The organism is Microbacterium sediminicola (genome assembly GCF_039531125.1).
Lineage (GTDB): Bacteria > Actinomycetota > Actinomycetes > Actinomycetales > Microbacteriaceae > Microbacterium > Microbacterium sediminicola.
Genome location: NZ_BAAAPL010000001.1, coordinates 1,088,264 through 1,143,943, shown reverse-complemented (window position 1 = coordinate 1,143,943; position 55,680 = coordinate 1,088,264). Strand labels below are relative to the sequence as shown.

General features: G+C 68.5%; 57 protein-coding genes (2 of these 57 only partly in view). 35 read left to right on the top strand and 22 right to left on the bottom strand.

What is annotated here, in order from left to right; translation table 11 throughout:
* The 12 genes from murD to ABD206_RS05305 form a co-directional block, all read left to right on the top strand.
* Window positions 1-959: the 3' portion of a UDP-N-acetylmuramoyl-L-alanine--D-glutamate ligase gene (gene murD / locus ABD206_RS05360; RefSeq protein ID WP_344070153.1), read on the top strand. Its footprint begins 586 nt before the window's first position; 959 of the gene's 1,545 nt are visible here — the last part of the coding sequence; its start codon lies beyond the left edge, outside the window; its stop codon occupies window positions 957-959.
* Complete coding sequence (gene ftsW, locus ABD206_RS05355; protein WP_344070151.1) at window positions 922-2,136, top strand: putative lipid II flippase FtsW; 1,215 nt, start codon at window positions 922-924, stop codon at window positions 2,134-2,136. The genes murD and ftsW overlap by 38 nt, the downstream gene beginning before the upstream one ends.
* Before the next feature lie 22 nt (window positions 2,137-2,158).
* Window positions 2,159-3,229 (top strand): UDP-N-acetylglucosamine--N-acetylmuramyl-(pentapeptide) pyrophosphoryl-undecaprenol N-acetylglucosamine transferase, encoded by a 1,071-nt coding sequence (locus ABD206_RS05350; protein ID WP_344070149.1) that lies wholly within the window; start codon window positions 2,159-2,161, stop codon window positions 3,227-3,229.
* A gap of 96 nt (window positions 3,230-3,325) precedes the next feature.
* The gene (gene murC, locus ABD206_RS05345; protein WP_344070147.1) at window positions 3,326-4,729 is read left to right on the top strand and encodes a UDP-N-acetylmuramate--L-alanine ligase; all 1,404 of its coding nucleotides are present in this window, start codon (window positions 3,326-3,328) and stop codon (window positions 4,727-4,729) included.
* A gap of 4 nt (window positions 4,730-4,733) precedes the next feature.
* Window positions 4,734-5,894: an FtsQ-type POTRA domain-containing protein gene (locus ABD206_RS05340; RefSeq protein WP_344070145.1), complete on the top strand. Its 1,161-nt coding sequence runs from the start codon at window positions 4,734-4,736 to the stop codon at window positions 5,892-5,894.
* Window positions 5,895-6,068: 174 nt separating this feature from the next.
* On the top strand, window positions 6,069-7,208 hold the full coding sequence (gene ftsZ / locus ABD206_RS05335; RefSeq protein ID WP_344070143.1) for a cell division protein FtsZ: 1,140 nt from the start codon (window positions 6,069-6,071) through the stop codon (window positions 7,206-7,208).
* 5 nt (window positions 7,209-7,213) lie between these two features.
* Window positions 7,214-7,900: a YggS family pyridoxal phosphate-dependent enzyme gene (locus ABD206_RS05330; RefSeq protein ID WP_344070142.1), complete on the top strand. Its 687-nt coding sequence runs from the start codon at window positions 7,214-7,216 to the stop codon at window positions 7,898-7,900.
* Window positions 7,901-7,932: 32 nt separating this feature from the next.
* Window positions 7,933-8,400 carry a cell division protein SepF gene (locus ABD206_RS05325; RefSeq protein WP_344070140.1) on the top strand — a complete coding sequence of 156 codons (468 nt, stop codon included), beginning with the start codon at window positions 7,933-7,935 and terminating at the stop codon, window positions 8,398-8,400.
* Between the two features lie 3 nt (window positions 8,401-8,403).
* A complete protein-coding gene (locus tag ABD206_RS05320; RefSeq protein WP_344070138.1) occupies window positions 8,404-8,703 on the top strand; it encodes a YggT family protein in 300 nt (99 codons plus the stop codon).
* Between the two features lie 96 nt (window positions 8,704-8,799).
* Window positions 8,800-9,384: a DivIVA domain-containing protein gene (locus ABD206_RS05315; protein WP_344070136.1), complete on the top strand. Its 585-nt coding sequence runs from the start codon at window positions 8,800-8,802 to the stop codon at window positions 9,382-9,384.
* A 10-nt stretch (window positions 9,385-9,394) separates the two neighbouring features.
* A complete protein-coding gene (lspA, locus tag ABD206_RS05310) occupies window positions 9,395-10,156 on the top strand; it encodes a signal peptidase II (protein WP_425561158.1) in 762 nt (253 codons plus the stop codon).
* A 1-nt stretch (window position 10,157) separates the two neighbouring features.
* Window positions 10,158-11,078, top strand: coding sequence for an RluA family pseudouridine synthase (locus ABD206_RS05305; RefSeq protein WP_344070134.1), 921 nt, complete (start codon window positions 10,158-10,160; stop codon window positions 11,076-11,078).
* Window positions 11,079-11,090: 12 nt separating this feature from the next.
* Here the strand turns inward: ABD206_RS05305 and ABD206_RS05300 are convergent, their stop codons facing one another.
* Window positions 11,091-11,684: a vitamin K epoxide reductase family protein gene (locus ABD206_RS05300; protein WP_344070133.1), complete on the bottom strand. Its 594-nt coding sequence runs from the start codon at window positions 11,682-11,684 to the stop codon at window positions 11,091-11,093.
* A 67-nt stretch (window positions 11,685-11,751) separates the two neighbouring features.
* Window positions 11,752-12,225 (bottom strand): NUDIX hydrolase, encoded by a 474-nt coding sequence (locus tag ABD206_RS05295; protein WP_344070131.1) that lies wholly within the window; start codon window positions 12,223-12,225, stop codon window positions 11,752-11,754.
* Window positions 12,226-12,434: 209 nt separating this feature from the next.
* On the opposite strand from ABD206_RS05295, the gene ABD206_RS05290 reads away from it, so the two are divergent.
* The 9 genes from ABD206_RS05290 to ABD206_RS05250 all read left to right on the top strand — a co-directional run bounded on the left by ABD206_RS05290 (window position 12,435) and on the right by ABD206_RS05250 (window position 24,140).
* On the top strand, window positions 12,435-13,052 hold the full coding sequence (locus tag ABD206_RS05290) for a TetR/AcrR family transcriptional regulator (RefSeq protein WP_344070130.1): 618 nt from the start codon (window positions 12,435-12,437) through the stop codon (window positions 13,050-13,052).
* Window positions 13,042-13,815, top strand: coding sequence for a hypothetical protein (locus ABD206_RS05285; protein ID WP_344070128.1), 774 nt, complete (start codon window positions 13,042-13,044; stop codon window positions 13,813-13,815). Before ABD206_RS05290 ends, ABD206_RS05285 begins: the two co-directional genes overlap by 11 nt.
* An 8-nt stretch (window positions 13,816-13,823) precedes the next feature.
* Complete coding sequence (locus ABD206_RS05280; RefSeq protein ID WP_344070127.1) at window positions 13,824-15,119, top strand: aminotransferase class III-fold pyridoxal phosphate-dependent enzyme; 1,296 nt, start codon at window positions 13,824-13,826, stop codon at window positions 15,117-15,119.
* A gap of 1 nt (window position 15,120) precedes the next feature.
* On the top strand, window positions 15,121-16,305 hold the full coding sequence (locus ABD206_RS05275) for an MFS transporter (RefSeq protein WP_344070126.1): 1,185 nt from the start codon (window positions 15,121-15,123) through the stop codon (window positions 16,303-16,305).
* Window positions 16,302-17,675, top strand: coding sequence for a GH1 family beta-glucosidase (locus ABD206_RS05270; RefSeq protein WP_344070124.1), 1,374 nt, complete (start codon window positions 16,302-16,304; stop codon window positions 17,673-17,675). Before ABD206_RS05275 ends, ABD206_RS05270 begins: the two co-directional genes overlap by 4 nt.
* Before the next feature lie 53 nt (window positions 17,676-17,728).
* Window positions 17,729-21,247: a DNA polymerase III subunit alpha gene (dnaE, locus tag ABD206_RS05265; protein WP_344070123.1), complete on the top strand. Its 3,519-nt coding sequence runs from the start codon at window positions 17,729-17,731 to the stop codon at window positions 21,245-21,247.
* Between the two features lie 77 nt (window positions 21,248-21,324).
* The gene (gene hisD, locus ABD206_RS05260; protein ID WP_344070122.1) at window positions 21,325-22,626 is read left to right on the top strand and encodes a histidinol dehydrogenase; all 1,302 of its coding nucleotides are present in this window, start codon (window positions 21,325-21,327) and stop codon (window positions 22,624-22,626) included.
* A 12-nt stretch (window positions 22,627-22,638) separates the two neighbouring features.
* A complete protein-coding gene (gene nrdR, locus ABD206_RS05255; protein ID WP_344070121.1) occupies window positions 22,639-23,109 on the top strand; it encodes a transcriptional regulator NrdR in 471 nt (156 codons plus the stop codon).
* 2 nt (window positions 23,110-23,111) lie between these two features.
* The gene (locus tag ABD206_RS05250) at window positions 23,112-24,140 is read left to right on the top strand and encodes a quinone-dependent dihydroorotate dehydrogenase (RefSeq protein ID WP_344070120.1); all 1,029 of its coding nucleotides are present in this window, start codon (window positions 23,112-23,114) and stop codon (window positions 24,138-24,140) included.
* Window positions 24,141-24,267: 127 nt separating this feature from the next.
* On the opposite strand, the gene ABD206_RS05245 is transcribed toward ABD206_RS05250, so the two are convergent.
* Window positions 24,268-24,837: a DUF3043 domain-containing protein gene (locus ABD206_RS05245; protein ID WP_344070118.1), complete on the bottom strand. Its 570-nt coding sequence runs from the start codon at window positions 24,835-24,837 to the stop codon at window positions 24,268-24,270.
* A 47-nt stretch (window positions 24,838-24,884) separates the two neighbouring features.
* On the opposite strand from ABD206_RS05245, the gene ABD206_RS05240 reads away from it, so the two are divergent.
* The 5 genes from ABD206_RS05240 to ABD206_RS05220 all read left to right on the top strand — a co-directional run bounded on the left by ABD206_RS05240 (window position 24,885) and on the right by ABD206_RS05220 (window position 30,014).
* The gene (locus tag ABD206_RS05240; RefSeq protein WP_344070116.1) at window positions 24,885-26,279 is read left to right on the top strand and encodes a dipeptidase; all 1,395 of its coding nucleotides are present in this window, start codon (window positions 24,885-24,887) and stop codon (window positions 26,277-26,279) included.
* A gap of 116 nt (window positions 26,280-26,395) precedes the next feature.
* Window positions 26,396-26,761, top strand: a complete 366-nt coding sequence (gene erpA / locus ABD206_RS05235) for an iron-sulfur cluster insertion protein ErpA (protein WP_344070114.1) — start codon at window positions 26,396-26,398, stop codon at window positions 26,759-26,761.
* Window positions 26,762-26,933: 172 nt separating this feature from the next.
* Complete coding sequence (gene ctaC / locus ABD206_RS05230) at window positions 26,934-27,827, top strand: aa3-type cytochrome oxidase subunit II (protein WP_344070112.1); 894 nt, start codon at window positions 26,934-26,936, stop codon at window positions 27,825-27,827.
* Window positions 27,827-29,593: an aa3-type cytochrome oxidase subunit I gene (ctaD, locus tag ABD206_RS05225; protein WP_344070110.1), complete on the top strand. Its 1,767-nt coding sequence runs from the start codon at window positions 27,827-27,829 to the stop codon at window positions 29,591-29,593. The genes ctaC and ctaD overlap by 1 nt, the downstream gene beginning before the upstream one ends.
* A gap of 4 nt (window positions 29,594-29,597) precedes the next feature.
* Window positions 29,598-30,014: a cytochrome c oxidase subunit 4 gene (locus tag ABD206_RS05220; RefSeq protein WP_344070108.1), complete on the top strand. Its 417-nt coding sequence runs from the start codon at window positions 29,598-29,600 to the stop codon at window positions 30,012-30,014.
* A 58-nt stretch (window positions 30,015-30,072) separates the two neighbouring features.
* On the opposite strand, the gene ABD206_RS05215 is transcribed toward ABD206_RS05220, so the two are convergent.
* The 6 genes from ABD206_RS05215 to ctaE form a co-directional block, all read right to left on the bottom strand.
* Window positions 30,073-30,945 carry a DMT family transporter gene (locus ABD206_RS05215; RefSeq protein WP_344070106.1) on the bottom strand — a complete coding sequence of 291 codons (873 nt, stop codon included), beginning with the start codon at window positions 30,943-30,945 and terminating at the stop codon, window positions 30,073-30,075.
* A gap of 70 nt (window positions 30,946-31,015) precedes the next feature.
* Window positions 31,016-31,465, bottom strand: a complete 450-nt coding sequence (locus tag ABD206_RS05210) for a rhodanese-like domain-containing protein (RefSeq protein WP_344070104.1) — start codon at window positions 31,463-31,465, stop codon at window positions 31,016-31,018.
* Between the two features lie 198 nt (window positions 31,466-31,663).
* Entirely contained in the window at window positions 31,664-33,469 is a 1,806-nt protein-coding gene (gene qcrB, locus ABD206_RS05205; protein ID WP_344070102.1) for a cytochrome bc1 complex cytochrome b subunit, read from the bottom strand.
* Window positions 33,466-34,545 carry a cytochrome bc1 complex Rieske iron-sulfur subunit gene (gene qcrA, locus ABD206_RS05200; RefSeq protein WP_344070100.1) on the bottom strand — a complete coding sequence of 360 codons (1,080 nt, stop codon included), beginning with the start codon at window positions 34,543-34,545 and terminating at the stop codon, window positions 33,466-33,468. The genes qcrB and qcrA overlap by 4 nt, the downstream gene beginning before the upstream one ends.
* Window positions 34,546-34,583: 38 nt before the next feature.
* Window positions 34,584-35,387, bottom strand: a complete 804-nt coding sequence (qcrC, locus tag ABD206_RS05195; protein ID WP_344070098.1) for a cytochrome bc1 complex diheme cytochrome c subunit — start codon at window positions 35,385-35,387, stop codon at window positions 34,584-34,586.
* A gap of 22 nt (window positions 35,388-35,409) precedes the next feature.
* Window positions 35,410-36,054, bottom strand: a complete 645-nt coding sequence (ctaE, locus tag ABD206_RS05190; protein ID WP_344070096.1) for an aa3-type cytochrome oxidase subunit III — start codon at window positions 36,052-36,054, stop codon at window positions 35,410-35,412.
* Between the two features lie 104 nt (window positions 36,055-36,158).
* On the opposite strand from ctaE, the gene trpD reads away from it, so the two are divergent.
* The 3 genes from trpD to ABD206_RS05175 all read left to right on the top strand — a co-directional run bounded on the left by trpD (window position 36,159) and on the right by ABD206_RS05175 (window position 38,927).
* Window positions 36,159-37,220 (top strand): anthranilate phosphoribosyltransferase, encoded by a 1,062-nt coding sequence (gene trpD, locus ABD206_RS05185; RefSeq protein ID WP_344070094.1) that lies wholly within the window; start codon window positions 36,159-36,161, stop codon window positions 37,218-37,220.
* Between the two features lie 138 nt (window positions 37,221-37,358).
* Window positions 37,359-37,847 (top strand): aromatic ring-opening dioxygenase LigA, encoded by a 489-nt coding sequence (locus tag ABD206_RS05180; protein WP_344070092.1) that lies wholly within the window; start codon window positions 37,359-37,361, stop codon window positions 37,845-37,847.
* An 87-nt stretch (window positions 37,848-37,934) separates the two neighbouring features.
* Complete coding sequence (locus ABD206_RS05175; RefSeq protein WP_344070090.1) at window positions 37,935-38,927, top strand: PHP domain-containing protein; 993 nt, start codon at window positions 37,935-37,937, stop codon at window positions 38,925-38,927.
* On the opposite strand, the gene ABD206_RS05170 is transcribed toward ABD206_RS05175, so the two are convergent.
* A complete protein-coding gene (locus ABD206_RS05170) occupies window positions 38,875-39,231 on the bottom strand; it encodes a hypothetical protein (protein WP_344070088.1) in 357 nt (118 codons plus the stop codon). The genes ABD206_RS05175 and ABD206_RS05170 overlap by 53 nt on opposite strands.
* A 235-nt stretch (window positions 39,232-39,466) precedes the next feature.
* On the opposite strand from ABD206_RS05170, the gene ABD206_RS05165 reads away from it, so the two are divergent.
* Window positions 39,467-40,759, top strand: coding sequence for an MFS transporter (locus ABD206_RS05165; RefSeq protein ID WP_344070087.1), 1,293 nt, complete (start codon window positions 39,467-39,469; stop codon window positions 40,757-40,759).
* Window positions 40,760-40,816: 57 nt separating this feature from the next.
* Here the strand turns inward: ABD206_RS05165 and ABD206_RS05160 are convergent, their stop codons facing one another.
* The gene (locus tag ABD206_RS05160; RefSeq protein ID WP_344070085.1) at window positions 40,817-41,749 is read right to left on the bottom strand and encodes a 5'-3' exonuclease; all 933 of its coding nucleotides are present in this window, start codon (window positions 41,747-41,749) and stop codon (window positions 40,817-40,819) included.
* 98 nt (window positions 41,750-41,847) lie between these two features.
* Between ABD206_RS05160 and ABD206_RS05155 the strand changes: the two genes are divergently transcribed.
* Complete coding sequence (locus tag ABD206_RS05155; RefSeq protein WP_344070083.1) at window positions 41,848-42,204, top strand: hypothetical protein; 357 nt, start codon at window positions 41,848-41,850, stop codon at window positions 42,202-42,204.
* A 63-nt stretch (window positions 42,205-42,267) separates the two neighbouring features.
* Here the strand turns inward: ABD206_RS05155 and ABD206_RS05150 are convergent, their stop codons facing one another.
* The gene (locus tag ABD206_RS05150; RefSeq protein WP_344070081.1) at window positions 42,268-43,119 is read right to left on the bottom strand and encodes a PKD domain-containing protein; all 852 of its coding nucleotides are present in this window, start codon (window positions 43,117-43,119) and stop codon (window positions 42,268-42,270) included.
* A complete protein-coding gene (locus ABD206_RS05145) occupies window positions 43,113-43,616 on the bottom strand; it encodes a hypothetical protein (protein ID WP_344070079.1) in 504 nt (167 codons plus the stop codon). Before ABD206_RS05145 ends, ABD206_RS05150 begins: the two co-directional genes overlap by 7 nt.
* A 140-nt stretch (window positions 43,617-43,756) precedes the next feature.
* Between ABD206_RS05145 and ABD206_RS05140 the strand changes: the two genes are divergently transcribed.
* Both ABD206_RS05140 and ABD206_RS05135 read left to right on the top strand, forming a co-directional pair.
* Complete coding sequence (locus ABD206_RS05140) at window positions 43,757-44,434, top strand: response regulator transcription factor (RefSeq protein ID WP_344070077.1); 678 nt, start codon at window positions 43,757-43,759, stop codon at window positions 44,432-44,434.
* Window positions 44,431-45,441, top strand: coding sequence for a sensor histidine kinase (locus ABD206_RS05135; protein ID WP_344070075.1), 1,011 nt, complete (start codon window positions 44,431-44,433; stop codon window positions 45,439-45,441). Before ABD206_RS05140 ends, ABD206_RS05135 begins: the two co-directional genes overlap by 4 nt.
* A gap of 97 nt (window positions 45,442-45,538) precedes the next feature.
* Here ABD206_RS05135 and ABD206_RS05130 read toward each other — a convergent pair whose 3' ends face one another.
* The 3 genes from ABD206_RS05130 to ABD206_RS05120 are packed head-to-tail and all read right to left on the bottom strand — an operon-like array spanning window position 45,539 to window position 48,388.
* Entirely contained in the window at window positions 45,539-46,363 is an 825-nt protein-coding gene (locus ABD206_RS05130) for an FAD:protein FMN transferase (RefSeq protein ID WP_344070073.1), read from the bottom strand.
* 8 nt (window positions 46,364-46,371) lie between these two features.
* Window positions 46,372-46,917, bottom strand: coding sequence for an FMN-binding protein (locus ABD206_RS05125; protein WP_344070071.1), 546 nt, complete (start codon window positions 46,915-46,917; stop codon window positions 46,372-46,374).
* A gap of 13 nt (window positions 46,918-46,930) precedes the next feature.
* Window positions 46,931-48,388 (bottom strand): ferredoxin reductase family protein, encoded by a 1,458-nt coding sequence (locus tag ABD206_RS05120; RefSeq protein ID WP_344070069.1) that lies wholly within the window; start codon window positions 48,386-48,388, stop codon window positions 46,931-46,933.
* A gap of 75 nt (window positions 48,389-48,463) precedes the next feature.
* Here ABD206_RS05120 and ABD206_RS05115 point away from each other — a divergent pair, with 75 nt between their 5' ends.
* Entirely contained in the window at window positions 48,464-48,886 is a 423-nt protein-coding gene (locus ABD206_RS05115) for a YchJ family protein (RefSeq protein ID WP_344070067.1), read from the top strand.
* A gap of 142 nt (window positions 48,887-49,028) precedes the next feature.
* On the opposite strand, the gene ABD206_RS05110 is transcribed toward ABD206_RS05115, so the two are convergent.
* The 5 genes from ABD206_RS05110 to ABD206_RS05090 form a co-directional block, all read right to left on the bottom strand.
* On the bottom strand, window positions 49,029-49,604 hold the full coding sequence (locus tag ABD206_RS05110) for a beta-class carbonic anhydrase (protein ID WP_344070065.1): 576 nt from the start codon (window positions 49,602-49,604) through the stop codon (window positions 49,029-49,031).
* A gap of 250 nt (window positions 49,605-49,854) precedes the next feature.
* A complete protein-coding gene (locus ABD206_RS05105) occupies window positions 49,855-50,802 on the bottom strand; it encodes a VOC family protein (protein ID WP_425561157.1) in 948 nt (315 codons plus the stop codon).
* Window positions 50,803-50,847: 45 nt separating this feature from the next.
* Window positions 50,848-51,915, bottom strand: a complete 1,068-nt coding sequence (locus ABD206_RS05100) for an FUSC family protein (RefSeq protein ID WP_344070063.1) — start codon at window positions 51,913-51,915, stop codon at window positions 50,848-50,850.
* Window positions 51,916-51,988: 73 nt separating this feature from the next.
* Window positions 51,989-53,788 (bottom strand): pyruvate kinase, encoded by a 1,800-nt coding sequence (locus tag ABD206_RS05095; protein WP_344070061.1) that lies wholly within the window; start codon window positions 53,786-53,788, stop codon window positions 51,989-51,991.
* 82 nt (window positions 53,789-53,870) lie between these two features.
* Complete coding sequence (locus ABD206_RS05090) at window positions 53,871-54,938, bottom strand: hypothetical protein (RefSeq protein WP_344070059.1); 1,068 nt, start codon at window positions 54,936-54,938, stop codon at window positions 53,871-53,873.
* A gap of 127 nt (window positions 54,939-55,065) precedes the next feature.
* Between ABD206_RS05090 and ABD206_RS05085 the strand changes: the two genes are divergently transcribed.
* Window positions 55,066-55,443 carry a hypothetical protein gene (locus ABD206_RS05085; RefSeq protein WP_344070057.1) on the top strand — a complete coding sequence of 126 codons (378 nt, stop codon included), beginning with the start codon at window positions 55,066-55,068 and terminating at the stop codon, window positions 55,441-55,443.
* Window positions 55,444-55,602: 159 nt separating this feature from the next.
* Here ABD206_RS05085 and ABD206_RS05080 read toward each other — a convergent pair whose 3' ends face one another.
* Window positions 55,603-55,680, bottom strand: partial view of a DUF3054 domain-containing protein gene (locus ABD206_RS05080; RefSeq protein ID WP_344070056.1) — the 3' end only. 330 nt of this gene lie beyond the right edge of the window; 78 of the gene's 408 nt are visible here — the last part of the coding sequence; its start codon lies off the right edge, out of view — the gene reads right to left on this strand; the stop codon is at window positions 55,603-55,605.

The window sequence follows — 55,680 nt, the reverse complement described above, 5'->3', positions numbered from 1 at the left end:
ACCTCGGGCTGCAGTCCACGCCCGATCCGGTGTCGCCGCTCGCAGCGGTGTGCCTGAACCTCGCGGACGACCATCTCGAGTGGCACGGCAGTGCGGAGGCCTACCGGGACGCGAAGGCCCACGTCTACGACAGCACCCGCGTGGCCTGCGTCTACAACAAGGCGGATGTGGCGACGCGACGCATGGTCGAGGATGCCGACGTCATCGAGGGCGCCCGCGCGATCGGCTTCGACCTGGGCGTGCCCGGTCCGAGCGATCTCGGCATCGTGGACGGCATCCTCGTCGACCGCGCCTTCCTCCCGGAGCGTCACACGTCCGCGCTGGAGCTGACAACCCTCGACCATCTGCGCGCCGAGGGGCTTTCGGCCCCACACATCGTCGCGAACATCCTGGCCGCTGCCGCCCTCGCGCGTTCGCTGGACGTCGCACCCGCTGACATCCGAAGGGCCCTCGAGGGCTTCCGACTGGACCCCCACCGCATCGAGATCGTGGCGATCGCGGGCGGCGCGACCTGGGTGGATGACTCGAAGGCGACGAACCCGCACTCCGCGGCCTCCTCGCTCGCCGCGTATCCCGGCGCGGTCTGGGTCGTGGGGGGGCTCCTCAAGGGCGTCGACATCTCGACGCTCATCGAGTCCCACGGCCGCGACGTGAAGGCGGCCATTCTCATCGGAGAGGACCGTGATGCGGTCCGCGAGGCTTTCGGGCGACACGCGCCCGACGTGCCGGTTCTCGAGGTGGTTCCCGCCGACACTGAAGGTGTCATGGCGCGGGTCGTCGAACTGGCGGTCGGGATCGTGGCGGAGGGGGACGTGGTCCTGTTGGCCCCCGCCGCGGCATCCTTCGACCAGTTCCGCTCCTACGCCGACCGGGGCTCGAAGTTCGCGGCCGCGGTGAGGGAGAGATTCGGAAGGAGCGCCGATGGCGACGCCGACGACGCTCCCGACGCCTCCCGCTGACCCCGAGGACGGCGGCGGCGGATCCCGGCGCGGGCTCGCGGCGCGGGTCTCACTCGGTGCGATCTTCCGGCCGGTCCCGGCCGAGTTCATGCTCATCGCCTCCAGCGCGGTGCTGCTCACGATCTTCGGACTGGTGATGGTGCTCTCCGCCACGAGCGCCACCACGACCGCCGCCGGCGAGGCGCCCTACGACGATGTGCTCAAGCAGCTCGTGTTCGCGCTGATCGGGCTACCGCTCATGTTCATCGCGAGCCGCCTCCCGCTGTCGTTCTGGAAGAAGATCGCCTGGCCTGCGCTCATCCTGACCACGATCTTCCAGCTGCTCGTGTTCACGCCGCTCGGTATCGACGACGCCGGAAACCGCAACTGGATCCAGATCGCCGGCGTCCAAGCCCAGCCGTCGGAGTTCCTCAAGCTTGCGCTGGCGCTGTGGCTCGGATTCATCCTCTTCCGCAAGCAGACGATGCTCGCAGACTGGCGGCACGTGTTCATCCCGGTGGTCCCGGTCGCCGGCGCCGTGATCGCGACGGTCCTGGCCGGGCACGACCTGGGCACCGCGATGGTGCTGTTCCTGCTGGTGCTCGGCGCCCTCTTCTTCTCCGGGGTGAAGCTGCGGATCTTCGTCATCCCGATGCTCGCCGCGGTCGTCGCGGTCGCGGCGCTGGCGATCACGAGCCCGAACCGCATGGAGCGCATCCTGAGCGTGTTCAACACCGACTGCGTCGACGACTATCTCACCACCTGCTATCAGCCGCTGCACGGTATCTGGGGGCTGGCCGGGGGCGGGATCTTCGGCCTCGGACTCGGCAATTCGAAGGAGAAATACGAGTGGCTGCCCGCGGCGGCGAACGACTACATCTTCGCGATCGTCGGTGAGGAGCTGGGGCTGATCGGCGCGGTCACCGTGCTCGCCCTCTTCGCGATCTACGCGGTCGGTGCCTTCCACATCATCCGGCGCACAGATGACATGTTCGTGCGCATCGTCGCCGGCGCGATCACCGTGTGGATCGTCGGGCAGGCCCTGATCAACATCGGCGTCGTCATCCGCCTGATCCCGCCGCTCGGGGTTCCCTTGCCGTTCATGTCGCAGGGGGGCACCTCGCTCGTCTCGGTGCTGGTGGCCACGGGGGTCCTCCTCGCCCTGGCTCGCACGCTTCCCGCGCAGCGCCGCGCCTGATCCGTCGGGATAGGGTCGGACGGTGACGACCTACCTTCTGGCCGGCGGGGGCACCGCGGGACATGTCAACCCCCTGCTCGCCGTGGCCGATGGGCTGCGGGCGCGGGACGATGATGCCCAGGTGTGGGTGCTCGGCACCCGTGAGGGGCTGGAGGCGCGTCTGGTACCCGAGCGTGGCTACGAGCTGTTGATCGTCGACAAGGTGCCCTTCCCGCGCCGACCGAACCGGGCGGCCCTGGCCTTCCCCGCGCGCTTCCGCCGCGCGGTCGCGCAGGTGCGGGCGCACATCGACGAGCGCGGCGTCGACGTCGTGATCGGCTTCGGCGGCTACGCCTCCGCGCCGGCGTACGTGGCCGCTCGGCGCGCGCGCATCCCCTTCGTTCTGCACGAGGCCAATGCGCGCCCGGGTCTTGCCAACAAGCTCGGCGCGCGCCGTGCCGCCCGCGTCGGGGTCGCCTTCGAGGGCACGCCGCTGCCGCGCGCGGAGGTGGTCGGGATGCCGCTGCGCCGCGAGATCGAGGATCTGAACCGTGCCGCACTGCGCCACGAGGCGGCGGCGGCCTTCGGTCTTGATCCGGACCGTCCCACCCTGCTCGTTTTCGGCGGGTCGCTCGGCGCCCAGCGGTTGAACGTCGCGCTGGCAGGCGCCGGGCAGGACATCGTGGATGCCGGGTGGCAGCTGATCCACGTGACCGGGGAGCGCTCGGATCTGGCGGACCCCGGGCTGCCCGGCTACGCCCTGCGTCGCTACGTCGACCGCATGGACCTGGCCTACGCGGCGTGCGATCTCATCGTGTCGCGTTCGGGAGCCGCGACCGTGAGCGAGATCAGCGCTCTCGGGATCCCCGCGGTCTACGTGCCGTACGCCGTCGGCAACGGCGAGCAGGCCCTGAACGCCTCGTCGTCGGTCGCCCACGGGTCGGCGCTGCTGATCCCGGATGCCGAATTCACCCCGGACGCGATCCGCGACCGCGTCGTGCCGCTGCTGCGCGACGGGGCCGCGCGGGAGCGGATGCTTCGCGCGGCCGTGCAGACCGGAATCCGCAACGGCACCGAGCGGGTGATCGCGCTGGTCGACGACGCGCTGCGGTGAGGATGCGACGCCGCGGCCACCGGCCCGACCCCGCCGCGGTCGGCGCGGGCGCGCCGACAGGGCATCCCCGGATCGGCGACCTAGGATGATCTGGTCATGATCAGACCCGACCTCAGCCTGCCCCTCCCCGAGACGATCGAGGCCGCGCATTTCATCGGCATCGGCGGGTCCGGAATGTCGGGGCTTGCCGGCATGTTCCTGGAGCGCGGCATCCGCGTGTCCGGTTCCGACCGGGCCGACAGCCCGGGGCTGCGCGCCCTCGCGGCGCGCGGCGCGCGTGTCTCGGTGGGACACGATGTGGCCAACCTGGGCGATGCCGACACGGTCATCCACACCGGAGCGATCTGGCCCGAGAATCCCGAGTTCGTGGCTGCCAAGGAGCGCGGGATGCCTGTCATCCATCGCTCGCAGGCGCTGCACTGGTTGATCGGTTCACGGCCGTTGGTGTCGGTGGCCGGAGCGCACGGCAAGACCACCTCCACCGGCATGGTCGTCACGGCACTTCGCGCTCTCGGCGAGGACCCCAACTTCGTCAACGGCGGGGTGATCGCAGATCTGGGTGTCTCCAGCGGTAGCGGTGCCGATGATCTCTTCGTGATCGAAGCCGACGAGTCCGACGGCACGTTCCTGCTGTACGACACCTCCATCGCGCTGATCACCAACATCGACCCCGATCACCTCGACCACTGGGGAAGCCGAGAGGCATTCGATGCGGCCTTCGCGCAGTTCGCGAACGAGGCCCGCGACGCCGCCGTGATCTCCGCTGACGACGAGGGCGCGCGTCGGGTGCGCTCCCAGATCACCCACCCGCGGGTGCTCACCTTCGGCACGGATGCCGCGGCCGACATCCGCGTCGATGAGATCCGCACCGACGGCCCCGTCTCCTTTCGGCTGACGCACGGTGACCACCAGGCCCGGGCGACGCTGACCATTCCCGGCGCCCACAACGCCCTCAATGCCGCCGGAGCGGTCGCGGTGCTCGTCGCGCTCGGCCACGAGCTGGATGCCGCGCTGGCGGCGGTGTCGACCTTCGGCGGCACCGCGCGCCGGTTCGAGCTGCACGGGACCCGCCGAGGCGTGAGCGTCTACGACGATTACGCCCACCATCCCACCGAGGTCGCCGCGGCACTCGCGGCCGCACGCACCGTCGTGGGCGGGGGGAGGATCATCGCCCTGCACCAGCCCCACACGTATTCGCGCACGCAGCTGATGGCCGGTGAGTTCGCCGACGTCCTCGAGTCGCACGCCGACCACACGATCGTGCTCGACGTCTACGGCGCTCGCGAAGACCCGATACCCGGGGTGACCGGCGAGCTGGTCTCACAGCGCTTCCGCGACCCCGCGCACGTCCATTTCGAAGCCGACTGGCAGGCCGCCGCCGAGTACGCCGCCGCTGTCGCCCGCGAGGGCGACTACATCGTGACGCTCGGCTGCGGCAACGTGAATCTCATCGTCCCGCAGGTGCTGGCGGCGCTCGGCGGACCGGACGCGGGAGCGTAGCCCGGTGCGTCGTCCCACCCCGCTGCCGCCTCCGCCGGGGGGTGGTGCGCGGCGCGAGTCCGGGGTGCCGGAGCGACGTCCCTCGTCGGAACCGACCGAACCGATCCCGCACGACACCCCTGTGCCCGCCGCGGGGGCGCACCGCGACGTGATCGTCGAGTCGGGTCTGCCGGTGGGGCCGATGCCCACCGATGCCGTGGCGACCGAGCCCCTGGGTGTGACGGAGCCCCTGGGTGTGACGGAGTCCCCGGGTGTGACGGAGTCCCCGGCTGTGACGGAGCCCATTCCGCTGCGCGGCGAGTCGCGCCCCGGAGAGGAGTCGGAGCGGCCCTCGGCGCGGGACGACTCCGGCGATCGGCACGGCACGGCCGCGTCGCACGAGACCGAAGCGGCCGGCGACCGCGTCGGCTTCCGCGAGGTGTGGCGCGCGGCGCGTGCCAGACGGCGGGCGCTGGCCTCCGAGGTGCGACGTTTCACCGTGCGACAGCGTCGCCGCCGCGCGGTCTGGATCGGTGGCACCGCGGCGGTCATCCTGGTGGCGGTGGGCAGTGTCGGGGCCGCCTACAGCCCGCTGTTCGCCGTGGAGACGATCACGATCGCCGGGGCCGAGCAGCTCGATGTCGCCGCTGTCACCGACGCACTGGCCTCCCAGGTCGGCACGCCGTTGCCGCTGGTGGATTCGAGTGCCGTCAAGGCCGCTCTCGTCGGGTTCCCCCTGGTCGAGACCTACGCGCTCGAGGCCCGGCCCCCGCACGAGCTCGTGGTGCGGGTCGTGGAGCGCACCCCGATCGGCGTGATCGAGTCGCCTGCGGGGTACACGCTGGTGGATGCCGCGGGCGTGGCGCTGTCGACGACGCCGACTCCGGCCGCGGGCAGTCCGCTGCTGAACATCGAGGGCGGCACAGCATCCGATGCCTTCGCCGCCGCCGGTCAGGTGCTGCGCTCGCTCCCAGAAACGGTCATGCAGCAGGTCACCGAGGTCTCGGCGACCTCGGCGCACGACGTGACTCTGACCCTCGGTGGCACCGGAACGCAAGTGGTGTGGGGGAGCGCCGATCAGTCTGCGTTCAAGGCGTACGTGCTGGCGACCGTGATGGTCACGAGGCCTCCGGACACCGTCTCGCGTTACGACGTCTCGTCGCCGCTGGCCGTCGTCATCCAGTGAGGGTGATGGATCCTCGCGGTCGCGTCGACACGTGGCGCGGTGATGTCACGACACGCCCACGGCGCGCACCGGATCGGGACGTGCGCCGCTTAGCTTCGTGTCTAGGAAATACATACCCAAGAATACTTTATACCTCTACTTGAGGTTGAAGGTTCGCACATCACGGGAGTCGGCATGGGTCAGAACCAGAACTACCTCGCGGTCATCAAGGTGGTCGGCGTCGGTGGCGGCGGCGTCAACGCCGTCAACCGCATGATCGAGCTGGGTCTTCGCGGCGTCGAGTTCATCGCGGTGAACACCGACGCGCAGGCGCTGCTCATGAGCGACGCGGACGTGAAGCTCGACGTGGGGCGCGAGCTCACCCGCGGTCTGGGTGCCGGGGCGGACCCCGAGGTGGGCCGCCGCGCGGCCGAAGACCACGGCGAAGAGATCGAAGAGGCTCTGCGCGGCGCCGACATGGTGTTCGTGACCGCGGGTGAGGGCGGCGGAACCGGAACCGGTGCCGCTCCCGTCGTGGCCAAGATCGCGAAGTCGATCGGTGCACTCACGATCGGTGTCGTCACCAAGCCCTTCTCGTTCGAGGGGCGTCGCCGCCAGAGCCAGGCCGAGAGCGGCGTGGCGCGGCTGAAGGAAGAGGTCGACACCCTCATCGTCGTGCCCAACGACCGACTTCTCGAGATCAGCGACCGCGGCATCTCGATGATCGAAGCCTTCGCCACCGCAGACCAGGTCCTCCTGGCCGGTGTGCAGGGCATCACCGACCTGATCACGACCCCGGGGCTCATCAACCTCGACTTCGCCGATGTGAAGTCCGTCATGCAGGGCGCGGGATCCGCGCTCATGGGCATCGGCTCCGCTCGCGGCGCCGATCGCGCGATCAAGGCGGCGGAGCTCGCCGTCGAATCTCCACTGCTCGAGGCATCCATCGAGGGTGCCCACGGTGTGCTGCTGTCGATCCAGGGCGGCTCGAACCTCGGTATCTTCGAGATCAACGACGCGGCACAGTTGGTCAAGGAAGCAGCCCATCCCGAGGCCAACATCATCTTCGGAACGGTCATCGACGACACGCTCGGCGACGAGGTGCGCGTCACTGTCATCGCCGCCGGATTCGACGGCGGTGAGCCGCAGCTGCGTGTCGATCCCGCGCCCGTCTTCCGGCGCGAGCCGGTCGAGCGCGCCGAGGCGACCACAGCCGCCGACGAGGGTGAGTCGGAGCGGGTCGAGGTGCTCGAGCCGGTTCCCTCCGTGTCGGACTCGGCCTACGACTCCGCCTTCGGTGACGACGATCTGGACGTCCCCGACTTCCTGAAGTAGTCCGCGTGGAGGCCACGCTGGCGGAGCGCCTGGCATCGATCGATGCCCGGATCGCGGATGCCGCGCGTGACGCGGCGAGGGATCCGGCGACGATCTGCCGCATCGCGGTCACGAAGTTCCACCCCGCGCGTCTTGTCGACGATCTGTATTCCCTCGGCGTGCGCGACGTCGGGGAGAGCCGCGCACAGGAGTTCGTCGACAAGCGCGGGCAGGTCGCAGCCGCGCCGGATCTTCGCTGGCATTTCGTCGGGCAGCTGCAGACCAACAAAGCGCGCGTGGTGCGCGAGGCCGCCAGCGTGGTGCACTCGCTCGACCGCGTGCGCCTCGCCAACGCGCTCGAGGCCGCGGGTGAGGGCGCCGACCCGCTGGATGTCTTCTTGCAGGTGAATCTGACCGACGACCCGGGCCGCGGTGGCGTCGCACCCGAGGAGGTGACGGCCCTCGCCGATCACGTCGCCACCTGCGCGACGTTGCGGGTGCGCGGGGTCATGGGGGTCGCCCCACTCGGCGAGGAGCCCGCGCGGGCGTTCGCACGCCTCGCGGCGTGCGGTGCCGACGTACGTACCGTTCACCCGGGCGCGACCTGGATGTCGGCGGGAATGACCGGCGATTTCGCCGAGGCGATCGCGGCCGGTGCGACACACCTTCGCATCGGCACGGCAATCACGGGTCCGCGCCCTGCGCGCGGTTAGCCTCGGAACAGACGAGCAAATCGGAGGATGCGATGTCGAACCCCTTGAAGAAGACCATGGTCTACCTGGGCCTCGCCGATGAGGAAGAGGTCTACGAAGAGGCCGCGCCCGCGCCGACCAGCCGCAAGGCGAACGCTGCCGCCGCGGTCGAGAAGGCCGCGCCCGTGACACCCCTCCACCGGCCCGCCATGGTGCGTCAGCCCGCCGTCGGCGCGCTCAACGAGATCGTCACGGTACACCCCAAGCAGTACCGTGACGCCCAGGTCATCGCCGAGAGCTTCCGCGAGGGCATCCCCGTCATCATCAACCTCTCCCAGATGAGCGACGGCGACGCGCGCCGCCTCATCGACTTCGCCAGCGGTCTCTCGCTGGGCCTCTATGGCCGTATCGAGCGGGTGACCAGCAAGGTGTTCCTGCTCTCGCCGGAGAACGTCTCCGTCTCGGGTGAGGGGGCAGTCGCGCAGGCGGACCCGGAAGCCGTTCCGTTCCCGCAGACTTAAGGCGTGAATGTCATCCAGATCATCGCGGGAATCCTCAACGCCCTCCTCCTGATCTACGTCCTCGTCCTGCTCGCCCGACTCGTGCTCGAGTGGATTCCCGTCTTCGATCGGCAATGGCGTCCCCGCGGCGCGATGCTCGTGGTCGCGGAGGGCGTCTACACCGTGACCGATCCTCCTATTCGGTTGCTACGGCGCTTCATTCCGCCCTTGCGCATCGGTTCGATCCAGTTCGATTTCGCGTTCGTGCTCACGATGCTGATCTGCTTCATCCTGCTGTCCGTGACACGCGCTTTCGCGGGCTGATTCCCACCGCGACTATGCTTTGCTGATATCGACCGCCCACGGCGGCGCACGCTGCGGGGACGCATGCACGCGCTGGGCGAATGAAAGAGGTTAGAGATGCCATTGACTCCGGATGACGTCGTCACCAAGCAGTTCCAGCACGTCCGGTTCAAGGAGGGCTTCGACCCCGATGAGGTCGACGACTTCCTGGACGAGATCGTCGTCGAGTGGCGCAAGACGATCGCCGAGAACGAGGACCTGAAGGCCAAGATCGCCGCTCTCGAATCCGGCGCTCCGGTCGCCGAGCCCGTTGCCGAGGCGCCTGCGTCCGAGCCTGAGGCTGCTCCCGCCCCGGCGCCCGTGCCGGCTGCCACGCCGCTTCCGACCGTCGCCAGCGCCGGTCTCCTCGAGCTCGCGCAGCGCCTGCACGACGAGCACGTCGCCGAGGGTCGCGCACAGCACGACCAGCTCATCGCCGACGCGCGCGCACAGGCCGCATCGATCATCTCGGACGCCGAGACCCGCGGTCGCGACGAGATCTCACGCATGGAAGCCTCCAAGGCAGAGCTCGAGGTCCGCATCGGCGAGCTGCGTCAGTTCGAGCGCGACTACCGGGGTCAGCTGCGCGGCTTCATCGAGGGTCACCTGAAGGACCTCGACGCCTCGTCGAAGGTCGGCGCTTCGCTCGACAACGCCGAGTGAGGACGATTTCTTGACGCCTCGGGCCCCCCTGCGTCACGCGGCGGCCGGCATCCTGATCGCGCTTCTTGCGATCCTGGTGCTGGCCGCCGATCAGTTCACGAAGTTCCTCGCCATCGAGAACCTGCCGTATCAGGAGTCGGTTCCGGTGATCGGCGAGTTCCTGCAGTTCTACCTGGTCTTCAACCCCGGTGCGGCGTTCTCTCTCGGCGAGGGCGTGACCTGGATCTTCACGCTGGCCCTCGCGGCGGTCGCGGTCGTCATCGTGTGGCTCGGTGTCACGCGAGTGCGCTCGCGTCTGTGGGCGGTCGGGCTGGGGTTGCTCCTCGGGGGAGTGCTCGGAAACCTCACCGATCGACTGGTTCGCGAACCCGGGTTCGGCATCGGACACGTCGTAGACTTCATCAACACGCCGTGGATGTGGTTCTGGACCAACCCGGCGATCTACAACATCGCCGACATCTTCATCGTCTCGATGATGATCGGCATCGCCCTGCTCGTGATCGTAGGAGTGCACATGGACGGCAGTCGAGAGCGCAAGGCGCCCGAGCCCGAGGGCTCGGACGAGACGATTCTGGGAGCCGCGGGCGATGAGTTCGCGCCCGGCGGCGGTGTGGCCGGTGGTTTCGATTCGGAGTTCCCCGTCGCATCGCCCTATGCCGGGATCCCGCGCACAGAGATCGGCCTGCCTCCGCTGACCGAGGCCGAACAGGAGCAGGTCGCCCGAGAGGCGGACCGCATCGCCGACGAAGAATCAGGCACGACCGAGCGCTGACATGCCCAGTCGAATGCTGCCCGTTCCGGACGGGCTCGACGGCGCGCGCGTGGACGCCAGTCTGGCGAAGATGCTCGGATTCTCGCGCACCTTCGCCGCCGAGGTCGCCGAAGCCGGCGGCGTGAGGGCGGACGGGCGGACGCTCGGAAAGTCGGATCGTCTGGTGGCCGGATCGATGCTCGACGTCGAGTGGACCGAGCGCCGCGAGCCCGAGATCGTCCCGGTCGAGGTTCCGGACCTCGGGATCGTCCACGACGACGGCGACATGGTCGTCATCGACAAGCCGGCCGGCGTTGCGGCCCACCCGTCGCTCGGATGGGAGGGCCCGACCGTCCTGGGAGCGCTGGCGGCCGCGGGCTTCCGCATCGCGACCACCGGTGCCCCCGAACGTCAGGGCATCGTGCACCGGCTGGATGTCGGCACCTCCGGTCTCATGGTCGTTGCCAAAAGTGAGAGCGCGTACACCGCGCTCAAGCGGGCATTCAAAGAGCGCGAGGTCGACAAGATCTACCACGCTGTCGTGCAGGGTCATCCCGACCCGCTGGCCGGAACGATCGACGCCCCTATCGGGCGGCATCCTGCGCACTCCTGGAAGTTCGCGGTCACCCCGGACGGCAAGCCGTCGGTGACCCACTACGAGACGCTCGAAGCCTTCCGCGGCGCGTCCCTGGTCGAGGTGCACCTCGAGACGGGCCGCACTCACCAGATCCGCGTGCACATGGCCGCGCATCGGCATCCGTGCGTCGGTGACCCGCTCTATGGCGGCGACCCCACGGTCGCCGCGGAGCTTGGACTGAGCCGGCAGTGGCTGCATGCCCATCAGCTGTCGTTCGCCCATCCGGCGTCGGGGGAGTGGGTGTCCTTCGAATCGGCCTATCCGGCCGATCTCGCGCGCGCGCTGGCGATCCTGCGCGAGGAGTGATCGGCGAGGGCGTCAGAAGCTACCCAGGACGTCCAGCCGCACCTGCGCGAGAACGGCGATGAGCGCATAGTCGAGCACCGTGATCAGCGGTGCCCAGCGGAACAGACCCCTGCCGAGGCCCTCGGCCGATCGTCCCCACACGCCGTCGCAGAGCATCCAGCCGCTCGTGAACCAGAACAGTGGAATCGTGACGAGCCAGATCGTCATGCACCAGGGGCAGAGTGACCCGTACAGGAAGACGCTTTCGTAGGCGAACCAGTGCACGAGAGCGAAGGCGCCGAAGACGAACAGTCCAAAGGTGCGCCAGTACCACCGGCGAAGGCCGTGCGGCGCGGCGAGGGCGCTGACGCCCGCGTAGACGGGCCCGAAGAACAGCGCGACGCCCGCGAGGGAGTTCGAGAACCCGAGGATGTTGCCGCCTGCGGACAGCAGATTCGGGCCGCACGTGAGCAGCACGCCCCACTGGCAGCTGATCAGCGGATCCTGATCGGTGAGCTGGCCGATGTACTCGAGGTACAAGAGGAAAGCGACGACGGCGCCGACCACGCCCGCGGCGATCCAGAAGACCGCGAGTGCGATGGGCGGGCGATGTGTGGGGGCGGACACGCTGCCAGTCTGCGCCGCTCGGGCGCCCGCTGTCTTCGCTCGGCGCCGGGGAAAAGCGGCGCGATCCTCAGGCCCCGGGCACGAAGACCGCTTCGCCCCGCTCGGGCACCGCCGCCGCAATGCGGGCGCGCATCTCCTCGGAGACATCCGCGAGCTCGGCCAGCGGATACCAGCCGACCTCTGTCATTTCGCCGTCCACGGGCTCCGGATCACCGGAGACCCAGGTGCAGCGGAACGTGATGTCCAAGTAGTCGCTCTGATCGCCGTTCTCGTAGGTGACCCGCGGAATCTGGTGTACCCACGCGAGCCGGTCGGCGCGGATGACGACCCCGGCCTCTTCGAGCGCCTCGCGGCAGGCCGCGACGGCCGGCTCCTCGCCCGGGTCGACGATCCCCGTGATCGGGGTGAGCGCCCCGTTGTCGGAGCGCCGGCCCAGGAGCACCTGGTCGCCTCGGATGATGACGGCCGTGACTCCCACCAGCGGAAGCGGGCGGGTGCCGACGAAGCGGCGCAGCTCGAGGACGAAGTCGGGAGTCGGCATCCCTCGACGCTATCCCACGCGAGTTGCACCTCCCCGCGCCGAGTTGCACCTCGTCAGCGCGAGTTGCACCTCGTCAGCGCGAGTTGCACCTCCTCGCGCTGAGTTGCACCGCCCGCTCCTGTTACGGGGATGTGAAGAATCGGGCCCGGGGGATGCGGATGCACCGGGAGCGGGTTACTTTGTTGGTCACTTGACCAACTTGGAGTGACATGCGACGGATTCCCGTGGAACAGCGGCGCGAAGAACTGATCGCCGCCGCGATCCGTGTCGTCACCCGCGGCGGTGTCGGAGCGCTGACCACACGCGCTGTGGCCGCTGAGGCGGGGATGCCGCTGGGCGCGATCCACTACATCTTCGCGTCGCAGGACGAGCTCATCCGCGCGGTGACCGACGTCATCCGCGACGAGGAACGCCTGGCCGCTGAGGTCGTGAGCCTTGAGGCGCAGACGATCGAGGACGCGCTGTGCGCCGGGCTCGGTGCCTACGTACGGCTGGTCGAAAGCGACCCGACCAAGGAGCTCGCCGTGCTCGAGCTGGCGCTCCACTCTCGGCGCGGCGACCGCCACGACACCATGCGGGACCAGTGGTCTGGCTACCGCGCGGCTGCGCGGGGACTGCTGGAGCAAGCGGCCGTGCGCGCCGGGGTGACCTGGACGCTCGATCTCGACGATCTCGCCCGGATGCTCATCGTCGCCATGGACGGCCTGACCCTGGGCTACCTCGCCGACGGCGACCTGGATGCGGCAGACCGCGCGATCGCCATCCTCGCCGCTGCGCTCGCCACCCATACCCGACCCCTGACCGCGGAGGATGTACATGCTCACTGAGATCGACGAACGGGTGCACGCATCCGTCAATCTGCACGCCGTCTTCGGTGCGCTCCCGAGGCTGGTCGAGTTGGTGCCGGCCGCGCGAGCGCTGACCGAAAGCCTTGATCGGCCGGTGGCGCTCACGTTCGTCGCCGCCGGCGTGGGACGGATGACGCTCGGGTTCACCTCCGGCGCAGTGATCGAGGGGGCGACGACGGATGCCGGGAACGTCCGTCTGCTCTTCCGTTCGCCTGCGCACCTGAACGCGGTGATCGCCGGCACGGCGCAACCGATTCCGTTCGCGGGACCGCGGGGGCTGAAGTTCCTCACCGGCGTGTTCGCGCCGATGGCGGATCTGCTGGGCCGCTATCTGCAGCCGAGCGCGGCAGACCTGGAAGACCCCGTCTTCGTCGAGGCGCACAATCTGCTCAGCCTGCACGTCGCGGCGACCGCGATCACGGTGATCGCCAACGAGGACCACGCCGGGAAGTTCTCGGCGGCCCAGATGGCCGACGGCGACCTCGACATCGCGGTCGGGGACGACCTCAGCTACCGGATCCGCGTCGCCGACCACCGCCTCTCGCTCGTCCCCGCCTCCGCGCAGCCGGCCCGCGCCGTCTTCTCCTTCGCGGACCTCGCGACTGCCGGGGACGTGCTCGGCGGCCGCGAGAGCGCTCTGGCCTGCGTGTGCGATGGCCGCATCGCCATGCGTGGCTACATCCCGCTCGTCGACAACACCAGCAGAATCCTCGACCGCGTCGGTCAGTACCTCGGAAAGTGAGCCGCGTCATGACCTCCACTGCGAGCACCACCGCCACCTCTGGGACCGCGCCGTTCCGCTTCGACAAGAGCCAGGAGGCGTTCCGTCGCGCGACCCGGGTGATCCCCGCCGGCATCCCGGGGCATCTGGGCCCTGCCGAAGGGCTCCACATTCCCCACGAGGCATTTCCGAAGTTCTCCTCGAAGGCCGAAGGCACGAGGTTCTGGGATCTCGACGGCAACGAGTACATCGACTACATGTGCGGGTACGGCCCGAACGTCCTCGGCTACCGCGACAAGGACGTGGATGCCGCGGCCCGCGCGCAGGCCCGCAAGGAAGACGTCGTGTCACTGCCCTCCAGCATCATGGTGGACTTCGCCGAGCTGCTGGTGGACACCGTCGCCTCGGCCGACTGGGCGTTCTTCGCGAAGAACGGCGGTGACACCACGACGCTCGCGATCATGACCGCACGGGCGGCGACGGGTCGCAAGAAGATCGTGTTCATCAAGGGCTTCTATCACGGGGTCGCGCCATGGACACAGAAGCTCGATTACCCCGGAGTGCTCGAGGAGGATGTCGCGAACAACCTCTACGTGCCCTGGAACGATCTCGCCGCCCTGCGCGCGATGTTCACCGAGCACCGCGGTCAGATCGCGGGCCTCATCGCCCAGCCGTACATGCACGGCAATTTCGTCGACAACGAGCTTCCCGCCGCCGGCTACTGGCGCGCGGTGCGGGCACTCTGTGACGAGTTCGGCGTGGTGCTCATCGTCGACGACGTGCGCGCCGGGTTCCGACTGGATCTGGCGGGCAGTGATCACTACTTCGGCTTCGAGGCCGACCTCATCTGCTTCTGCAAGGCTCTCGCCAACGGCTACAACGTCTCGGCGCTGTGCGGCAAGGACGCGCTCAAAGAGGCCGTGAGCGCGATCACCTACACCGGCAGCTACTGGATGAGCGCCGTGCCCTTCGCTGCGGGCATCGCGACCCTGAAGAAGCTGCGCGCGCTCGAGGCCCCGGCGCTCTTCGAGCGGTTGGGTACGCAGCTGACCGATGGTCTCGTCGCCGCGGCATCCGGTCACGGTCTCACCCTGGTGGCATCCGGGGCGCCCTCCCTGTTCTACCTGCGGCTGGACGATCCGGATGGCTCGCTCATGCTCCACCAGGAATGGGTCGCCGAGTGCGTGCAGCGGGGCGTCTTCATCACGTCGCACCACAACCACTTCATCAATGCCGCCCTGACCGAGGCGGATATCGCGCGCACCATCGAGATCGCCGACGAGGCCTTCGCCATCGTCGCCGCCCGACACGGAATCGAGGGTTGACATGACCGACGCCACCACCACGGGAACCGCGATGGTGCGTCTGCGCCGCATGTCGGTCGCCGCCGCGGGAGCATATGGTGTGCAGGGCCTGGGATATGCGGTCGTGGTGACCGCTCTTCCGTCCTTCCAGGCCCGGCACGCGCTGGATGAGACGGCCGTGTCCCTGATCCTGCTCGGCGTCGTCGTCGCCGCAGCGGCCGGGTCGGTCCTCGCCGATCTCCTCGCCGTCCGCCGCAACAGCCGATTCGCCGTCATCGTCGGATTCGCGCTCCAGATCATCGGGTTGACCGGCGCGGCACTCTCCCCGGAGATCGTGCTGTTCGTCGTCTCGATCCTCGTCTACGGGGTCGGTCTCGGCACGATCGATGCCGCATCCAACATGCAGGGCGTGCTCGTGCAGCGCCACTGGGGACGGCCGATCCTCGGACGTCTGTTCGCGGTCTACACGGTGGCCGCGATCGTCGGCGCGATGGCCATGAGCGCGGGCATTTCGCTCGGCTCGGGGGCGACGTTCGCGCTGCTGATCGCGGCGGGGATGCAGCTGGTCTATCTGCTCGCCGCTTCCCGTGCGCTCGACCCCGAGCGCGCTGCCCGTCAGGCCGGGACCAAGGCCGGGCGTCTTCCGCGGATGCCGATCTTCGTCGTGGGTCTCGTGGTGTTCGCGGTGTTCACGATGGACGCGGGCTTGTCCACCTGGAGCAGCGTGCACCTGGTCGACATGGGCACCGCGGCCGCACTCGCACCTCTGGGATACGCGCTTTATCAGGCGGGCGTGCTGATCGCACGACTCGCCGTCGATCCCGTCGAGCGCCGCGTCGGTACCCGACGAGTCGCCCTCGCGGCGCTCATCGCGGGCGCGGTGGGGAGCATCGCGTTCGCACTCATCCCGGTGTTCGGTGTCGCCGTGTTCGCGCTGTTCCTTGCCGGCCTCTGCTCGGGCGCGCTCATCCCGATCGCGTTCGGGATGGCGGGGCGGATCGACCCGGCACGCAGCGACGAGATCGTCGCGCGCGTGAACATCTACAACTATGGCGGCGCGCTGATCGGCACCGTGGGTGTGGGGCTCCTCCTGGACGCGGGTGGCCCTGCCCTCGCGTTCATCGTCCCGGCGCTCGTGCTGCTCCTCGCGCTGCCGGCGCTGCGCTCCCACGCCACCCCGAAGGCCGCGCCCGGGGTGGAGTCGTGAGCCGGCTCGCGCTGCCGGCCGACTTCCGGTGGGGAGTGGCGACCTCGGCCTATCAGATCGAGGGTGCCGTGGATGGCGACGGACGGGGGACCAGCATCTGGGACACGTTCGTCCGTGAGCCCGGCACCGTCCGACACGGACAGAACGCCGATGTCGCCATCGACCACTACCACCGTCTCGACGAGGACCTCGATCACATCGCGGCGCTCGGCGTGAGTGACTATCGGTTCTCGATCGCCTGGCCGCGGATCATCCCGGGAGGATCCGGAGAGGTCAACGCCCGCGGGCTCGATTTCTACGACCGCCTCGTCGACGGACTGCTCGCGCGCGGCATCCGGCCGGTTCCCACGCTGTACCACTGGGACCTGCCGCAGCCGCTGGAGGATGCCGGCGGCTGGATGTCGCGCGAGACCGCGTACGCCTTCGCCGACTACGCGGCGGCGACCGCCGCGCGACTGGCGGACCGCGTGGCCGACTGGAGCACCCTGAACGAGATGAGCGTGCACACCCTCTACGGGTACGCCCTCACCGACCATGCGCCGGCCCGCGGCCTCGGACTCGGCGCGCTGCCGGCCGCCCACCACCAGCTGCTCGGTCACGGTCTGGCAGTGCAGGCGCTCCGGGCTGCCGGCGCCCAGCGCGTCGGGGTCGTGAATCAGCATTTCCCCGTGCACCCGGCTTCCGAGACGCGCGAGGACATCGAGGCGGCGATGATGTTCGCCGCGTTGACCAACTGGACGTTCTCGGACCCGATCCTGCTCGGGGCATATCCAGGAGAGGAGATCCGGGCGGGGCTCGGGATGGCCGAGGCGCAGGTGGATGCGGACCTGGAGCTCATTTCGGCCCCGCTCGACTTCTACGGGGTCAACTACTACGAACCGACCCGCATCGAGGCCCCCAAGCTCGGCAAGGACTACTCGGGCGTGCTCGAGGTGGACATCCCGACAGGGCTCCCGTTCTCGCCCGTGCCCTTCGGTGCTGAACGCACGACGGACTTCGGCTGGTCCGTCGTGCCGGAGGGACTCACCGAGATCCTCGTGGCCGTGCACGAGCGCTATCCCTACCTGCCGCCGGTGATCATCACGGAGAACGGGGCCTCTTTCCACGACGTGGTCGCGGCCGACGGCGGCGTGCACGACGACCGGCGTATCGCGTTCCTGGCGGATCACATCGCCGCGGTCGAGGCGGCGGTGGATGCCGGGGTGGATGTCGTCGGCTACTACTGCTGGTCGGCCTTCGACAACTTCGAGTGGGCTGCCGGATTCGACGAGCGCTTCGGACTGATCCACGTGGATCTGGACACCCTCGAGCGCACGCGCAAGGACTCTTGGTACTGGTATCGCGACCTCATCGCCGCGCAGCGGGGGTGACACCGCCCCGCGTGCCCCGGCCCGAGGGCGGGGCACGCTCGTAGACTCGATCCATGGCATCCGACTCGTTCGTCCACCTGCACGTGCACAGCGAGTACTCGATGCTCGACGGCGCGGCGAAGATCGCGGCCATGACCCAGGCTGCTGCCGAGTACGGCATGCCCGCGATCGCGGTCACCGACCACGGCAACACCTTCGCCGCGTTCGAGTTCTACAACGCCGCCAGGAGCGCCGGGATCACCCCCATCATCGGCCTCGAGGCCTATGTCACCCCCGGCACGCACCGCAGCGACAAGTCGCGGGTGTCGTGGGGGACGCCCGAGCAGAAGAGCGACGACGTCTCGGGGTCGGGCGCCTACACCCACATGACGATGTGGAGTCAGAACACCGAGGGGATGCACAATCTCTTCCGGCTGAGTTCGCTGTCCAGCATGGAGGGCTACTACTTCAAGCCGCGCATGGACCGCGAGCTGCTGGAAACCTACGGCAAGGGTCTGATCGCCACCACCGGCTGCCCCTCGGGTGAGGTGCAGACGCGTCTGCGCCTCGGGCAGTACGACGCCGCCCGCGCGGCGGCTGCCGAGTTCCAGGACATCTTCGGCAAAGAGAACTACTTCGCCGAGATCATGGATCACGGGCTCTCGATCGAGCGCAGGGTGATGACCGATCTCATCCGCCTGTCGAAGGACCTCGGCATCCCGCTGGTCGCCACCAACGACTCCCACTACACCCACCAGCACGAGGCCGATGCCCACGCCGCTCTGCTGTGTGTGCAGTCCGGATCCACGCTCGATGACCCGAACCGCTTCAAGTTCGACGGCGACGGGTACTACATCAAGACCGCACAGGAGATGCGGCAGATCTTCCGCGATCACCCCGAGGCGTGCGACAACACGCTGCTGATCGCCGAGCGGTGCGAGGTCGAGTTCAACACCTCTGCCAACTACATGCCGCGCTTCCCGGTGCCGGACGGCGAGACCGAGGACAGCTGGCTGGTCAAGGAGGTCGAGAAGGGCCTCCACTATCGGTACCCCGCCGGTATCCCGGACAAGGTCCGCAAGCAAGCCGAGTACGAGACCGGGATCATCCTGCAGATGGGGTTCCCCGGCTACTTCCTGGTCGTCGCGGACTTCATCAACTGGGCCAAGGACAACGGGATCCGCGTCGGTCCCGGCCGTGGCTCGGGTGCCGGCTCCATGGTGGCGTACGCGATGCGGATCACCGATCTCGACCCGCTCGAGCACGGCCTCATCTTCGAGCGCTTCCTCAACCCCGACCGGGTGTCGATGCCCGACTTCGACGTCGACTTCGACGATCGTCGTCGGGGCGAGGTGATCGACTACGTGACCGAGAAGTACGGCTCCGAGCGTGTCGCGCAGATCGTCACGTACGGCACCATCAAGTCGAAGCAGGCGCTGAAGGACGCGGGTCGCGTGCTCGGATTCCCCTTCAGCATGGGGGAGAAGCTCACGAAAGCCATGCCCCCGGCTGTCATGGGCAAGGACATGCCGCTGTCGGGCATGTACGACAAGGAGCACCCGCGCTTCAAAGAGGCCAGCGAATTCCGCGCCGTCATCGACACCGACCCCGAGGCCAAGACGGTGTTCGACCGCGCGCTCGGCCTGGAGGGGCTGAAGCGCCAGTGGGGCGTCCATGCGGCGGGCGTCATCATGTCCAGCGAGCCGCTGCTGGACATCATCCCGATCATGCGCCGCGAGCAGGACGGCCAGATCGTCACCCAGTTCGACTATCCGTCATGCGAGTCGCTGGGCCTGATCAAGATGGACTTCCTGGGGCTTCGCAACCTCACGATCATCTCCGATGCCCTCGACAACATCCGCATGAACCGGGGCGAGGAGCTCGACCTCGAGCACCTCGGGCTGGAGGATCGCGAGGCCTACGACCTGCTCACCCGCGGCGACACACTGGGTGTGTTCCAGCTCGACGGCGGGCCGATGCGCTCTCTCCTGCGGCTCATGAAGCCCGACAACTTCGAAGACGTCTCGGCCGTCATCGCGCTGTACCGACCGGGCCCCATGGGCGCCAACTCCCACATCAACTACGCGCTGCGAAAGAACGGGCAGCAGGAGGTCACCCCGATCCACCCTGAGCTGGCCGAGCCGCTCAAGGAGATCCTCGACATCAGCTACGGCCTGATCATCTACCAGGAGCAGGTGATGGCGATCGCGCAGAAGGTCGCCGGATTCAGCCTCGGTCAGGCCGACATCCTGCGCCGTGCGATGGGCAAGAAGAAGAAGTCCGAGCTCGACAAGCAATACGAGGGCTTCGCCGGGGGAATGAAGGAGCGCGGCTACGGAGACGGCGCGATCAAGGCCCTGTGGGACATCCTGCTGCCCTTCTCGGACTACGCGTTCAACAAGGCCCACTCGGCGGCGTACGGACTCGTCTCGTACTGGACCGCATATCTGAAGGCCCACTACCGCGCCGAGTACATGGCGGCGCTGCTGACCAGCGTCGGGGACTCCAAAGACAAGATGGCGGTGTACCTCAACGAGTGCCGTCGCATGGGCATCCAGGTGCTGCCGCCGGATGTGAACGAATCGATCCGGTTCTTCGCCGCGGTCGGGGACGACATCCGCTTCGGGCTGGGCGCCGTGCGCAACGTCGGCGCGAACGTCGTCGAGGCGATCGTCGAGGCCCGCAAGGATGCCCCGTTCACGAGCTTCCACGACTTCCTCGCCCGAGTGCCGGTGTCGGTGGCCAACAAGCGCACGATCGAGTCCCTCATCAAGGCCGGTGCGTTCGACTCGCTCGGATCGACCCGCCGTGCGCTGCTGGAGATCCACGAGGATGCCACCGAGCAGGCCGTGCTCGACAAGCGACGCGAGGCCAACGGAGAGGTCGGCTTCGATTTCGACTCGCTGTGGGGCGAGGAGGAGCCGCAGACCGTCTCCAAGGTGCCGGAGCGCCCCGAGTGGACCAAGAAGGACAAGCTCGCCTTCGAGCGCGAGATGCTCGGCCTCTACGTCTCGGACCACCCGCTGGCGGGCCTCGAGGTTCCCCTCGCCAAGCACGCCTCCACCAACATCCACGACCTGCTCGCCTCAGAGGACGCCACCGACGGCGATCAGGTGACGATCGCGGGACTGGTCACGAGCGTGCAGCACCGCGTGGCCAAGTCCAGCGGCAACCCGTACGGCATGATCACGGTCGAAGACTTCGACGGCGAGATCACGGTCATGTTCATGGGCAAGACCTACACCGAATTCCAGAGCATGCTGCAAGCGGATGCGATCCTCGTGGTGCGCGGGCGGGTCTCCCGCCGCGACGACGGGATGAATCTGCACGCCCAGGCGGCCTTCTCCCCGGATCTCGGCAACATCGAGGAATCAGGTCCGCTCGTTCTCGTCATCGCCGAGCAACGGGCCAGCGAGTCGGTCATCGTCGATCTCGCGGACGTGCTGGGCAGACATCCCGGGGATACCGAGGTCATGCTGCGCTTGCACAAGGGCGGCGTGGCGAAGGTGTTCGAGGTGCCGATGCCCGTGCGGGTGACCGCCGACCTCTACGGCGAGCTGAAGGGACTGCTCGGATCGGCGTGTCTGGGGTGAGGTCTCCATGATCGGGGACCGGGGTGATCCGGTCTCGTGGGCCACGGCCGTCCACGCCCGGCCGGTAGCCTAGAGGGATGCTCCGCACCCTCGATCTGCGCGGTCGTGACCACTCCGCAGCCGCCCTCCTGGCCGCCGTTCCCCGCGCCACCGCCGCCCGCAACGAGGCCCTCGCCACCGCCGCGCGGCTGGTCGAGGATGTCGCCCGCGACGGGGAGGGGGCCCTTCGCTCGCAGGCCGAGGCTTTCGACAAGGTCGCCGGGCACGACATCCGCGTGCCGCAGGCGCACCTCGAGGAGGCGCTCGCGACGCTGGAACCCGAGATCCGACAGGCCCTGGAGCGCGCCATCGAGCGGGTGCGTCAGGCCTCTGCCGTCCAGGTTCCGCCTCCCACCACCACGACCCTGGGGGCCGGAGCGCTCGTGCATCAGCGCTGGCAGCCGGTGCGCCGCGTGGGGCTGTACGTTCCCGGCGGCAAGGCCGTGTATCCCTCGAGTGTCGTGATGAACGTCGTTCCCGCCCAGGCCGCCGGTGTCGAGCAGATCGCCCTGGCGTCCCCGCCGCAGCGGGACCACGGCGGTCGCGTGCACCCGATCATCCTCGCCGCCGCGCACCTGCTGGGTGTGACCGAGGTCTACGCGATGGGCGGCGCCGGCGCGATCGGTGCCTTCGCCTGGGGCGTCGATTCGCTCGGCCTTGATCCCGTGGATGTGGTCACCGGTCCCGGAAACAACTTCGTCGCGGCCGCCAAGCGTGCCGTCGCCGGGCGCGTGGGCACCGACTCGGAAGCCGGCGCGACCGAGATCCTGATCGTCGCCGATGACACGGCCGACCCGAGGTGGGTCGCCGCTGATCTCATCAGCCAGGCCGAGCACGACGAGCAGGCCTCGGCCGTCCTCGTGACGGCGTCCGAGGCCCTGGCGACCGCGGTGCAGACCGAGGTCGCGGCGAGGGCTGCGGACACCATGCACGCGGCGCGCATCGCCGTGTCGTTGGCGGGGGAGCAGTCGGCGATCGTGCTGGTCGACGACCTCGAGCAGGCGATCGCCTTCAGCAACGCCTACGCGCCCGAGCACCTCGAACTGCACCTGGCCGATCCGATGCCGGAGCGCTTCGTGCATGCCGGTGCCGTGTTCGTCGGCCCATACTCGCCCGTGAGTCTCGGCGACTACCTCGCCGGCAGCAACCACGTCCTGCCGACCGGGGGACAGGCGCGATACGCCGCGGGGTTGTCGGCGGCGACGTTCCTCCGTCCGCAGCAGGTCATCGAGTACGACCGTCAGGGGCTCGCCGACGTCGCCGACGCGATCGTCGCACTCGCCGACGCAGAAGTGCTTCCTGCGCATGGCGAAGCCGTCGAGGCGCGCTTCGAGGCGTAATCTGGCTGAGCCATGCACTGCCCCTTCTGTCGTCATCCGGATTCTCGCGTCATCGATTCTCGGACGAGTGACGACGGGCTCAGCATCCGTCGCCGTCGACAGTGCCCGGAGTGTGGGGGGCGCTTCTCGACGATCGAGACGGCGAGCCTGAACGTCATCAAGCGCTCGGGCGTCATCGAGTCCTTCAGCCGAGAGAAGGTCATGTCCGGTGTGAGGAAGGCCTGTCAGGGGCGACCGGTCACCGAGGGTGATCTGGCCCTGCTCGCACAGTCGGTCGAAGAGACGGTGCGTCAGACCGGTGCCTCGCAGATCGACACCAACGAGATCGGGCTGGCGATCCTCGGGCCACTCCGCGAGCTCGATGAGATCGCCTACCTCCGTTTTGCGAGCGTCTATCAGGCGTTCGACTCCCTCGAAGACTTCGATTCCGCCATCGCGGCGCTGCGCGCGGATCACCATTCGGCATCCGACCCCGAGGAGTAACCGTGTACCCGTGGCTGTTTCGCACGTTCCTTTCCCAGATGGACCCCGAGACGGCGCACCACGCGGCGATGCTCGTGATCCGTGTGCTCGGGGTGCGCCCCTTCGCGCGGGTCGCCCGCGCGTTCACCCGCCCCGATCCCGCGCTGCGGGTGAAGGCTCTGGGACTCACGTTCGACTCGCCCTTCGGCGTCGCCGCCGGATTCGACAAGGACGCGATCGGCGTCGACGGCCTGTACGCGCTGGGGTTCGGTCACGTCGAGGTCGGCACGGTCACCGCGATCCCGCAGGAGGGCAACCCCAAGCCGCGGCTGTTCCGCCTCATCCCCGACCGGGCGGTCGTCAACCGCATGGGCTTCAACAACCGGGGCGCCTACGCGGCGGCGCAGCGGCTGAAGAAGGCGCGCCGTCGTTCATCGCGCACGGTGCTCGGCGTCAACATCGGCAAGAGCCGCATCGTGGATGTCGAGAACGCGCTCGTCGACTACGTGACCTCGACGCGTCTGGTGGCTCCCGTCGCCGACTACCTCGTCGTGAATGTCTCCTCGCCCAACACCCCGGGCCTGCGCACGCTGCAGGCCGTCGAGACGTTGCGGCCGCTGCTGGCGGCGGTGAAGGATGCCGCCGGCGACACCCCGCTGCTCGTGAAGATCGCCCCTGACCTCACCGAGGAGGAGATCACCGGGATCGCGGGGCTCGCGGTCGAACTGGGCCTAGCCGGCATGGTGACCACCAACACGACCATCGAGCGCGAGTCGCTGGGGCTTCGCAGCGACCCGAAGGCGATCGAGGCCGCCGGGGCCGGCGGTCTGTCGGGGAAGCCGCTCGCGCCGCGTTCACTCGAGGTGCTGACACTCGTGCGCTCGGTCGTGCCCGAGGACTTCTGCCTCATTGCGGCCGGCGGAGTGGAGACATCCGAGGACGTACAGGAGCGCCTGGATGCCGGAGCGACCCTCGTCCAGGGCTACACGGGGTTCCTCTACCGCGGCCCCCTCTGGGCCCGCCAGATCACTCGCGGCCTCACCCGCCGCTGAGCGTCTCGTCCGCCATCCCCGCGCCGAACCCACACTTTCGGTGCGAACCCACACGTTCCTTGCGCAATCAACGTGTGGGTTCGCAAGCAACCTGTGGGTTCGGCGGGTGGCTGCGCTGGGGTGACGCTCAGACGGGGTAGCCGCCGCGCTTGACCTGCGGCTTGGGGAGGCGCATGAAGCGCATCTGGACGCTGCGCATCGCGGCGTACCATCCCAGGCCCTTCTCGACCTTGCTGGCGCCGAACTTCTCGGCGACGCCCTTCTTCGCGCGCATCGAGGTGATGATCATGTCGCCGATGACGAACAGGATGAAGATCCACAGGGCCACGAATGACCAGAACTGGATGAACTCCAGCGGGATGAAGGTCGCGACGATGACGACGACCATCGCGGGCATGACCGCCTCGCCGAGGTGCCAACCGGCATCCACGAAGTCGCGCACGAATTTGCGCTGCGGGCCCTGGTCGCGGGCGGGGAGGTACTTCTGCTCGCCGTTGGCCATGCCGACGCGCGCCTTCTCGCGGGCGGCCGACAGCTCGGCCTTGCGCTGCGCCTTCGCTTCCTTGGTGTCGGCGACGAGCGGGCGCTTGCGGGCGGCCTCCTGCTCGGCGCGGCTCGGGGTCGCACGGCCCTTGCCGACCGCCGGCGACGCTGCCGATTCGTCCTTGGGGGCTTCGGGTGCGGGAGTCTTGGCCACGATGGTCCTCAGTGTGTTCGTGCGGGTGAGTCCTTAAGATTACCCGCATGAGTGCTGAGCTTTCCCGGACCGAGTCCATTCGCGAGGCCGCCGAGGGAGGCATCCCGCAGGCGCTCGCCGATCTGGGCGACCTCGTGCGCATCCCCTCGATCGCCTGGCCGAGCATGGATCAGTCCCAACTCGTGCGCAGTGCCGAGGCCGTGGCGGCGCTCGTCGAGGGCACCGGCGTGTTCGATGCGGTCACGGTCACCCGCTCGGTGATCCCCGGCACCGACGAGCTCGGACAGCCGGCGGTGCTGGCCACCCGGGCGCCGCGCAACGGGCGCCCGACCGTGCTGCTGTACGCCCACCACGACGTGCAGCCGATCGGCGACGAGGCGCTGTGGGAGACCCCGCCCTTCGAGCCGACGGTCCGCGACGGCCGTCTCTATGGGCGCGGAGCAGCCGACGACAAGGCCGGCGTCATGGCCCACGTCGCCGCGATCCGGGCCCTCACCGAGGCGCGGGGCGAAGACTTCGACCTCGGCATCGCGCTGTTCATCGAGGGGGAAGAGGAGTACGGCTCGCGCTCGTTCGCCCAGTTCCTCAGTGACAACGCCGACGCGCTCCGATCGGATGTCATCGTCGTCGCCGACTCCGGCAATTGGGACCAGGTCACCCCGGGGCTCACCGTGTCGCTGCGCGGAAACGCCCGCTTCACGATGTCGGTGCGCACACTCGACCACGCCTCCCACTCCGGCATGTTCGGGGGAGCGGTGCCCGACGCGATGATGGCGGCCATCCAGCTGCTGTCGACGATGTGGGACGCTGGCGGCTCGGTCGCCGTCGCGGGACTCGAGTCGCGGGATGCCGAGACGCCCGAGTACTCGGAAGAGACCCTGCGCACCGAGACCGGGCTGCTCGACGGGGTGAGTCCCGCCGGCACGGATGCCATCATCGGCCGCATCTGGAACAAGCCCTCGATCACCGTCATCGGCATCGACGCCACGAGCGTGGCCTCCGCATCCAACACCCTCACCCCCGAGGTGAGCGTGGTCATCAGCGCCCGCGTCGCGCCCGGGCAGAGCGCCGCCGACGCCTACGCCGCGATGGAGGCGCATCTGCGCGCCCACGCGCCCTACGGTGCGCAGCTGGAATTCCGGGATGTCGACCTCGGGAACCCGTTCCTGGTCGACACCTCCGGCTGGGCCGTCGCCGACGTGCGTGCCGCCCTCACCGAGGGATACGGCGTCGCGCCGATCGACATCGGCGTCGGCGGATCGATCCCCTTCATCGCCGATCTCGTGCGCGAGTTCCCGGGCGCGCAGATCCTGGTCACCGGCGTCGAGGACCCGCACTCGCGCGCACACAGCCCCAACGAGTCACTGCACCTGGACACCTTTCGCCGTGCGGTCGTCTCGGAGGCGCTGCTGCTCGGAAAGCTCGACGAGCGCACGATCTGATCTGCCGCCGCGCGGACCCGGATACGGCGCGTCGTGGGTTCACGGACCCGACGCGTCCCACGCGGCGTAGAATCGCTGCATCCTGAACCGACGGCACCGCCGACAAGGAGAGAGTCATGACCGACACCGCACTGACCACCGACCAGACCGCCCGTGAGCACGGCGTGGCGCTGACCGACGCTGCGGCGGACAAGGTCAAGAGCCTCCTCTCGCAGGAAGGCCGCGACGACCTGCGCCTGCGCGTCGCCGTCCAGCCCGGCGGATGCAGCGGCCTGATCTACCAGCTCTACTTCGACGAGCGCTACCTCGAGGGCGACAAGGCCGTGGACTTCGGCGGCGTCGAGGTCGTGGTCGACGACATGAGCGTGCCGTACCTGGACGGCGCCACGATCGACTTCAAGGACACGATCTCGGAGCAGGGATTCACGATCGACAACCCCAATGCGCAGGGCTCGTGTGCCTGCGGTGACAGCTTCCACTGAGACTTCTCGCACCACGGCAGCGGCGTCCCTCGGGGCGCCGCTGCTTCAGCATGTCTGAATGCCTGACCTTCAGTACCCCCGAAAGACGGCGAACCTGAGTGGCAGGCCTCAACAAGGTGTGAGCTTGCCCTAGACTGGCGAGGTCACACTTCGCAACGTGGAAAGGTGCGCCGTGCCGTCCAATCGCCGACTCCGCTGGGTTCTTCTACCGGTGGGCGCCGCTGCGGCCGTCGCCCTCGCAGGGTGCACGCCGACTGAGCTGAACGGGTATCTGCCCGGTTTCACCGAGGACGGCACCCAGGCCACCAACCACACCGAGATGGTGTCCGGACTCTGGGTCAACTCCTGGATCGTCCTGCTCGTGGTGGGCCTGATCACCTGGGCTCTCATGGGCTGGGCGGCGATCGCCTACCGCCGCCGCAAGGGTCAGACCGGACTGCCCGTGCAGCTGCGGTACAACATGCCGATCGAGATCTTCTACACGGTCGTGCCGCTGATCCTGGTGATCGGATTCTTCGCCCTGACCGCGCGCGACCAGACGATCCTCGAGACCCAGTACGACGACCCGGATGTCTCGATCACGGCGATCGGCAAGCAGTGGGCTTGGGACTTCCAGTACAACGGCGACGCCGAGGACGGATCCGACACCGTCTGGACGATGGGCATCCAGGCCCAGCCCGACGAGAACGGCAACATCGATCAGGACACGCTTCCGACGCTGTACCTGCCGGTGAACGAGACCGTGCAGATCAAGCTGCAGTCGCGCGATGTCATCCACTCCTTCTGGATCATCGACTTCCTCTACAAGAAGGACATGTACATCGGCAAGGACAACTACTGGTCCTTCACGCCGACCCGAGAGGGCACGTACGCCGGAAAGTGCGCCGAGCTGTGTGGTGAGTACCACTCGATGATGCTCTTCAACGTCAAGGTCGTCAGCGCGGAGGAGTACGACGCCTACCTCGCCTCGCTCGAGGCCGCCGGACAGACCGGTGACATCGGCGAAGCGTACGACCGCCTGCAGAACACGCCGAACGATCCGACCGCCGCAGAGGGAGACGAGTGATGGCAACCACGCTGCCGTTCGAAGAGACCGGGACCAGCGGTCCCCGCACTCTGCCCCCGCGTCAGGCGGCTCTGATGTCGACGACGCGCGTCGAACAGAAGGGCAACATCATCGTCAAGTGGATCACCTCCACTGACCACAAGACCATCGGGTACATGTACCTGATCGCGTCGTTCCTGTTCTTCCTGCTCGGCGGTGTGATGGCGCTGATCATCCGCGCGGAGCTGTTCGAGCCCGGCATGCAGGTGCTGCCCACCAAGGAGCAGTACAACCAGCTGTTCACGATGCACGGCACGATCATGCTGCTCATGTTCGCGACGCCGCTGTTCGCCGGCTTCGCCAACGCGCTGCTGCCCCTGCAGATCGGTGCACCGGATGTCGCCTTCCCGCGTTTGAACGCGTTCGCCTTCTGGCTGTTCCTGTTCGGCTCGATCATCGCCGTCTCGGGCTTCCTCACCCCGCAGGGTGCGGCTGCGTTCGGCTGGTTCGCCTATCAGCCGCTGGCGAATGCGAGCTTCTCGCCGGGCGTGGGTGGCAATCTCTGGATGCTCGGTCTCGGCATGAGCGGATTCGGCACGATCCTCGGCGCCGTGAACTTCATCACCACGATCGTCACCATGCGAGCGCCCGGAATGACGATGTGGCGCATGCCGATCTTCTCGTGGAACACGCTGGTCACCAGCATCCTGATCCTGATGGCCTTCCCGGTGCTCGCCGCGGCGATCCTGGCCGCGGCCGCCGACCGCGTTCTCGGCGCGCAGATCTACAACCCCGCCAACGGCGGTGTGCTGCTGTGGCAGCATCTGTTCTGGTTCTTCGGGCACCCCGAGGTGTACATCATCGCGCTGCCGTTCTTCGGCATCGTCTCGGAGATCTTCCCGGCCTTCAGCCGCAAGCCGATCTTCGGATACAAGACCCTGGTCTACGCGACGGTCTCGATCGCAGCGCTCTCGGTCGCGGTGTGGGCTCACCACATGTACGTGACCGGCGGCGTGCTGCTGCCCTTCTTCGCCCTGATGACGATGCTCATCGCGGTGCCGACGGGTGTGAAGATCTTCAACTGGATCGGCACCATGTGGCGAGGATCGGTGACTTTCGAGACACCGATGGTGTTCTCGCTCGGCTTCCTCGTCTCGTTCGTGTTCGGTGGTCTGACCGGCGTCATCCTCGCCTCGCCGCCGCTCGATTTCGCACTGTCCGACTCGTACTTCGTGGTCGCGCACTTCCACTACGTCATCTTCGGAACCGTCGTGTTCGCGATGTTCGCCGGCTTCTACTTCTGGTGGCCGAAGTGGACCGGGCGCATGCTCAACGAGCGCCTCGGTTACGTGCACTTCTGGCTGCTCTTCATCGGCTTCCACATGACCTTCCTCATCCAGCACTGGCTGGGTGTGGACGGCATGCCGCGACGCTATGCGGACTACTCCGCCCAGGACGGCTGGACCTGGCAGAACCAGGTCTCCACGGTCGGTGCGGTGATCCTCGGTGTGTCGATGATCCCGTTCTTGCTCAACGTGTGGCTGACCGCCCGCAAGGCGCCGAAGGTCACCGTGAACGACCCGTGGGGCTACGGCGCCTCCCTCGAGTGGGCCACCTCGTGCCCGCCGCCGCGTCACAACTTCACGTCGATCCCGCGCATCCGCAGCGAGCGGCCCGCGTTCGATCTCAACCACCCCGAGGCCGCGGAGGTGACGGTCGGTGTCGGCCCCGCAAAGGACGCGCCCGATGCACCTGTCGTCGATCTCGCGGACGGAAAGGTGAAGTAAGGCAATGCGCACCAATATTTCACTGTGGTGGATCCTCGGGGGCTTCTTCGCCCTCGTCGGCATCGCCTACACCACCTGGAGCCTCATCTGGTACGGCCACGTCGAGTGGGTCGGGACGATCGCGATCTTCTTCACCGCGCTGATGGCGGCGTTCATCGCCTTCTACACCGGTGCGGTGCACCGCGCCCAGGGAGGCGAGCTGCCCGAGGACGTGCTGACAGCCGACATCGACGACGGTGACCCCGAGCTCGGGGAATTCAGCCCGTGGTCCTGGTGGCCGCTGGTTCTCGCCTTCTCGGCGGCGATCGCCATGATCGGCCTCTCGGTCGGGACTTGGATGGTGCCGATCGGCTTCGGGATCTTCCTCGTCGCCATCGTCGGCTGGGTGTACGAGTATTACCGCGGCTACTTCGCCCGCTGAATACCTTCTAAACGAAGGCCCCGACCGCTTGAGGTCGGGGCCTTCGTCGTTGCGGCTGTCAGCGCTTCCACTGGACGAGGACGACGCCGCCGACGACGATGAGGGCACCGACGAGCTCGTGCAGCGCGAAGCTCTCACCGAGTACGAGGATGCCGAGGGCAACCCCCACGACAGGGATGACGTATGTGACCGTCGAAGCGCCGACGGCGCCCCACGCCGCGATGACGCGCATGTTCCAGACGTACACCACGCCCGTGCCGAGGCACCCCAGTGCCAGCAGCGACAAGACAGAGGCGACATCCGGCGCAACCGGCGTGAGTGCGATGAACGGGACGAGCAGCAGCGCGATGACACCTGCGACCGCCATCTGCGTCGCGGCGAGGGTCACCGGATCATGGCGGTAGCGTCCAGTGACGAAGCGACGCATCCAGCCGAGGGCAATACCGTACGAGGCCGTCGCACCGAGGCATGCCAGCTGCGCCGGCAGCGACGCGGCGAATTCCGCCGAGGTGAGCACATCGCCGATCCCGATGACGACGGCCACCCCGACAGCGCCGATCAGGACGCCGACTGCCCGCCACAGTGTCATACGCTCGCCCCGCAGGGCGACGACCGCGACGAGGGTGGTCCACAGCGGCGTCGTCGCGTTCAGGATCGCCGACAGACCGGACGGCAGCTGCTCGGCCGCCCAGGCGAACAACAGAAACGGCGCGACGCAGAAGAAGATCGCCACCACGACCATATGCAGCCACAGCGCTCGCTCCCGCGGCCAATGACGACGTGTGAAGGCCATGATCGCGGCGAGCGTGAGCGCGCCGAGGATGATGCGTCCGAGTGCCACCTGGGCGGGACTGAGCCCGATCACGGCCAGCTTCATGAAGAGGAAACTGGCGCCCCAGACGAGGGCGAGCGCACCGAAGACGACAGGCACCGGCACAGCCCCGCGTGTTCGGACATTCTGTGCGGAGGTGCGGGAAGAGGGCGATGTCACCAGACGAACGCTACGCGGTGCCTGGGACACTGTGCTCGCGGGATTCCGACGCGGCACGTGCCCTCACGACCATCACCTGCGGGTCGAAGACGCGGGGGAGAGGGCCCTCGTCATTCGCGGTGGGCTGTCCCTCACGCACCCAGTACTCGTAGCCGCCGAGCATCTCCTTCACGTCGTAGCCGAGCTGTGCGAACTGCAGCGCGCCCTTCACCCCGGCATTGCATCCGGGGCTCCAGCAATAGACGACGACACGTGTGTCCTGGGGGATCTCCTGCGGCGCTCGGGAGGCAATTTCCCGGTAGGGCATGTGGATGGCGCCACTGATCCGACCCTGCTGCCACGCCTCGTCGCCGCGGACATCGACCAGGACGAACGCGTCGCCGGCCTTCTGGGCGGCATAGACGTCGGAGGCGTCCGTCTCATGGGCGAGGCGGGCACGGAAATAGTCAGCGGCTGTCATGCCTTGAGCGTAGGGGGAAGCCGCGCGCTGGAGGAGTGGCAGGGGTGTCATAAATCTGCCGTTTTCTGCCAGAGCCCAGTGACGCCATCGCGCGATCAGGCGACGGCATCGCTCGCGCTGGGTGCAGCTTCATCATGAACTCGAGAGAGGTCCCGACTCCTGAACGGAGCCGGGACCTCTCTCGAGTTCAGCGGATGCCTACTTCTTGTCGTCGTCCTCTTCCGGGACGATGACATTGGTCGGGCGCACGCCGGTCTCGGACTGACGCTTGTCGTCCGCGATCGGGTGGTGCGGGGCATCCGGGACACCGGCACGCTCGTGCATGCCCTGGATCTCTTCATCCTCGGCGTGGTCCATCTCTTCGAGCGCGTGGTGCTGGTGCGCCACGGCCTCGTCGAGCTCGGCCTGGGTGACAGGTGCGAGACGGTCCTCGAAGAACCAGCGCGACAGCGCCGCACGGAAGTTCTCGTGCCACGGGATCTGACCACGCGAGTTCGGGCGGACCACCAGCGGCTCGTTGGTCTCGTAGTCCACGAGCTTCCAGCGCTCGTACTCGTCGACCGGCTGGTGCACCTCGATGAACTCGCCGCCGGGGAGGCGTACGATGCGTCCGGATTCGTAGCCGTGCAGCGCGATCTCGCGATCCTTCTTCTGCAGGGCGATCGCGATGCGCTTCGTGACGAAGTACGCGATGACCGGACCCACGAACAGCAGCGCCTGGAGTGTATGGATGACGCCCTCCATCGTCACCCAGAAGTGGGTGGCGATGATGTCGGAGGATGCCGCAGCCCACAACACCGCGTAGAACGTGACACCTGCCGCGCCGATGGCGGTGCGGGTCGCCGCGTTGCGCGGACGCTGGGCGATGTGGTGCTCGCGCTTGTCGCCCGAGATCCACGCCTCGATGAAGGGGTAGATCGCGACGATGATGATGAAGACCACCAGGACCGCGACGGGGATGATGATGTTCCACGACCAGGTACGATCCCAGAACACCGACTCCAGGTGCGGCGGCACCAGACGCAGTGCGCCGTCGGCGAAGCCGATGTACCAGTCGGGCTGGGTACCCGCCGAGACTGGGGAGGGGTCGTAGGGGCCGTAGTTCCAGATCGGGTTGATCGTGAACAGCGAGGCGATCAGCACGATCACACCGAAGACCAGGAAGAAGAATCCACCCATCTTCGAGGCGTAGACCGGGAGCATCGGGTAGCCCACGACATTCGTGTTCGTCCGGGCGGGCCCGGCGAACTGCGTGTGCTTGTTGACGATCATCAGCACCAGGTGGGCGGCCAGAAGCGCCACCAGAATGGCCGGCAGCAGCAGGATGTGGAGTGTGTAGAGGCGCCCCACGATCTGATCGCCGGGGAACTCGCCGCCGAACAGCAGGAACGAGGTCCATGTGCCGATGATCGGGAAGCCCTTGATCATGCCGTCGATGATGCGAAGACCGTTGCCCGAGAGCAGGTCGTCGGGGAGCGAGTAGCCGGTGAAGCCCTCACCCATGGCCAGGACGAACAGCACGAAGCCGATCACCCAGTTCAGCTCGCGCGGCTTGCGGAACGCGCCGGTGAAGAACACGCGCAGCATGTGCACGCCGATACCGGCGACGAAGACGAGGGCGGCCCAGTGGTGGATCTGGCGCACCAGCAGACCACCGCGGATGTCGAACGAGATCCGCAGGGTCGAATCCAGTGCCGCGGACATCTCGATGCCGCGCATGGGCACGTACGCGCCGTCGTAGTGGGTGGGAACCATCGACGCCTGGAAGAAGAACGTCAGGAAGGTCCCCGAGAGGAGGACGACGACGAAGCTCCACAGCGCGATCTCACCCAGCATGAATGACCAGTGGTCGGGGAAGATCTTGCGTCCGAGCTCTTTGACCAGACCCGAGAGGCTGGTGCGCTCGTCGATGTAGTTCGCGGCCCCGGCGACGAAGCGACCGCCGAGCGGCTTCTCGTCCTTGGCGGCCTCGGTCGGCGCGTCAGTTGCGGTGGCGGTACTCAATGACGCTCCCAGAAGCTCGGTCCGACGGGTTCGGTGAAGTCGCTCTGTGCGACGAGGTAGCCCTCGTCATCCACGGCGATAGGCAGCTGCGGCAGCGGACGGGCGGCGGGGCCGAAGATGACCTTCGCCTCGTCCGAGATGTCGAACTGCGACTGGTGGCAGGGGCACAGCAGGTGGTGGGTCTGCTGTTCGTACAGCGCCACGGGGCAGCCGACGTGGGTGCAGACCTTCGAGTAGGCGACGATGCCGTCATACGACCAACTCGCACGTTCCGGCGTCTCGTGCAGCTGCTCGGGGAGCATGCGCACGAGCAGAACGATCGCCTTCGCCTTGGCGTCGAGGTAGCCCTCTTCGTGGCTCAGGTGCGCGAGCTCTTCGGGGATGATGTGCAGCGCCGATCCGAGGGTGATCTCGGAGGCCTTGACGGGCAGACCCTCGGGGTCAGTCGCCAGGCGCATGCCCTTCTTCCACATGGTGTGGCTGAGCAGGTACACGGGGTCTCCCGCGTGCGGGTCCTCCGGAGAGTTCTCGGGGGCAAGGCCGCGGAACAGCGTGATCGCGGGGAGGATCGAGGCCGCCAGCGCCGCGAACAGCCCGCCGCGGATGACGGTGCGGCGACCGAAGCCGGACTCCTCGTTCGCCTCGGAGAACACAGCGACGGCACCGGCGCGGGTCGTGTCCGATCCGCGGGTGGCGTGACGCGGCTCGATGTACTCCTTGTCGGCCATGATGGCCTTCGACCAGTGGATGGCGCCGACGCCGATCGCCAGCAGCGCGAAGGCGATGCCCAGGCCGATGAAGAGGTTGTTGTCGCGGATCGCGGGGATCTCGCCGCTTTCGATCGGGAAGATCATGTACGCGGCCACAGCCCACAGCGACCCGGCCACCGAGAGGTAGAACAGCGTGTAGACGGTGCGGACCGCCCGCTTCATCGCTGCGGGGTCCTTGTCCGTCATCCGCTCGCGGTGCGGCGGAAGCTCCGGATTCTTCACGGGGTCGGTGACCGCGACGGCGGTGCCCGACGAGGGCTTCCAGGAAGCCCTGTCGTGCCCGTACGGGTCGTCCTCGTGTGTCATGGTGCTCCTCTTAGCGTTCGTACGTCTTGCGGGTCGTGTCAGTTGGACTTCGCGGTGATCCACACCGTGATCGCGATCAGGGCGCTGATGCCGAAGATCCAGATGAACAGGCCCTCGGCCACGGGGCCGAGCGAGCCGAGCTTCTCGCCACCGGGGGAGGCGGTCTCCTGCATGTACAGCAGCGACGAGATGATGTCGCGCTTGTCCTCTTCGGTCAGGTACATGTTGTTGAAGACCGGCATGTTCTGCGGGCCGGTGACCATGGCCGCGTAGATGTGCAGGGCGCTGGTCTCGGTGAGCGCGGGGGCGTACTTGCCCTCGGTGAGCGCACCGCCGGCACCGGCGACGTTGTGGCACATGGCGCAGTTGATGCGGAAGAGCTCTGCGCCGCGGGCGATGTCGCCCTCACCGTCGAGGATCTCCTCGGACGGGAAGGTCGGCCCAGGGGCCATCGTCTGGACGTACTCGGCGATGGCGAGGATCTGGTCATCGGTGAACTGCACCGGCTTCTGTGGGGCCTGCGGGCCCTGCATCTGCAGCGGCATGCGTCCGGTGCCCATCTGGAACTCGACCGCGAGCTCACCGACGCCGTAGAGCGACGGGCCGTTCTCGGTGCCGGCCAGGTCCAGACCGTGACAGGTGGCGCAGTTCGCGTTGAACAGCACCTCTCCGTCGTCGACCGAAAGAGTCGAAGCGGTCGCGGTCTCCGGGGTGGTGGCGGCGACGGCAGCGGATGCGCCGGCGTAGATGCCGCCGGTGATCAGCAGGCCCAGTCCGATGAGTGCGGTCGCCGCCCAGGGGCTCCGGCGGCCGTTCGAGCGGCGCTTGGTGTTGCGTGCCATGAAGGTAGTCAGCTCCGCTCGTTTATTTCAGGAAGTAGATGACGAAGAACAGGGCGATCCAGACCACGTCGACGAAGTGCCAGTAGTACGACACGACGATCGAGGAGGTCATTTCCTTGCGTCCGAAGTTCTTGACGGCGAACGCGCGACCGATCACGAGGAGGAAGGCAATGAGGCCGCCGGTGACGTGCAACGCGTGGAAGCCCGTCGTGAGGTAGAAGGCCGAGGCGTAGGCGTTGGCCTGGATCGGCATGCCCTCGGTGACCAGCTGGGCGTACTCCCACACCTGACCCGACACGAAGATCGCGCCCAGGGCGAAGGTCAGCCAGAACCACTCGACCATTCCCCAGCTGCGCCGCCCGTTGGCCTTGCGCACCGTGTAGGGCTGGAATCGCTCGGCCGCGAAGACACCCATCTGGCACGTCACCGAGGACAGCACCAGGATCGTGGTGTTGATCGCGGCGAACGGCACGTTCAGCAGCTGCGTCTCCTGCGCCCACAACTCGGGGGAGGTGCTGCGCAGTGTGAAGTAGATCGCGAACAGGCCGGCGAAGAACATGACCTCGCTGCCGAGCCACACGATCGTGCCGACGGCGACCGGATCGGGTCGTTTGACCGACCGCATGGCCTGGGAATACGTCGCTGAAGTCGTGGTCACGTTCTTCATTATGGCTGAAGATTGACCATGAGTTTGGCACGAGACACCCCCGATTTTCGGGTCCGGGATAGTTAGGCGACCCTCACTTGGGGGTGCCCGCTACGCTCGTCAGCATGACGCAGACGTACTCGTGGCCCGAGATTCTCACGGCTTTGCTGGGTGGGAACGACCTGTCGGTGGCCGAGTCCACGTGGTCGATGCGCCAGATCATGTCGGGGGATGCGACGCGCTCGCAGCTGGCGGGTTTCCTCATCGCCCTGCGGGCCAAGGGCGAGACCGTCGATGAGCTCGTCGGCTTCCGCGACGCGATCCTCGAGGCGGCGCTCCCGCTCCCGGTGAGTGCGCAGGTGCTCGACATCGTCGGCACGGGCGGGGATCGTCATCGAACCGTGAACATCTCGTCGATGGCATCCATCGTCGCGGCCGCCGCCGGGATCCCCGTCGTCAAGCACGGCAACAAGGCGGCGAGTTCGGCATCCGGGTCCTCCGATGTGCTCTCGGCGCTCGGGATCGATCTGACCCTGAGTCCCGACGCCGTCGCAGAGACGCTGAACCGGGCCGGAATCACCTTCGCGTTCGCCTCCGCCTTCCATCCGGGGTTCCGGCACGCTGCGGCCACGCGCGCCGAGCTGGGCGTTCCGACGGTGTTCAACTTCCTCGGCCCGCTGTGCAACCCGGCGCGCGCAGAGGCGAACGCCGTGGGTGTCGCGCACCTCGACCGCGTTCCGCTCATCACGGGCGTGTTCCGCACGCGCGGGGCGACGGCGCTCGTGTTCCGCGGCGACGACGGCTTGGATGAGCTGACCACGACCGGTCACAGTCGGCTCTGGGAGGTCTCGCGCGGCGTCGTGCACGAGCACGACCTCGATCCCCGCGACCTCGGCCTCCCGCTCGCGGGTCTCGATGAGCTGCGCGGTGGAGATCCGCAGCACAACGCCGCCGTGGTCCGCCGGGTCCTGGCGGGGGAGACCGGGCCGGTACGCGACATCGTGCTGCTCAACACCGCGGCCGGCATCGTCGCCTACCGACTCAGTCAGGATGCGAGCGAGCGGGGTCGTCCGATGCTGGAGCGTCTGTCGGAGGGTCTGGAGCAGGCGGCAGACGCAATCGACTCCGGCGCTGCTGCCGCAACGTTGGACGCGTGGGTTGCGGCGACGACCGCACTGGCGCACTGACGGCCTGAGGGACCTTCGTCATATGACCAAAGGCCCCTGACAGGTAACTCACAGCCGGACTAGCGTTGCCGACAAGAGGCCACATCCAGCCTCCTCACATCCCTCAGATGCGTCACCGCACCCCACAAGGAGTCCGTCATGTCAGAATCCGTCGCCGTCGCAGACACGGTGGAAGCCCCCGCCCGCAGCATGGGCCTCGTCAAGATCGTCGGCATCCTCGGGATCGTCGGCGGTGCCCTGCTCATCATCGTCGGCGTCATCGTCTGGGCGACCGTGTCGGCGCAGCTGCGCGCAGAGAACATCATCGTCCCCGACGACGCGGTGGCCTTCCAGGGTCAGGTCGTCGCCGGTCCCTTCACCGCCTTCGTGCAGGCCGACATCATCCAGCACCACGCGCTCGGGATCTCCGGCGGCTCCACGTACGCCGAGCTCGCCCAGGACGACCCGGTGCGGGCGACCATGATGAACGCGTCGTTCCTGCGGGCATCGCTGTTCACCTCGGTCGTGAGCTTCGGCGTGGCCGCCTTCGCGATGGGGATCGGCGTGCTGTCGATCCTGTTCGGATATGCGATCCACCGCCTCGCGAGCGCACCCGTCATCGTGAAGCGCTCGACGCTCGTCTCCTGACGCCCGTCGCACCCCACCGGCCCGTCATCCCTCGCGGATGTCGGGCCGGTGGCGTGAGAATGGGGCGGACGAGGAAACGGGGTGGTGATGGATCCGCACGAGGCGCTTCTGGAGATCGCCCTGCTGCTCGAGCGCGAACGCGCGCTGCGCTACAAAGCGAAGGCGTTCCGCGCTGCGGCGGCGGTGGTCGCCTCGCTCACTCCCGAGCAGTTGGCCGACACCGCGGGTCTGCGGCGACGGAAAGGGATCGGCGACTCGAGCTTCGCGGTGATCGTGCAGGCGCGCGACGGCGCGGTGCCCGACTACCTCGCCGAGCTGCGCGAGCGAGCCGGCGTGAGACCCTCGGCGCTGCGCTCGCTCCTGCGTGGCGACCTCCACACCCACAGTGACTGGTCCGACGGCACGACGCCGATCCGCGCGATGGTGGATGCCGCGCGAGCGCTCGGGCGCGAGTACATCGCGCTGACCGATCACTCTCCGCGGCTGCGGGTCGCGAACGGGCTGAGCCCCGAGCGGCTGCGCGAGCAGATGGCGCTCGCGCCCGGGTTCAGTGACGAGGGCTTCACGCTGTTGACCGGCATCGAGGTCGACATCCTCGACGGCGGGGGACTGGATCAGGAGCCGGAGCTACTGGCCGAACTGGACGTCGTCGTCGCCTCGGTGCACTCGAAGCTGCGCATGGATGCCGGGGCGATGACCCGGCGGATGGTGCGAGCGGTGAGCAACCCGGCCGTCGACGTGCTGGGACACGCGACGGGCCGTCTCGTGCGTGGCGAGCGGGGGACGCGGCCGCCGTCGGACTTCGACGCGGTGCGGGTGTTCTCGGCCTGCGCCGAGCATGGCGTCGCCGTGGAGATCAACTCCCGGCCGGAGCGCGAGGACCCGCCCGACGAGCTGATCGAGGTCGCGCTGGAGCGGGGGTGCGTCTTCTCGATCGATTCGGACGCGCACGCACCCGGTCACCTGTCACTGCTGGACTACGGTGCCGAGCGGGCGGAGAAGCTCGGCGTGCCGGCCGAGCGGATCCTCACGACGTGGCCGCTGGAGCGGGTACGGGCGTGGAAGCGCGCACGCCGCTGAGGGCCTCACGTCCGCCGATGAGGTAGGCGCGCCAGTCGGGGCTGGTCGCGGCGTACTTCTCGACGATCCCGAGCCCCCAGGTTTCGGGTGTCGGGGCGGGTTCGCCGCGGCGGAGGGCGCGACGCAGATCGCCGAGGGCGACCACGGCGCCTTCGTGATACTTCGCGGCACGCAGTCGCTCGCGGCCGAGGGTGCACAGCGACTGGGTGCCGGTCGCGTGCGTGAGCGCGTCGAGAGCGACCTCGCGGGCAGCCTCGACGCGCTCGAGCAGGGGGAGAGCCGGCAATGTCGTTGAAGTCGACACTGTTGCCGTCGTCACCGCGGGATCAGCAGGTGCAGAGCTGCTCTTCGGGAACACCCGCGAGCGCCTGCTCGACGTGCATGCCGCAGCCGGTCCAGGTGATCTTGCCGCACGAGGAGCAACGGATCTGAGAGCACATAGGGGGATCCTTCCGTGGATGTCTGAATGATGACCCCAGGATACCCCTAGGGGTATACCTCGCGCAAGTCGGGTCGCGCTGCAGACCTAGACTCGTGGAGTGAATTCCGCCCGCGCTGCCCGCTCCGCCGGCGGCGTGCTCGTGGTGGCGGGGATCCTGGTCGCAGCCCTCAGCCTGCGCGGCCCCATCGTCTCACCCACACCCGTTCTGCGCGAGATCGAGGCCGACTTCGGGATCGGCGCGGCCGCGGCGGGTCTGCTGACCACCGCACCCGTGCTCATGTTCGCGGTGCTGACGCCGCTGGCTGCGATCATCATCCGTCGCGCCGGTGCGGAGCTCGCGCTCTTGATCTCGTTGACCGGCGTGCTCATCGGCACCTTCATCCGCGCGGCGCCGGGGTTCGGGTGGATGCTCGCCGGGATGATCGTGATGGGTGCCTCCATCACGGTCGGAAACGTCGTGATCCCGGTGATCATCCGCCGCGAGGTTCCCCCGGAACGTGTCGCACTCGTCACCGCCGGCTTCGTCTCCATGCTCAACGGCGGGTCCTTGCTGACCACGATGCTGACGGTGCCGATCGCCGAGATGATCGGGTGGAATCTCGCCCTGCTCTCGTGGTCGTTCATCACCCTCGCGGGGATGCTGTTGTGGGGCGTCCACCTGCGCCGCGTCGCGCGAGCGCGCGAGCTGGGTGGCGAGCGCTTCTCCGGCGAACGTGCGTCGGTGGCCGCATCCGCGCGCGTGGCGGGCGCGCAAGAGACGAGAGATGCCGACGCCGACGGGCTGACCGGGCCGGTTCCGGTGCCCTCACGTCAGGCCCGCTCGATCTTCCGTCGTCCGGTGCCGTGGCTGCTGACAGCGGCGTATGCGAGTCAGGCGGCGGTGTATTTCGGGTTCACGACGTGGCTGCCGACGCTCTTGGCCGATGAACTCGGGCTGGATGCGGTGACCGCGGGCGGCATCACCGCGATCTATCACGGCGTGGCCATCGCGGGCGCATTCATCGTGCCGCTGCTGACCCGCTACACCCGCCGCTTCGTGCCGGCGATCGTGATCGGCGCGACGTGGTTGCTGCTGGTGATCGGCATGATCGTCGCTCCGGAGTGGGCACCGCTGTGGCTGTGCTTCGGCGCGATCGGGCATGCCGGCGGGTTCGTCGTGATCTTCAGCACTGTCGTGGTGGCCGCCCGCTCGGATGCCGAGGCGGCGGGGATCTCGGCCCTCGTTCAGGGTGGCGGATTCGGCACGGCAGCCTTCGCGGCACCGATCATGGGCGCGATCCACGAGGCGACGGGCGGATGGGATCTCGTGCTGTGGCTCTCGCTCGCCGTGGCGGCCCTCTACTATGTGCTGCTCCTGGTCGCCGTCGCGGCGGTCTCCCGCTCGCGCTGACCGCGGCGCGGGGTACGGCTCCGGATCCGTCGGGCGTGGTCGGGGTCAGGGTCGCGGTCAGGTGCGGTCGAGCGCGTCGATGACCCGACTGACCGATATGCCGAGCGACCAGCGCTCGGCGAGGGCGATTGCGGATGCGCGCGCAGCGGCATCCAGGGGGCGCAGGGCCGTGTCGGGAGTGGGCAGGTCGAGGTCTGTGACGACCTGCACGACGGCGGGGGCGACATCCAGGTAGTCGCCGCCGGCGAGCACCTTGTTGCGCACGCCTGCAGACATCCCGTCGCCCGCCGCGGCTGCGGCGCGGATGCCGGCGAGATCGCCGTGCGCCGCCAAGAGGGTGGCAGCGGTCTTCTCGCCGATACCGACGACCCCGGGCAAACCGTCGGAGGAGTCGCCGCGCAGCGTCGCGAAGTCGGCGTACTGGCTCGGAAGCACGCCGTACTTGGCGACGACCGTCGCGTCGGTGACGTCCTCGAGATTGCTCATGCCGCGGGCGGTGTAGATCACTCGGACATCGCGGGCGTCATCCACGAGCTGGAAGAGATCACGGTCGCCGGTGACGATGTCGACGGCGCCGGTGGCGGTCGTCGCGAGGGTGCCGATGACGTCGTCGGCCTCGTGCTCGGGCGCACCGATGACGGCGATTCCGAGCGCGGCGAGGGCCTCGAGGATGATCGGCACCTGGATCTGCAGCGGATCGGGCACCTCCTCGACATCCGGACCCGCCGCAACCGCCTCGACGACGCGGTGCGTCTTGTACGAGGGGATGAGATCGACGCGCCACTGCGGACGCCAGTCGTCGTCCCAGCACGCGACGAGGTGCGTCGGTTCGTACCGGGTGACGAGCTTGGCGATCATGTCGAGGAAGCCGCGCACGGCGTTGACCGGCGTCCCGTCGGGCGCGTGGACCGTGTCCGGGACGCCGTAGAAGGCGCGAAAGTAGAGACTCGCCGAATCGAGGAGCATTAGTCGATCGGAGTGCGTGGACATGGTCACAGTTTGGCATCCACTAGACCCAGGTCTATCGACGCGTTGGCAGCTCCAGCGTTACGTTGCCGCGCATGAATGCACAGCTACGAGCAACAATCATGGGTATTTCTGTCGTCGCGCTCGTCGCAGCGCTGGCGGGATGCACCGCCGCGGACCCCGCCCCCACCGTTACGGTGACCGAAACCGTGACGGTGACCGAGGCGCCGATGGAGGACGTCACCTCCGCCACCGTCGAGCTGACAGATGAACAGCGCGATCTGTTCGTGACGATCTACGGCATCGGCAGCACCAGGACGGTCGAGGAGCTCTGCGCCGAGTCTCTGCTCGACGCGGTGTACGGCGTCGCGAATTCGTCGGCATCGGCCGATGAGACGTCGTCGGGTGTGGACCTCTCGGCGCCCGCGCAGTGGGCGTGGTTCACCGAGATCTGTTGGCCGCTGGTCGAAGCCGGATAGGCGCGCCGTCTGCGCGAGACTCCGTGTGCGCTTGGGCGATGCGAGGTGTGATGCCGCGCCTTCTCAGCACCCGGGACCGGCGGGGGACTCGAGGCAGGTGCGCTCGACGAGGGCTGTGCGCAGGGTGAGCACCGTCAGGTCGTAGGTGGCCGGGCGGGAGGTGACGACCCCCGAGACGGGGCGCCATCTGCCGGTGCCGAAGTCGACGGATGCCGCGTACTCCACTCGCAGCGTCACGGTATACCGGCCCGGTGAGCCGTAGACGTGGCTTGTGGCGGTGGGGCTGAGCTGTGGCAGTCCGAGGGATGCCCAGCTGGTCCCGCCCGTCGTTGTGCGGGCCGAGGTGCCGTCGCCGTGGTCGAAGACGTAGCCGACCGGGACGAACCGCACGGTCACGTCCCAGCCGAGGAGCGGTCCGGACAGGACGTGCGTGGATGCGGCACCGATGAGGTTGGCGGGAGCGCCCGCGATGCCGTAGCCGAGCGGTTCGCCGGTCACGGAGGGTCGGTGGGGGATGAAGCTGGCCAGGTCGGAGATGGTGACATCGGGGATCGTCACGACGGTGTAGTTGCCGCGGCACCCGATATCGGGACAGTCCTCGCTCGCGGATGCCGTGTCGGATGTGGAGCCGGGGGAGTTGCCACCCCCGGAATCCGGCTCGCCTGAGCCTGATCCGCCGGAGTAGCCCGCGCCGGAGGTCTCCGCGCCTTCGCTGCCCGACCCGTTGCCCGTCGATCCCCCGGGGAGACCGGCGTTCGCGCCGACGTCGACCTGGGTCCCGGAGTTGGATGTGGTGCAATTCCCTGTCCAGCCGTCTCCCCAGCACTCCTCCGAGCTTGCGCGCGCTGCAGTACCAGTCCCCACAACGAAAGCGATCGCGACGAGAAGTCCGAGGTAGATTCGGAGGCTCAGCATGCCGGGGCACCGGACCAGGAGTAGAAGTCAGTGATGAGGAGTCTTGTCGCACTATCTGGATCGGGGACGAGGGAGACTTCCCAGGCTTGTATGTCGAGACGATCGGCAGAAACCACCGAATTACCGTCTGAATCGGTTAGCGCCACCGTCGCGACTTCCGTGCATGCGACGATCGACACCCCCGCCGTCACACCGGTCCTGTTGTTCAGTTCGAAGACGTCTCGGATCTCGTTTTCGCCGGTCTTGATCCACCCTTTCGCGTGCATCTGAGACAGGCTTTCTCGAGCAGCGGCATTCGCGTCCCCGGTCGTCCAGCGGTAGACCTCCTCGAACGTGGTGGGGTCGCTCAGGTCCACCTGGTTCAGCGCGTCGACGTACGCCCGGTAGGTCGCCTCGGCGGCAGCGAAGGCCTCCGCCTCGGACGCGAACCCCGTCGCGGACGGCTCGGGCTCCGCCCCCTCTGACGCGCAGCCGGCCAGCGCGCTCGCCGCCAGCACGACACCCGCGAGCCACACCGCCGGCCGGGTCCGGCGTATCACTGGAGAGACCATCACCCCGACACCGTACGAACCCGCCCACCCGAATGCGCGATCTTGTCCACAGGCGTGCGCGCTAGCGTTGCGTGCAGGAGGAGTCCATGCCACAGACATCCGGTGCTCGGCCGGTCGTGCTCTACGTCGAGGACGACGCCGATATCGCCCAGATGACCGTCGAGATGCTGGGCGAGTCCTACGAGGTCGCGCACGCGGCGGACGTCGAGTCGGCGCGCACGCGCGCCCTGCAGGAGCGTTTCGATGTGATGGTGATCGACCGGCGGCTCCCTGGGGGCGACGGCATCGACCTCGTCCAGTCCATCCGACAGGCGCGCATCACGACCCCGATCCTGCTCCTGACGGCGCTCGGCGGGGTCGACGATCGCATCGGCGGACTGGATGCCGGCGCCAACGACTACCTCGTCAAGCCCTTCGACTACGGCGAGTTGCTCGCGCGACTGCGTGCCCTGGTGCGCGGATACCGGGCCGAGACCGATCGGCGCCAGCTCGGCGACTGGACCTTCATCCCGTCGTCGCAGGCGCTGTATTCGCCCTTCGGCGGACGGGTGGCCCTCACCAACACCGAGTCGGCGCTGCTGGAGCTGCTGAGCGCCAGCCCCGAGCACGTCTTCAGCCGCGAGGAGATCCTGCGGGCGGTCTTCCACGAGGGGGATGGCCCGGGCTCGGTCGACACCTACGTCCACTACCTTCGCCGCAAGACGGTTCCCGAGATGGTCGAGACCGTGCGCGCTCGCGGCTATCGAGTGGGAGCACCCGCATGAGCGCGCAACGAGCCGCGAAGAACCCCCCGCCCACCGGAGAGGAGGGGGATCGTCGCCGCGTGCAGCGCGCCGCGCTCGCCGTCGGCGCGTGGGTGGCGGCGGCCTCGGCCCTCGTGATCACGATCGGGGTCGGCATCCTCGTCGCGCTGATCCTGGCTCGGGCCCGCGTCGAAAGCGACGAAGCTCCCGGATCCGGCGGCCACCACGGCGGTGACGGCGATGTGCTCGTGGTGGATGTCGACAACGTCCTGCCCTGGGTGATCGGCCTCGGCCTGATCGGGGTGATCGTCCTGTCGCTGGTGGCCTGGTACGCCGCGCGCCGGTCGGTGCGTCCACTGAGTGACGCCCTGCGGCTGCAGCGCAACTTCGTCGCCGACGCCAGCCACGAACTGCGGACGCCGCTGACGACCCTCACCAGCCGCATCCAGGTCGCGCAGCTGCGCCTGGAGCGCGGCGGGGACGTGGCCGAGGCCCTCGAACGGCTGCGCACGGATGCCGCCACCATGAACGATGTGCTCACCGACCTCCTGCTGGCGGCCGAGGGCGCGCACGACACGTCCGCGGTGACGGATGTCGCGGCCGGTGTCGCCGCCGCGGTCACGGCGCTGCAGCCCCTGGCGGACGGCGCCGGTGTCACGATCACCTCGTCGGCCGAATCAGTGGCGGTGCGGATGCCGGAGGCGACCTTCACGCGGGTGCTCGTCGCGGTGCTCGACAACGCGATCCAGCACAGCCCCGCCGACGGCACTGTGTCGGTGAGTGCGGCCTCGGAGCGCGGAGCGCTCGTGCTCCGCATCTCGGACCAGGGGCCGGGGGTGGATGCCGGCGACGTCGAGCGGATCTTCGAGAGGTTCGCCCGTGCCCGGGAGAGCGGGAAGCGGCGCGGCTTCGGTCTGGGGCTCGCGCTGGTGCGCGACATCCTGGCCCGCTACGGCGGACGCATCGAGGTGGCCTCCACGTCGCCGGCGGGCACGACCTTCGCGATCACGCTCCCGTCGGCTCGCTGACGCGTACAGGGGCTCGCTGACGCGCAAGAGGGCTCGCTGACGCGCAAGAGAAGGTGCGCGACTGCCCGCCGGGGAGCGCGGCGGACAGTCGCGCGGGTCAGGCCGCGAGGAAGGAGTTCGCGGGCTGAACGCTGATCTCGGTGGCGCCGAGCCAGCGACGGACGCCGCCGTCGGATGCCACCAGGACGCCCGACCGGGTGTCGGCGTGGGAGATCCAGGAGAGGTCGTCACCGGAGACGGCAGCGACCGTCGCCCAGAGGTCGGCCTCGGTGAGACTGTCGGCGACGACCGTGGCGCTGGCGATGCGGGTCGCCTTGCCGCCGGTGCGGGGGTCCACGATGTGGCTGCCGCGTTCGGCGGTGCCGGATGTCGCAACGGCGCCGTTTCGCACCTCGACGGTCGCGACGAGCGCACCGGGGTGGTGTGGGTCGGCGATGCCGACGCGCCACACCCAGTCACTGTCGTCCGCGGTGAACAGCCGCATGTCGCCGCCGGCATTGATGCCCACCGCGCTCGCGCCCGGGAAGGACAGAACACGGGCGAGGTGGCGACGGGCGGCACGCTCGACCGCCCAGCCCTTGACGTAGCCGGTCGGATCGAACCAGCCGCGCCAGTTCGCGCGGAACAGGCCGTTCGTCCGCTCCTCGGCGAGGGCGCAGGCGTCCGCGACCTCCGCGACGTCGGGGTCGGCATCCTCGATCGCGAAGGCTCCTGTGCGGATCTGCGAGATGTCGGAGTCGGGGCGGTAGGTCGAGAAGACGGCGTCGGCGCGGTGGAGCTCTGCGAAGGTCGCCTCGACAGCGGCATCCAGTGCGGGGAGCGTAGCGAAGACCTCGGTGCCGCGGGCGTGGACGGAGACCTCCGTGCCCATGATCGTCTCGACCCAGACGCGGCGGATGTCGGTTCCTGATGCGGGGTTCATGGCGACGCTCATTGCTGTGCCTGATCGATCGCGCTCTGCAGCGACTGGATGTAGCCCTGGCTCGTGTACGTCGCCCCCGACACCATGCTGATGTCGCTGCTCTGGGCGTCGGTGGTCTCGGAGATGAGGATCGGCAGAGCGCTCTCGTTGATCTGACGGTCGCGCGAGTCGTTGCTCGGATGTTGGGGCACAGTGACACTCGTGATGACGCCGCCCGAGACTGTGATCTCGACCTGCACGTTGCCGTAGCGGGTGTTGACGGCCGACCCCGTGTAGGTGCCGTCAGCCAGTCCCGACGTCGTGGTGGTCGTCGAGTCGGCGGCGCTCGAGGTGTCGTCGTCTGTCGTGGTCTCGTCGTCTGTCGTGGTCTCGTCGGTCGTCGTGGTCTCGTCGGTCGTCGTCGTGGAGGTGGAGTCGGTGCTCGTGGTCGAGTCGGTGGTGGTTGCCGCTCCGGTGTCGACGTAGGGCGTCACGGCCTCGAGTGAGGTGCGGTAGCTGAACAGCAGCACCAGCCCGCTGATCGTGGAGAGGGCCACGAAGAGGATGCGTTTCATCGGAAACTCCCGATCAGATCGTGAAGGATTCGGAATGGATGCGGTCGGCGGCGACCCCTGCGCGGCGCAGGTCGGTCTTCACCGCGGCCATCCAGGGTTCGGGGCCGCAGAGGAAGACGTCGTACTGGTCGAGGTCGGGCGCAAGGTGCCGGATGGCGTCGCTGCCCTGCCAGCGGGCATGCGAGTTCGGCAGCCACGACGAGCCGGTCCGGGCGCGCGTGCCGTGGAGGGCGACGTGGCGCACGCCGCGGGTGCGTACGAGCTCGGCGATCGCATCCTGACGGAGAGCGGCATCCGGGGCGTGGTCGCGGGTGATGAGCGTCGCCTCTCCGCGGTCGTACGGCTCGGATTCGAGGAGCGCCACCAGCGGGGCGACCCCGGCGCCGGCGCCGAACATGAGGAGTTTGCGCCCGGTGCGGGCGGCGCCCGTCATGACGCCGTAGGGGCCCTCGATCATCACCGGTGTGCCGGGACGGAGCGTGGCCAGACGCGCGGTGCCGTCGCCGACGATGCGCGCCGAGATGGTCATCGTGCGGCCGTCGGGTGCCGCTGCCAGCGAGAACGGGTTGGCGCGGGAGGCTCCCGGACCGTCGAGGAAGCGCCAGAGGAAGAATTGTCCGGACCGCGCCTTCAGACTCGCCAGGTGGCGGCCGGTCATGGTGACCGCGACGCCGCCGGTGCCGTCGGGCTCGACGCGGGCGACCTTCACGCGGTGGCGGAGGGTGCGGGCGAGGGGGACCCCGATGCGGAACACCAGGATCGCCGCCGCGGCCACCGCCCACAGCGTCCACCAGTAGGCGGTCGCCAGTGGCGAGGAGAGGAAATCGGCGCCGGTCCACAGCTGGTGGGGAAGGGCGAGGCCGACGCCGATGTAGGCGTACAGATGCAGCAGGTGCCACGACTCGTAGCGCAGCTTCTTGCGGGCCGTGCGCATCGAGGTGAAGGCGACTATGACGATCAGTGCGGTGCCGACGGTCGCCAGCAGCATGCCGGGGTAGTCCCACACGAACTCCCACAGCTGGACAAGCGGGTTGATCCCGACCTGCGCGGCGTAGCCCCAGACCAGCAGCGCAATGTGGGCGATCATGAGCGAGAACGACCAGAAGCCGACGAGGCGATGCATCCGGGTGATGCCGTCCTTGCCGAAGCCCTTCTCGAACAACGGGATCCGCGCCATGAGGATGACTTGATACAGCAGCAGGTTCGAGGCGACGAGGCCGGTGAGGCGCCCCAGGCTGTTCAGGGACGCGTAGTCGAAGGCGAAGAGTGCCTGGATGCCGCCCCCGGCGACCCAGAGACCGGCGACGAACAGGCTCGTCAGCCAGATCACGGTCGTGGCGGCGAGATTCCACGCGCGGCGTGCGCCGCGTCCCTGTCCGATCGCTGCCGCCGCCGCGCGGGTCTGCGGCGCGGCGCGGACGCCGGGGGTGACGGGGGAGGTCACCGTCGGGGACGGGGTTGCGGTGGTCATGCCCCCATGCTCGGGGCCCGATTCTGAGACGGCTCTAAGGAATGGCCCGTGCGCCCACGTTCATAGACTTCTCATATGAGTTTTGGATCGGCGGCGCAGATTCCGCCCGCTCGCCCGGCCGATTCTGCCGCGTGCCCGTGCGGATCCGGGGCGATCTACGGGGCCTGTTGCGGGCCGCCCCACCGTGGCGAACCGGCAGGATCGCCCGAGGCGCTGATGCGCTCGCGGTACACCGCGTTCGCGATCGGAGACGCGCGGTATCTCGCCGAGTCGTGGCATCCGCGTACCCGACCCGACGATCTGCGGGTGGACGCTGACACCCGATGGCTGGGGTTGGAGATCCTTGACGCGCCGGATGCCAGTGGGGCGAAGGCGGGCATCGTCGAGTTCCGTGCGCGCTGGCGCCACGGTGCCGACCGCGGCGAGCAGCATGAGCGCAGCCGTTTCGCCTTCGCCGCCGGCCGCTGGTGGTACCTCGACGCCGAATCCCAGGCGTAGAGGTACCACCCCGCGCCGAGTTGCACGTCGCAGGGCCGAGTTGCACTTCGCAGGGCCGAGTTGCACCTCGCAGGGCCGAGTTGCAGGTCGCAGCGCCGAGTTGCGCCTCGGGACGATGATCAGACCCGGAGGGTGTGGGGTGTCAGCCCGCGGCGCCGGCAGCAGTGGCCGCCGGGATCTCGATGAGGCGGCCGGTGCTCACGTCGTAGACGTAGCCATAGACCGGGATACGGGAGGGGACGAGCGGGTGCGCCTTGATGCGGGCGACATCGTCGACCACGGCCTGGGCCTGGTCGCTGATCGTGAGCCAGTCGATGTAGGCGGCCTCGGCCGAGCCTGGCCCCTCGCCCACGTCGCGGAAGCCGTCGGCACCGAGCTCGGCGGTCTCGAGCGAGGATGCCAGCAGGCCCCGGATCACCTCGTCGGTGAAGAATTCCATGCCGCAGTCGGTGTGGTGGATGACAAACCACTCCTTCGTGCCGAGCAGCTTGTACGAGATGACGAGCGACCGGATGGCGTCATCGGACGCGCGGCCGCCGGCGTTGCGGATGACGTGCGCGTCGCCCTCGGAGAGCCCTGCGTACTTGGCAGGGTCCAAGCGTGCGTCCATGCAGGTGAGGATGGCGAACCCGCGCGCGGGGGGAAGAGCCAGGTCGCCCTTGTCGAAGGCGGCGGCGTACGCCTCATTGGCGGCGAGGACCTCGGAAAGGACGGGCATGGTGCTCCTTGGTAGGTGAGAACGTCTGTCGTTCACACGCTACGGAGGTGCAGCGCTCGCGCGCCCGTGTATGACCGAGTGCGACATTGCGTGACGCTGTGTGGCGTCATATGACAGGAAGCGGCGTCATATGACGTCACCTACCGCCGCGAGACGTCGCCGCGAGGTGCAGGTCGGGGCGGGGAGGTGCAACTCGACGCGGGGAGGTGCAACTCGGCGTGGGGAGGTGCAGGTCGGCGTGGGCGTGGGGTTAGGCGCCGAGGAGCTGCTCGGTCGTGGATCCGGCGACGGCGACGGTCACCTCGGTGCCCCAGGGGTCGCGAGAGCGCACCGCCCAGCCCAGGTCCTGTGCCTGGATGCCGCGGGTGTGCATCCGCGCGATCAGGGCGTCGAGGTCGTCGCGGGTCGGGACGGTGATCGCGAGATCACCGAGGCCGAGGCGCGCGGCGCGTGGGCCGGCACCGCGACTCTGCCAGGTGTTCATCCCGACGTGGTGGTGGTAGCCGCCCGCCGAGGCGAACAGCGCCCCGGGATACCCGCTGAGGGTCGCCTCGAATCCGAGCACATTCACGTAGTAGTCCTGCGCGCGCGGGATGTCGCCGACCTGGAGGTGGACATGTCCCACTCTGCCGGGGGTCGAGGCCAGATTGTTGAGGTGCTGCTCGGTGAGGTGCGTGCGCAGGTACGTGTTCGGATCCAGCGGGAGGGTGTCCATATGCAGCTGGCCGTTGACCTTCTGCCAGGTTTCGCGGGGCCGGTCGGTGTAGAGCTCGATGCCGTTGCCCTCGGGGTCGGTGAAGTAGAACGCCTCGCTGACGACGTGGTCGGCAGACCCCGTGAAGCGCGTGCGGGAGTCCTGGGCGGCGGTGTAGACCGTCGCGGCCAGGTCAGCTGCTGTGTCGAACAGGAACGCGGTGTGAAACAGCCCGGCATCCCGCGGGTTCACGGGAGGCAGATCGGGGGTGTGGACCAGGCGCACGAGGGGGATCTCGCCGCGGCCCAGCACGCGGTGCACCTCGCCGCCGCGGGTGCGCTCCTCGATCGGGGCCAGGCCGAGCGCTGCGGAGTAGTACCCCGACATGTTCTCGAGGTCACCGACGCGCAGCGTCACGGCATCCATGCCGGTCGCGGCGTCCAGTGTGTGATCCGTGGTCACGATGTCCTCCGTACGGTCGTGGCGAGAGCGCTCATTACGCATCCATGCGCATACAACTTGGATGCCGCGCCGGGCATTCCCGCATCGTCAGCCTTCTTCGGCGAGACGTTCGTGGATGCGGCGGAGATCTTCGAGCAGCGCGCCGATGAGGATCCAGTTGGCTGTCGCTGGACGCATCACCTGCAATGGCCGGGTGAGGGCAGGGTCCCCCTCGCGCGCAGAGGCCGTTTCGCGACGGAGGCGGCGCCTGGTGTCGTGGGCTGCGCGGCGGAGCTCATCCACGATCTCGGCGGTGAACGGCTCCGTCGCCAGCGACGGGTCGTAGCCGTCCACGACGGTGCGCGTCATGCCCGCGACCTGCGTGGTCATCGGGGTGAACAGATCCAGCAGGCTCTGCAGCTCTACCAGCTGCGCCTTGTATGTCCGCCCGCGCGGGTGGAAGGCCAGCGACTCCTCGGCCTTCACGATCGCGGCCGCCACTCCGTCGCGCATGGGACGCAACAGCCGGGCGGTCACGAGCAGCTCGGGCAGCTCGCCGGGTCCCGGCGGAGTCTCGAGCACGTCCGCGAGGCGCTTCATGTCCTGCGCGAGCTGCTCACCCAGCAGGTCGAGCTTCTCCCGCGCCGGGGCGACGGCGACCGGCGGAACGATGGCGAGGTTCACGACGAATCCGATCGCCGCGCCCATCAGGGTCTCCAGCACCCGGTCGAGCGCATAGTCGGGCGTGGTCGTCCCGATCGCGAGGACCAGAAGCGCGCTGATGGCGATCTGGTTGGCGCTTCCCGGCGTCATCCGCATGATCCAGCCGATCAGCAGACCGAGGACGATCCCCACGACCACAACCCAGCCGGGGGAACCGAACGCGAGGGCCAGTCCTGTCGCGACGAGGACGCCGACCACCACGCCCGTGGTTCGCTCGATCGCGCGTGTGAACGTCTGGTTCAGACTCGGTTGCACGACCAGGAGCGCCGCGATCGCGCCGAAGATCGGCGGATGCTGCGGAAACAGCCAGACGCCGAGCATCCAGGTCGCGGATGCCGCGAGCGCGGACTTGACCACTTGGATCAGCGGCGTGCGTTGGCGGGCCCAGACAGCACCCGAAACGCTGGAGCGCACGCGTGCCGACGCGCGTGCGGTGCTGTCCCAGATCCCCATCGGGACGAGGCTACTCGCGCCTCACGAACGCCGGGAACGCGCGGCGATCGTCCCGCGCGCCACCTCGGTGGCCTCAGCTCTCGTGGGACCAGGCGCGAAGGCGTCGCAGCAGGGGCCTCTTCTTGTCCATGTGGCCGTGCATGCGTCGCAGGATGTCATCGAGCGCGGTGATCGCCTGCTCGATGTGGGGGCCCTTGTTGAGCATGACGCATTCGGCACGGTCGCCGGCGGCGGCATCCGTGACTTCGGCGCGGGTGGGTACGCCGCTGTCGGCGAGGGAGTCCAGCACCTGCGTGGCCCACACGACCGGCACGTGCGCCGCCTCACACAGCCACAGGATCTCCTCCTGCACCTCGGCCAGGCGCTCCCAGCCCGCCTCGACGCCGAGGTCGCCGCGGGCGATCATGACCCCGACCAGCGGACGCTGCATCAGCGTGAGGAGGATCTCGGGGAGGGAGCGGAAGCCGCGCACGGTCTCGATCTTGACGATGATGCCCATCTCACCCGCGCCGCGTGCATCCAGCGCGTCGAACAGATCGGTCACATCGGCGGGGGAGCGGACGAACGAGAGCTGCACGATGTCGGCGAACGCGACGACCGCATCCAGCGCTGCGCGATCGTCCTCGGTGAGGGCTGCCACCGGCAGATCGGTGTCGGGCAGGTTGATCCCCTTCTCGGCCCGCAGCTTCGTGCCGCGGGGAGACGCGTGCGTGATCTCGATCTCGGCGCCCCGGGCGGTGCTCTCGCCCTCGACGGCGCGCACGCGCCCCTCGATCTTGCCGTCGTCGAAGAGCACCCGATCGCCGACCCGGATCGTTTGGAGCGCCTGGGGGAGAGTGCAGCCGAGGCGATGGCGGCCTTCGTGGCTGGAACCCGGCTCGAGCGAGGCGGTGAGCGTGAGGATGTCCCCGGGTGCCACGCGCAGGGGCTGCTCTATCGGGGGGATGTCGGTCACCACGGTCTCGTAGCCGGCATGGTCGAGCACGATGCCCGGCGCGACGTACGCGGTGTGATCGCCCTCGATCCGCGCCGCGCCCTCGTGCACCTCGCACACGATCATGTAGCGCGTGCGGCCGCGGGTGTCGGTGAACTCGACGGTGTCGCAGACGGTCAGCGCCTCCAACCAGCGGGCATCGCGCACGGGGATGGCGGCGGCTCCCGGGGGTGCCTCCGCTCCGGCGGCGACCAGCCACGCTTCGGCGTGGGCGGTGACGCGGCCGAGTGCGTCACGGGTAGGGCGGATCTTGCGCACACGGGGTCCCGGCGCGATCGGACCCGTCCGCACCTTCGGCCCCGCAAGGTCGGTGGCGATCCGGGCGCGTCCCGAGGCGCGGACGTGCGCCGCCATCTGCGCCCACGCCGCAGGATCATCGTGCGCGCAGTTGATCCGGGCGACATCCATGCCTGCCGCCGCGAAACGGGCCACCAGTTGCGGATCCTCGGCCGCCTCCGTGGGCATCGTCACCATGATGCGCGTGAGCCGGTCCTCGGGCGCACCCCCGAGCAGCGCGGACGTGTGGTGCGCGAGTGAACTCGGGTCGGCGGGCGTCAGCGGGGGCGGCGTGCGGTGGGGCGACGCATCCAGAGTCGCGGCGATCATCGCGAGCACGGCATCGAGATTTCCCAGGACGTCTGATTCCATGCGGCCGAGCGAGGAGAGCCCCTGTGCTGTCAGTCGACTCTGCAGGTCGCGCAGATCATGGCGTCGCAGCGCCGTGTAGTGGACGAGATTGGCGGCTCCGCGCGCATGGACGGGATGCACATGCGCCAGCGCGGGAGCGGTGGCCTGCTCTGCGGTGACGGCAGCGGTCCGCAGCCGCAACAGTTCGCCGCGCAGCCCCTGCAGGGCTTCGATGGTGTCATCGTGGAGCATCGTCGACCTCCACGTCGACGCTACTGCGTCGCCGCGACGAACGGGGGTGCTGCGGGCGTGAAAATGGCGCGGGCGGAGCACATCATGGGTTCTCGACGTCGGCGCCGGAGATGCCGCCGGCGCCGGTGAGGACGGCGCGGGCGCACGCGACATCGAGCCGTGACAGGGCGAGAGCCGGATGCCCCAGTCGGTCGGACGGCGTGGGCGCCGCGAGCGCGGAATCCACGGCCGCACGATCGATGGCGACGCCGTGACGCTCCGTCAGCGAGCGCGCTTCCATGGTGACGAGCTCGCGCAGTATCTCGGGATCCCACGGTGCGAGCGGCGCGAGGGCGAGTTTGTCATCGAGTGCGCGGTACAGCTCCGTGAGGCGTTCGTGATGCGGTGCGGTGAAGGTCACCAGCAGGCGCGCAAGGGGGAAGCGCTCGGCGCGCCAGATCTCGCGCAGGATCGACACGTCCGGCTCGCTCGTGCCCAGACGCGCAAGGTCGTCGACGTCTTCGACGACGACGACGGTCCGCTGGGTGAGCGCAGCGAGCGTCTCGCCCAGGAGCATGGCCGGCTCGTCATCGGTGGCGCTGCCCGGGTCGAAGAAGATGACCGGGAGCGGCGTGGGAAGCTCGTGCAGGAGCGTCGCCACCTCGGCGGCGAGGCTCGTCTTCCCGCCGCCTCGTGGACCGATGATCGCCGGGATGAGGGGTTCGGCACTGAGCAGACGCGCCGCAAGGTTCAGGGCTTCCTCTCGTCGCAGCAAACTGGGCGGGGCGGGCGTAGAGGATGGTGTGGCCGTGGATGCGGGCGGAGCGACGGGCGTGCCGTCGAAGCCGTCTGGCATCGTCAGCAGATCGGCCACCAGCAGGTCGGGGCGCAGCGCCGAGTGAAGGCGCAGGGCCAGGTCGGTGGCATCCGGCGAGGCGGTGATCATGTTGCGGATCTCCGCTTCGCTTCCGGTGGCCTTGTCTGCGGCGAGTAGACGCGCGACCTGCAGTGAGCCGTCGGGCCCGAACGCCTGGGTGAACTCGGCGGGCCAGCTCTGAGCGAACGCCGCCGCAGCGTGGGTGGTGGTCGCCCGCAGCGCACCCCAGCGCTTGGCCTCTGCCTTTGCCAGCCCCACGAGCCCCCGGATCGGCAACGTGTCACTCGGTCCCACTGCGGTTCCCCCTTGCCGTGCGGGACCCCCTCCCACACCATTCAGTTCTAGCGCGATTTGGTCACGATTCCCATACGTCTGCGCCGCACGCCTGCGTGCGAGCGGGGGGAACTGCCAGACTCGCGACATGAGAACACGTGCTTTTGGCGCCATCGCCGCCGTTGCCTTTGCCGCCGCGCTGACCCTGACCGGTTGCTCGTCAGGCGAGACCGGAAACGTCATCACCCCCGTCACGATGGATGCCGGTGATCTGCAGGGTGCCACCGTCGACCTCATCGTCGGACAGGTGCTCAACATCAACACCGGCGACCTCGCTGTCGACAGCTACTCGGGAGAGGTCGCCGACCCCGCTGTCGCGGAGTTCGTCCCCGGCCACACCGACGACACCGCCACCTTCAACCCCGGTGTGACCGCCCTCTCTGTCGGCTCGACCGAGGTCGTCCTGTCCAACTCGGACGGCGGCATCGAAGACGTGACCTTCACGGTCGACGTCACCGAGGAGTAAGCCGGGACAGCGCCTCGAGCCCACCGCCGCGCTCGAGGCATCCTCGTGCCCCCACTGCATGTCCCACTTTCTGCCCCAAGACCGCGAGCGAGTTTCGGGCCGAAAGTGGGACATGCGTGCGTCAGGAGTGGGACATGCCGGACTAGGTGGCTGTCGGGCTCAGGGGTCGGTGCGGGGGCGACGGCGCGCGAGGAGGGCGACGACGATCCGCCAGCCGACCAGGAACAGGCCGAGCAC

What these genes read in the sequence shown, in the direction of transcription:
- ftsW (WP_344070151.1), top strand. Translation starts at nt 922, where the DNA reads ATGGCGACGCCGACGACGCTCCCGACGCCTCCCGCTGACCCCGAGGAC.
- murC (WP_344070147.1), top strand. Translation starts at nt 3,326, where the DNA reads ATGATCAGACCCGACCTCAGCCTGCCCCTCCCCGAGACGATCGAGGCC.
- ftsZ (WP_344070143.1), top strand. Translation starts at nt 6,069, where the DNA reads ATGGGTCAGAACCAGAACTACCTCGCGGTCATCAAGGTGGTCGGCGTC.
- ABD206_RS05325 (WP_344070140.1), top strand. Translation starts at nt 7,933, where the DNA reads ATGTCGAACCCCTTGAAGAAGACCATGGTCTACCTGGGCCTCGCCGAT.
- ABD206_RS05315 (WP_344070136.1), top strand. Translation starts at nt 8,800, where the DNA reads ATGCCATTGACTCCGGATGACGTCGTCACCAAGCAGTTCCAGCACGTC.
- ABD206_RS05305 (WP_344070134.1), top strand. Translation starts at nt 10,158, where the DNA reads ATGCCCAGTCGAATGCTGCCCGTTCCGGACGGGCTCGACGGCGCGCGC.
- ABD206_RS05295 (WP_344070131.1), bottom strand. Translation starts at nt 12,225, where the DNA reads ATGCCGACTCCCGACTTCGTCCTCGAGCTGCGCCGCTTCGTCGGCACC.
- ABD206_RS05290 (WP_344070130.1), top strand. Translation starts at nt 12,435, where the DNA reads ATGCGACGGATTCCCGTGGAACAGCGGCGCGAAGAACTGATCGCCGCC.
- ABD206_RS05285 (WP_344070128.1), top strand. Translation starts at nt 13,042, where the DNA reads ATGCTCACTGAGATCGACGAACGGGTGCACGCATCCGTCAATCTGCAC.
- ABD206_RS05280 (WP_344070127.1), top strand. Translation starts at nt 13,824, where the DNA reads ATGACCTCCACTGCGAGCACCACCGCCACCTCTGGGACCGCGCCGTTC.
- ABD206_RS05275 (WP_344070126.1), top strand. Translation starts at nt 15,121, where the DNA reads ATGACCGACGCCACCACCACGGGAACCGCGATGGTGCGTCTGCGCCGC.
- dnaE (WP_344070123.1), top strand. Translation starts at nt 17,729, where the DNA reads ATGGCATCCGACTCGTTCGTCCACCTGCACGTGCACAGCGAGTACTCG.
- hisD (WP_344070122.1), top strand. Translation starts at nt 21,325, where the DNA reads ATGCTCCGCACCCTCGATCTGCGCGGTCGTGACCACTCCGCAGCCGCC.
- nrdR (WP_344070121.1), top strand. Translation starts at nt 22,639, where the DNA reads ATGCACTGCCCCTTCTGTCGTCATCCGGATTCTCGCGTCATCGATTCT.
- ABD206_RS05240 (WP_344070116.1), top strand. Translation starts at nt 24,885, where the DNA reads ATGAGTGCTGAGCTTTCCCGGACCGAGTCCATTCGCGAGGCCGCCGAG.
- erpA (WP_344070114.1), top strand. Translation starts at nt 26,396, where the DNA reads ATGACCGACACCGCACTGACCACCGACCAGACCGCCCGTGAGCACGGC.
- ctaD (WP_344070110.1), top strand. Translation starts at nt 27,827, where the DNA reads ATGGCAACCACGCTGCCGTTCGAAGAGACCGGGACCAGCGGTCCCCGC.
- ABD206_RS05220 (WP_344070108.1), top strand. Translation starts at nt 29,598, where the DNA reads ATGCGCACCAATATTTCACTGTGGTGGATCCTCGGGGGCTTCTTCGCC.
- ABD206_RS05210 (WP_344070104.1), bottom strand. Translation starts at nt 31,465, where the DNA reads ATGACAGCCGCTGACTATTTCCGTGCCCGCCTCGCCCATGAGACGGAC.
- qcrA (WP_344070100.1), bottom strand. Translation starts at nt 34,545, where the DNA reads ATGACACACGAGGACGACCCGTACGGGCACGACAGGGCTTCCTGGAAG.
- qcrC (WP_344070098.1), bottom strand. Translation starts at nt 35,387, where the DNA reads ATGGCACGCAACACCAAGCGCCGCTCGAACGGCCGCCGGAGCCCCTGG.
- ctaE (WP_344070096.1), bottom strand. Translation starts at nt 36,054, where the DNA reads ATGAAGAACGTGACCACGACTTCAGCGACGTATTCCCAGGCCATGCGG.
- trpD (WP_344070094.1), top strand. Translation starts at nt 36,159, where the DNA reads ATGACGCAGACGTACTCGTGGCCCGAGATTCTCACGGCTTTGCTGGGT.
- ABD206_RS05180 (WP_344070092.1), top strand. Translation starts at nt 37,359, where the DNA reads ATGTCAGAATCCGTCGCCGTCGCAGACACGGTGGAAGCCCCCGCCCGC.
- ABD206_RS05175 (WP_344070090.1), top strand. Translation starts at nt 37,935, where the DNA reads ATGGATCCGCACGAGGCGCTTCTGGAGATCGCCCTGCTGCTCGAGCGC.
- ABD206_RS05160 (WP_344070085.1), bottom strand. Translation starts at nt 41,749, where the DNA reads ATGTCCACGCACTCCGATCGACTAATGCTCCTCGATTCGGCGAGTCTC.
- ABD206_RS05155 (WP_344070083.1), top strand. Translation starts at nt 41,848, where the DNA reads ATGGGTATTTCTGTCGTCGCGCTCGTCGCAGCGCTGGCGGGATGCACC.
- ABD206_RS05150 (WP_344070081.1), bottom strand. Translation starts at nt 43,119, where the DNA reads ATGCTGAGCCTCCGAATCTACCTCGGACTTCTCGTCGCGATCGCTTTC.
- ABD206_RS05140 (WP_344070077.1), top strand. Translation starts at nt 43,757, where the DNA reads ATGCCACAGACATCCGGTGCTCGGCCGGTCGTGCTCTACGTCGAGGAC.
- ABD206_RS05135 (WP_344070075.1), top strand. Translation starts at nt 44,431, where the DNA reads ATGAGCGCGCAACGAGCCGCGAAGAACCCCCCGCCCACCGGAGAGGAG.
- ABD206_RS05130 (WP_344070073.1), bottom strand. Translation starts at nt 46,363, where the DNA reads ATGAACCCCGCATCAGGAACCGACATCCGCCGCGTCTGGGTCGAGACG.
- ABD206_RS05125 (WP_344070071.1), bottom strand. Translation starts at nt 46,917, where the DNA reads ATGAAACGCATCCTCTTCGTGGCCCTCTCCACGATCAGCGGGCTGGTG.
- ABD206_RS05120 (WP_344070069.1), bottom strand. Translation starts at nt 48,388, where the DNA reads ATGACCACCGCAACCCCGTCCCCGACGGTGACCTCCCCCGTCACCCCC.
- ABD206_RS05115 (WP_344070067.1), top strand. Translation starts at nt 48,464, where the DNA reads ATGAGTTTTGGATCGGCGGCGCAGATTCCGCCCGCTCGCCCGGCCGAT.
- ABD206_RS05110 (WP_344070065.1), bottom strand. Translation starts at nt 49,604, where the DNA reads ATGCCCGTCCTTTCCGAGGTCCTCGCCGCCAATGAGGCGTACGCCGCC.
- ABD206_RS05105 (WP_425561157.1), bottom strand. Translation starts at nt 50,802, where the DNA reads ATGCGTAATGAGCGCTCTCGCCACGACCGTACGGAGGACATCGTGACC.
- ABD206_RS05100 (WP_344070063.1), bottom strand. Translation starts at nt 51,915, where the DNA reads ATGGGGATCTGGGACAGCACCGCACGCGCGTCGGCACGCGTGCGCTCC.
- ABD206_RS05095 (WP_344070061.1), bottom strand. Translation starts at nt 53,788, where the DNA reads ATGCTCCACGATGACACCATCGAAGCCCTGCAGGGGCTGCGCGGCGAA.
- ABD206_RS05085 (WP_344070057.1), top strand. Translation starts at nt 55,066, where the DNA reads ATGAGAACACGTGCTTTTGGCGCCATCGCCGCCGTTGCCTTTGCCGCC.